Here is a 57,176-nt window from a genome sequence, read left to right on the forward strand (position 1 = left end):
GGAACGGGGTATCAACATATCTGGCGTTGACTTTTGGCACGCTGTTGAGTTCTCAAGGAACGGTCGCTTCCTTTGTACTCACCCTCTCGGGCTTTCCTCCGGGCGCTTCCCTTCGGTCTTGCGTTTCAAACTCTACCAGGGTTTTTCCCTCTCCCTGACCACTCCCCTGCGAGCACGCAGAAGGAGATCCAGAGATAGGATCTGACGAGTTTGGGTTCTGCCAGGTGAGGACGCTGTTGCGCGCCGCTCCGTCCCGAGCAGGGTTACGACTGTACACGGAGCCTTGGAGCAGGGGCAAATCTCCCGGGTTGGTGGTCTAGACCACTAGGTGCTAGCTTCCATACGGAACCACCACTTCACATGACATACCCTGCTGCTCAACGCGCCGTTCGGGAGTACCGGTGACGGCCCGCGAGCAGCTCCACTCCTGGGAGGCTTCCCATGACCACCGTGACGTCCCCTCTCTCTGGACGCGCCATCGGACTGGCCGCAGTGCCGGATCCGGTCTTCTCCGGGGCCATGGTCGGCCCGGGTACCGCGATCGACCCCGTACGTGAGCCCTCCGAGGCCGTCGCGCCCGTGGACGGCGTCATCGTTTCCCTGCACCCGCACGCGTTCGTCGTGGTCGACGAGAGCGGGCGCGGCGTGCTGACCCACCTCGGCATCGACACCGTCCAGCTCAACGGCGAGGGCTTCGAGCTGCTCGTCGAGAAGGGCGACACCGTGCGGCGGGGCCAGAGCATCGTCCGCTGGAACCCCGCCTCGGTCGAGGCCGCCGGCAAGTCGCCGGTGTGCCCGGTCGTCGCGCTCGAAGCCACCGCCGAGTCCCTCTCCGGCCTGCGTGACAGCGGTGACGTGAAGACCGGCGACGGTCTCTTCTCCTGGAACTGACGGCAGTGCCGTCGCAGGACGGCGGACAGCGCAACCACCGCGGCGGGACCTGCCGCACTATCGGAGACGGTGAGATGGAGACAACGCTGCGAGGCGTCGGCGTGAGCCATGGCGTGGCGATCGGCGAGGTTCGGCACATGGGTACGGCGGTGCTGGAGCCGCCGGCCAAGCAGATCCCCCCGCAGGACGCGGAGCGGGAGCAGGGCCGCGCGCGTCAGGCCGTGGACGCGGTCGCCGCAGACCTGACGGCGCGCGGCAACCTGGCGGGGGGTGAGGCGCAGGCCGTGCTGGAGGCGCAGGCCATGATGGCGCAGGATCCCGAGCTGATGGCGGACGTCGACCGGCGGATCGCCGTCGGCAGCACGGCCGAGCGTGCCGTGTACGACGCGTTCGCGGCGTACCGGGAGCTGCTGGCCGGTGCGGGTGAGTACCTCGCCGGCCGCGTGGCCGACCTGGATGACGTGCGCAACCGGATCGTCGCCCGTCTGCTGGGCGTGCCGATGCCGGGTGTCCCGGACAGTGACTCGCCTTATGTGCTGGTGGCGCGGGACCTGGCCCCCGCGGACACGGCGCTGCTGGACCCGTCCCTGGTGCTCGGTTTCGTGACCGAGGAGGGCGGGCCGACCAGTCACAGCGCGATCCTGGCGCGGGCGCTGGGTGTGCCGGCCGTCGTGGCGCTGCCGGGCGCCGGTGAGCTGACCGAGGGCACGGTGGTGGCCGTGGACGGCAGCACCGGCGATGTCTTCGTGAACCCGAGTGACGAGAAGAAGGCCGCGCTGGAGGCTGCGGCCGCCGAGCGCAGGGCCGCGCTGTCCGCGTCGACCGGGCCCGGTGCGACGGCGGACGGGCACAAGGTGCCGCTATTGGCGAACGTGGGCGGGCCCGCGGACGTACCGGCGGCCGTGGAGGCCGGGGCCGAGGGTGTCGGTCTGTTCCGTACCGAGTTCCTGTTCCTGGACGACAGCGAGAACGCTCCCTCCGAGGAGAAGCAGGTGGAGGCCTACCGGCAGGTGCTGGAGGCGTTCCCCGGGGGCCGTGTGGTCGTGCGGGTGCTGGACGCGGGCGCCGACAAGCCGCTGGACTTCCTGACGCCGGCCGATGAGCCGAACCCCGCGCTGGGCGTGCGGGGCCTGCGGACGCTCCTGGACCACCCCGAGGTGCTGCGCACCCAGCTGACCGCGCTGGCGCGGGCCGCGGAGGGGCTGCCCGTCTACCTCGAGGTCATGGCGCCCATGGTGGCGGACCGCAGGGACGCCAAGGCGTTCGCGGACGCCTGCCGGGAGGCGGGGCTGCGGGCCAAGTTCGGCGCGATGGTGGAGATCCCGTCGGCCGCGCTGCGGGCGCGTTCGATCCTCCAGGAGGTCGAGTTCCTGTCGCTGGGCACCAACGACCTGGCGCAGTACACGTTCGCCGCCGACCGGCAGGTGGGTGCGGTGTCGCGGCTGCAGGACCCGTGGCAGCCGGCGCTGCTCGACCTGGTGGCGCTGTCGGCCGAGTCGGCCAGGGCCGAGGGCAAGAGCTGCGGGGTGTGCGGTGAGGCCGCGTCCGATCCGCTGCTGGCGTGTGTGCTGACCGGTCTGGGTGTCACCTCCCTGTCCATGGGTGCGGCGTCGATTCCCTACGTCCGTGCCACGCTGGCGAAGTACACGCTGGCGCAGTGCGAGCGGGCCGCGGCGGCGGCGCGTGCGGCGGACAGCGCCGAGGAGGCGCGCGGCGCGGCTCAGGCGGTGCTGTCCGGCGAGTAGCCGTACCGGTGCGCCTGCGGCGTGCGGGTTCAGGGGCGTCCTTCCCTTCGGGTGGGGCGCCCCTCGGTGTCTGTCCGGCCGACGCCCGGACTCAGTGGCGGTGGTCCGGTGCCGCGCTGTCCGCTCCGAGGTCGGGCGGCTCGCGGTAGTCGACGTTGGACTCCGGGGAGATCAGGTCACCGGTGTCGACGTCCGTGCAGTAGGCGTCGAAGACCTCGGACGCGGTCAGGGGTTGCAGGTCGCCGGCGCGCAGTCGCCAGCCGTAGACCTGGTCGGCCGTGCCGATGGCGGTGGTGCGGATGACGAGGCCGCCCGGGCTGCGGGTCGCGAGGCCGAGGGCGAGGACGCCGGTGAACTCGAGGGCCTCGGCCTCGTCCAGGCGGGTCGCGCCGTGGGGATCCTGGTCGCCGTGCAGTACGGCGACCAAGGTGTCCGGGGCCGCGGAGACGGTGCACACCAGGTGCCGGTCACCGGGCGGTGCGGTGTCGAGGATGCGGACCACCAGGTCGGCGGCGCGGGTGAAGGCCGCCCTGCCGATGTCCTCGCCGCAGGTGGGGCAGGGGCCGAGGCGGGTCAGGAGGGTGGTGGCGTACTCCCAGGTGGCCTGGCGTACGGCTTCGTCGACGAGGGCCGGCAGCAGGTCGGCGAGGGGTCGGCCGTCGTAGGGGACGGTGGGGCCGGTGGCAGCGAGCTCCGCGGTGAACCGGGTGCGGCTGGCCGGGGCCTCCGGGTCCAGGCCGGTGTCCGCGCAGTAGACGGCGTAGTCCTCGGGGTCGAACAGGGCGAGGGTGGTATGGCTGCCCTGGGCGGCGCGGGTGCGCAGGACCGTCTCCATCTGCTGGAGGTAGGCCGTGTGGTCGTCGAAGGTGAAGCTGCGGTAGCGCCGCATGACGCGGAAGTCGTGTTCGTCGGTGAGCACGCCGATGGTGCCGGCGATCTCGCGGCGCAGGACGCGTCGCATGGTCTGGTGGTCGGTGTGCGCCATGTTTCCCCCTGGTGCGCGGTCGATCAATGCTCACTCACCGTAACCGGCGGCACTGACAATGGGGGTGCCGCCGGTGGTCGAGGGTCGGTGGTGGGAGCGTCCGTGCAGGTCAGAGGCGCTGTGTGCGGCGAGGGGCGTGGGTGCGGAGGGTGATGCTCCGGGTGGGTCAGGCGCGTTCGCGGGCGAGGTCCTCGTAGAAGCCGAGCAGGGCGAGGTTGTCGATGGAGCCGGGGTTGACCGCCTTCTCCAGGGGGGTTCCTTGCAGCAGGCGTTTGACCGGGACCTCGATGCGCTTGCCGGTGAGGGTGTGCGGGATGCCGGGCACCTCGATGATCTCGTCGGGGATGTGGCGGGGTGAGAGCTGTTCGCGGATGGATCGCTTGATCCGGTCCCGGAGTGGCTCGTCGAGGGTGGCTCCCGGCGCGAGGTGCACGAACAGCGGCATCCAGTAGCCGCCGTCGGGTTGTTCGATGCCGATGACGAGGGATTCCCTGATCTCCGGCAGGCGCTCGACGACCTCGTAGATGTCGGCCGAGCCCATGCGGACGCCCTGGCGGTTGAGGGTGGAGTCGGAGCGGCCGTGGATGATCACGGTCCCGCGCGAGGTGAGGGTGATCCAGTCGCCGTGGCGCCAGACGCCGGGGTAGGTGTCGAAGTAGCTGTCGTGGTAGCGGCTGCCGTCAGGGTCGTTCCAGAAGTGGATCGGCATGGAGGGCATGGGGTTGGTGACGATCAGCTCGCCGACCTCGTCGACCAGGGGCTTGCCGCTCGGATCCCAGGACTGGAGGTCGGTGCCGAGGCCGGGTGCCTGGAGTTCGCCGGTGTACACGGGGAGCGTGGGTACCGCTCCGGCGAAGCAGGAGCAGACGTCGGTGCCGCCGCTCACGGAGGCGATCCACAGGTCGGCCCCGCTCTCGGCGAACTCGTCGTGCAGCCAGCGGAAGCCGTCGGGGGGCAGCGGGGAACCGGTGGTGGCGACGCACTTCACCGTGGACAGGTCGTGGTCGCGGGCGGGGTGCACGCCGGCCTTGCGGCAGGCCATGACGTAGGCGGCGGAGGTGCCGTAGAGGGTGGCTCGGGTGCGTTCGGCGATCCGCCACTGGGCGCCCGTGTCGGGGTAGCCGGGGCTGCCGTCGTACAGGACGATCGTGGTGCCCGTGAGCAGGCCGGAGACGAGGAAGTTCCACATCATCCAGCCGGTCGAGGTGTACCAGAAGAAACGGTCCTCGGGGCCGAGGTCGCAGTGCAGGCCGAGCTGTTTGAGGTGTTCGACCAGGATGCCGCCCTGCGACTGGACGATGGCCTTGGGCAGGCCGGTCGTGCCGGAGGAGTACAGGACCCACAGCGGGTGGTCGAACGGGACCTGTTCGAAGACCGGCTCGGTGTCCCCGGCCGTCAGCGCCGACCACTCCAGGGCGCCTTCGGGTGCCTCGGTGCCCAGCAGCGGGACGTGGACGACGGCGCGCAGGGTGGGCAGCTCGCGGCGCAGCTCGGCGACGGTCTCCCGGCGGTCGTGCTCCTTGCCGCCGTAGCGGTAGCCGTCGACGGTGAACAGGACGACGGGTTCGACCTGCTGGAACCGGTCGAGGACGCTGCGGGCGCCGAAGTCGGGGGCGCAGGAGGTCCATACGGCGCCGACGGCGGCCGCGGCGAGGAGAGCGACGACGGCCTGCGGGATGTTGGGGAGGTAGCCGCTGACGCGGTCGCCGGGGCGTACGCCGAGGGCTCGCAGCGCAGCGGCGAGGGAGCCGACCTCGCGGCGCAGCTGGGACCAGGTCACCGGGCGTGGTTCGTGGGTCTCGTCGACGTACAGGAGGGCGGGTTCGTCGGCGCGGGCGGCCGCGGCGCGCAGGGCGTGTTCGGCGTAGTTGAGGGTGGCTCCGGGGAACCAGTGGGCGCCGGGCATGGCGCGGTCGCCGAGCACGCGCGCGCAGGGGGTCGAGAACCGCACGTCGAACCACTCGGTGACGGCTTTCCAGAAGGTGTCCAGCTGGTCGACGGACCAGCGGTGCAGGGCCGGGTAGCCGCCGTCGGCGGGGGCGCCGTGGTGTGCGGCGGCCCATGCCTGGAACTGGGTGATGCGGGCCTGGGCGATCCGCTGGGGATCGGGCTGCCAGAGCGGCTGGGGGTTCGCGGTCGACATGGGGTGGCTCCCGGGCTGTGCGCGTCGTGGGCGTCGGTCCGCGCACGGGCTGGGGTGTGCGCGTGACGCGGCTGACAGGGACGATGCCATGTGATCGATTTCTGCACCAGGGTGTCCTCCACATAGTCCGTGTCATGAAGGTGTGGTGCCGCCATGGGTGAACGGCAGTTGAACGCCGCACGCGCGTGGGTCGCTCGGTGGCAGGGTGAGCAGCATGGAGGGTCGTGACCTGGTGCGTTCGGTGAGTGTGGTCGGTTCGGGATGGGTTGCTCGGGGGTTGCGTACCGTACGGGCCGCCTGGCGCGGGAGGCGGGTCGACGCCGCCGGGCCGGTGCCTCGGGGGTCCGAGCGGGCCCGCGTGCCGGGGCAGGTGCGGGGTGTGGAGCTGGGCCCCGGGGGCGGCCTGGTCCGGTTCGGCCGCTCGGAGCTGCGGATCGTCGTGGCGGTGAACGGGGCGGTCTTCTGGGGGTGGGACGGGGCCGGTCCGCAGCCGTCGTACGCGCTCGCGGGCAGCGGTCCCGACCCGGATCCGCGGGCGGTGCTGGAGCCGGACAAGGACGGCGGCTGGCGGGTGGTGGCCGAGCGGATGACGGTCGTCGTCTCGCGGTACGGCGCGGTGGAGGTGTGCACGCCGGGCGGGGTGACCCTGCGGCGGGATCTGCCGCCGCGCTGGTGGGAGCCGGTCGGCGGGGGTGCGGCCCGGTGGGTGCAGCGCTCGCAGGTGGCGGCGGACGCCCGGTTCTTCGGCCTGGGCGGGCGCGCGTGCGGACCCCGGCTGCGGGACGGCGTGTACCGGCTGGGGAACGGTGCTCCCGGCCGCGCGTCCGGGCCGGGTGGCGAGCGGCTGGATCTGACGATGCCGGTGCAACTGGTGGTGGCCGACGCCGGCACGCATCTGGTGTTCCACGACACCACCTGGGAGGGGACCGTGGTGCTTGGGGAGGGAGAGGAGGGGGCCGGGTCCGGGCACGACCGGCCGGGGCACTGCGAGCTGCGGATGGACGGCGGTCCGCTGCGCTGCTGGGTCGTGGTGGGCACTCCCGCGCGCGTGCTGCACGCGTGGGCCGCGCTGACCGGGGCGCCCGCGCTGCCACCCGCGTGGGCGCTGGGGCACCAGTACGCGCGGTGGGGCCCGGGCGGTGAGCAGGAGGTGCGCCGGGTCGTCGCGGACTACCAGGAGCGGGGGTTGCCGCTGGACGCCGTACATCTCGATGCCGGTCGTGACGACGGCCGGCCGGTGTCCGCCGTCGACGAGGAGCGTTCTCCCAAGCTGTCGGTGCTTGCGGAGGAACTGCGCCGGGACGGGATCCGGCTGGTGTCGGTCGTCGGCGCGGCGGTCCGGGCGGAACCGGGCGGGGCCGTTCACGACAGCGGTTCGGCCGTGGACGCGTTGGTACGGGACGCGTTGGTACGGGACGCGGAGGGCCGCGCGGTGCGGGGTGCGGCGGGGGCCGGCGACACGGACGCGCGGTGGGGCGATCCGCACGCGGAGCGGCTGGGACCGGGCTCTGCCGGATTCCGGCAGGTCGGGCGCGAGCCGGTGCCGTGCGGCGCCCCGTACGCCTTGGACGGGCCGGGCGGCGATCAGGAGGAAGCGCACCACGTGTACGGGCTGTGCAGGGCCCGGGAGGGCTGCGAGGCGCTGCGCGAACCGCCGCCCCGGGAGCGGCCGTTCCAGTTCTCGCGCTGGGGCTGGGCTGGGTCGCAGCGGTACGGCGGCACCTGGTCGGGGGACGTGGCGACGGGCTGGCCGGGGCTGCGGGCGGCGCTGTCGCAGGTGCTCGGGCTGGGACTGTGCGGGGTGCCGTACTCGGGTCCGGACGTCGGCGGTCGCGGCGGCGGTCCGTCACCGGAGCTGTATCTGCGGTGGTTGCAGCTCGGAGCGTATCTGCCGCTGTTCCGTACGCACGCGGGTCCGGGGGCGGGGCACGGGGACCCGTGGGAGTTCGGTGGCGACGTGCTGGAACACGCGCGCGTGGCGCTGCTCGAACGGCGGCGGCTGCTGCCGTACTTCCTGACGCTGGCGCACCTGGCACGGCGGACCGGTGCGCCCTATGTGCGGCCGCTGTGGTGGGCGGCGCCGGAGGACCGGGCGCTGCGCGACTGCGAGGACGCGTTCCTGCTGGGCGACGGCCTGCTGGTGGCCCCGGTCCTGGATCCCGGGCCAGGCCGGCGCGCGGTGCGGCTGCCGCGGGGCCGCTGGTACGACACGGTGACGGAGGAGGTCTACGAGGGCCCGGCACGGGTACGCGTGGACGCGCCGCCGTCACGCATACCCGTGTTCGCGCGCGCGGGGGCGGTGCTGCCGGTGCGGGGCGCCGACGGCGGGCTGGAGCTGGAGGTCTGGGCGCCCGCGCCCGGACGCACGGGGGGCGGCCTGGTCGTGCCGGACGCGGGCGAGGGGTGGGACGACCCGGAGATCGAGCGTTACGTCGCCCGTCGGCAGGGCGACCGGGTGGTGGTCACCCGGGACCGGGAGGGCGGCGGGGGTGAGCCGCCCTGGCCGGTGCGTGTACGGGGGCTCGGCTGAGGCGTCCGGCTCAGACGTAGCGCCCCTCGAACCACGCCCGCACCGCGGCGGTGTGCAGCGGGAAGGCGAGTTTCGCGGGCCTGCGCAGCAGGTGCCGGCCGTCCGTCTCGGTCGTGGGCGCGAAGGGCGGGAGTCCGTCGGCCGGGCGTTCGGGCAGGGCCCCGAACAGCAGCAGGTGCCCGTCGGACGAGCTCATGGCGTCCACGAGCCGCACGTCCCGGGCGGCCGCGTCGATGCACGTCTCCTCCCGGAGTTCGCGTACGACGGCCTGCTTCCAGTCCTCGCCGTCGTCGATGTAGCCGCCGGGCAGGGCCGTGCCTCCGCGCGCGGGGGCGACGGTCCGGGTGATGACGACCAGGGCGGTGCCCTTCGTGTCGTACACGGGCTGGAGCGCGACGGCGACGGGCAGCGGGTTGCGGTAGGCGACGGTTCCGCAGCACGGGCAGGTGCGGGGCCAGCCGGAAATGCCCTCTCCGTAGGGCGCTCCGCAGCTCGAACAGTGTGAGTCCGGCGCGGAGTTGACAGTCGGATGCTGAGTTTCGGACACGCGCGGACTGTATCCGATCAGGTGACGGACGTCTTCCGCCGGTGACGTGCCGGGAATGAGCGGAACGGAAAGGGTGGCCGGAATCACCCCCGTCGATCCCGGCCACCCTTCCTGTACCACGACGCCGTACGGGGCCGTTCGGTTCGCGCGAACCGGCCCGCGTCCCGGTCTTCTTCCCGCGAGGGACGTCCGCTGCCGCGGACGGGACGCCCACACTGTGTGATCGGCCCGGAATGCTGCGTGAACGTCTTATGAACTGGGCCTGGGCGCGCGCGGGCGGCGCCATCATGCTGCCGTGCACTCCTGGACGGATACTCTGCGCTTCGCCTTCCAGCCGGTGGTCAACCTGAGGACGGGCGCGGTCGCCGCGCTGGAGACGCTCGCCCGCCCGGAGAGCGGCGATGTCCTCGCCGAGGCCCGCCGTGATCCGGAACTGGACGGCCGGCTGGCCGTGCTGGCGTTCCGCGCCGCGGCGCGCAAGGAGACGCTGCTGCCGCTGCACCTGAACGTGTTCGCGGCGACGCTCGCCGACCTCGGCGGCCTCACACCGTTGCACGACGCCGTGCGCGCGGCGGGGCGACTGCCCTGGGAGGTGACGGTGGACATCGTCCCGCCCTGCACGCACGTGCCGCGGCGGGCCCTGCTGGAGGCGGTGGCCTCGCTGCGCGAGCAGGGGTTCCGGATCAGCGCGGACGGCATCGGTGACGGCGACGTGCCGCTCAGGCTGCTCACCGACCTCTCCCCCGATCTGGTCAAGCTCGACGCGTGCCTGCTCGCGCGGCCGGCCGCGGTGCGGGCGATGCGGACGCTGTGCGAGGAGCTGGGCGCCCTCGTCGCGGTGGAGGGCGTGGAGACCGAACGGCAGTACGCGGTGGCGCTGTCGGCCGGCGCGCAGCTGGCCCAGGGCGAGCTGTTCGCGCCACCGGCCCGGATCCCCGTCGCGGACGTGTACGTTCCGCCGCCGGCTCACGGCGCCCTGTCGGCCCCGCGTCGCGGCCCGTCGGTGCGGGAGTTCGTGCGCCCCGCCGCCGTGCTGCCGGTGACCGCGTCGGCGGGGCGGGTGCGGGCGTTGCTCACCGGGTCCCCGGACGTCTCCGGAGTCCTGCTGGTGGACCGCGCCGGGCGGCCCGTGCGGTCGGTGCACCGCTCGCGCTTCCTGCTGTCGATGTCCGGCCGTTACGGGCATGCCCTGTACGCCGACCGGCCGGCCGTCAAGCTGGGGGACGCGCCCCGCACGGTCGGCGCCGGTGCGACGGCCTGGGAGGTGCTGGACGTGGTCGCGGTCGGCGGCCGGGACCGGACCTCCGACGACGTGGCGGTGGTCGACGAGGGCGGCCGGTGCGTGGGAGTCGTACGGCTGGCGGACCTCGTGCGGGCGCTGGCCGAGAGCCGGGTGGAGGAGGCGGCCGGGCTCAACCCGCTGACCCGGCTGCCCGGTTCGGACGCCATCGTCGGCGAGGTGGACCGGCGGATCTCCGACGGGCGGGCGTTCGCGCTCAGCTGGCTGGACATCGACCATTTCAAACAGGTCAACGACGGCGCGGGGTTCGCCGCGGGGGACGAGCTGATCCGCGCGGTGGGCCGGGCGCTCCAGCAGGCGGTGCCGGGGCACGCGCGCGTGGGGCACATCGGCGGGGACGACTTCCTGGTGCTGGCCGACGAGGAGGCGCTCCGCCCGCTGGTCGCCGCCGTACTCGACGACGCCTCCTGGTCGGCGGGCGGTCTGCCGGTCACGCTCTCCCTGGCGACCGTCGTCTGCGCAGCGGGCAGCGTGCGCGACCACCATCAGGCCGCCGCCCAGCTCGCTCCGCTGAAGAAGGCCGCCAAGTCGCTGAACGGTGCGAGCTGGGTGCTCGGGCGCGCCGGGTTCCCCGGCCACGAGATCCGGCGCGGCAGCCCGGGGGCGGCCGCGGCGCAGGCCGGGTATGTCACCGCCGACCCGGGACGGTGAACCGCCCTGCCGCGCGCGGGGGCCGACACGTGCCCGCACCGCCGGGCCCGGTGGAGTACGCCGGTGTCACCGTTGCCGTCGGCAACCTTGACGCCCCCGGGGCGGCGGTGAACACTTCCCGGTGTCGGCCGACATCGCCGTACATTCTCGGTGTTATCAGGCTCAGCGGCCGGCATCCGCCCTGCTCCGCCACTCGTCCCCGCCGGGCGGTGCGGCCGCGACGGAACGCTCGGCATGGAGGCCGGGTGGGGCGGTGGGGACCGGCCCCGCGACCGGCGGACGTGGCCACGGGCGGCGTCCGGCACGGAAGCGCCGGTTCCGATCGCCTCGTGGCGGCGCCGAGGGAAGCGCGTGGGCGCGTCGCACAGGACTGCGGCCCGTACCCCGGTCGGCGGGGGTACGGGCCGCTCCTGCCGTTCGGCGACGGCGGTGGACGCGGTCAGCCGGTGATGGCCTGGCGGCGGTCGGCCGCGTACTCCATGGCGTGCCGGACGACGCCGATGAGCACCTCCTTGACCGACTCCCGGTCCCGGGCGTCGCACAGCAGGACGGGTACGTCCTCGTCCAGGTCGAGAGCCTGGCGGACGGTCCCGGCCGGGTAGCGTGCGGCGCCCTCGAAGCAGTTGACGCAGACCAGGAAGGGGATGGAGCGCCGCTCGAAGTAGTCGACGGCGGCGAAACAGTCCTCCAGGCGGCGCGTGTCGGCGAGGACCACCGCGCCGAGCGCGCCCTCGGACAGCTCGTCCCACATGAACCAGAACCGCTCCTGCCCGGGCGTGCCGAAGAGGTACAGCACCAGGTCCTCGCGCAGGGTGATGCGGCCGAAGTCCATGGCCACCGTGGTGGTGTGCTTGCCTTCGACACCGCTGGTGTCGTCGACCGGCCGCCCGGCCTCGGTGAGCAGTTCCTCGGTGCGCAGCGGTCTGATCTCGCTGACCGCGCCGACGAGGGTCGTCTTGCCCACGCCGAAGCCGCCGGCCACGAGGATCTTGAGCGTGACGGGCTCGACCGGAGGCTTGCCGCGCTCAGAACGCCCGAAGATCATCGATCTCTTCTCCTGCTCGATGGGGGTCGGGCGCCGACCGGCCGTGGCCGCCGGCACCACTGGAGGGCTGGGCGAACGCGCCGCACCCGACGGGGTGGCCGATCCGTCTGCCGGTCACGTCACTGCCCCGCTTCCGCGCCGGTCACAGCGCCCGGAGGCCATTGATCACATCGCGCAGGATGCTCTCGTCCGGCAGCTCGGCCGGAGGCACGGGGCGCGTCACATGGACGAGTTCGGCGTGCACGAGGTCGCCGATGAGGACGCGGACCACGCCGATGGGCAGGTCGAGTTCCGCGGCCAGCTCGGCGACCGACTGCGGTGTGTCCCGGCAGAGCCCGACGATCTCCACATGCTCCGGCGACAGGGTCGGATCCGCCTCCGGGTCCCCGGTGCCGGGCTCGGTGACGACCACCGCGATCACGTCGAGGCGGTGCTGGGCCGTACTCGTCGTGCGGCCACGCGTCATGGCGTACGGACGGACGACCGGTCCGGCCTCGTCGTCGAACCAGTGGTTTCCTGCCTGACCGTCTGCGCTCATGTCATCCCACTACCCGCCCGCGGACAGGTCGGTGCGCGGGGCGGTGCCCAGATGCACGCCGACCCGCTTGACGAGGAGCGTCATCTCGTAGGCGACCTGTCCGACGTCGGAGTCGGCGTCCGAGAGAACGGCGAGACAGCTGCCGTCCCCGGCGGCGGTGACGAACAGGAAGGCCTCGTCCAGTTCGACCACCGTCTGGCGGACGCTGCCCGCCTCGAAGTGACGGCCCACTCCCTTGGCGAGGCTGTGGAAACCGGAAGCCACGGCGGCCAGATGCTCACCGTCCTCCCGGGTGAGGTCCTTGGACACGCCCGTCGCCAGTCCGTCGCCGGACAGGACGACGGCCTTGCGGATGCTGGCGACCCGGTCGACGAGGTCGTCCAGGAGCCAGTTCAGCTCCTTCTGGTTCGTCGCCGTGTGGCCGGTCGCCTTCGGTGCGGTCATCGACCGTCCCCCTTAGTCGTTCCTTGTGCTGTGCCGTTGCGGGCGTCGTCGCCCGAGGCGTTCTCCTCGCGGCCACGCTGCCAGCCGCGCTGGAGCGAGGCCATCCGGCTGCGGACCTCGTCGGCGTCGCGGTCGGCGGGCTCCGCCGCGCGCTCGGCCGACCGCTCGGTGACCCGCTTGAGCTGGGGGGCCAGGCTGGCCTGGCGTACGCGCCGGGGCAGCGGCCCGGTGTCCGGTTCCGCGGACGGCTCACCCGCGGGAGCGCCGGTGCTGTCGCGCGGCGGTGGGGTGTCGCCGGGGCCGGCCGCGCCGGTCCGGGTCCGCCTGGGCAGCTCCGGCACCTCGGGTCTCTCGCCGGCGTCAGCCGCCCGGGACTCGGGTACCTCGGCGGAGTCGGTGGGGCGCAGCGGGCCCGTACCGCGGCGGCGGCCCGGCAGCGGGGCCGGGCCGCCCGTGTCGGAGCGGCGCGGCGCGGCGGCGGGCTGCTGGTCCGGTTCGCCGCGGCGGGACCGCTGCTCGGTGACGGGTCTGCCGTGCGAGCTGACGAGCTTGGGCGTCTGCCGCCGGGGCAGCGGTACGCCCGCGCGGTCGCCGGTCCCGTCGTGCGGGAGCCCGCCGGCCGGCGGGGTGGCCGCCTCGTCGCCGGCCGAACGGGGACGGCGGTGGCGGAACAGGCCGCCGCGCTCGCTGTCCTCGTCCGCGAGGACGCCGGGGAAGTCGTCGAGGGCGTCGAGATCGACGGGTGCCTCCAGTTCGACCGGACCGTCCAGCAGGGAGGTCGGCAGACCGGGCAGCTGGAGCGGTGCCGGGGACCGTACGGCGGCGCGGCCCGCCGCCTGTTCGGCACCCTTGGCCGGGCGGTCCCTGTCCAGCCGGAAGCCGGCGCCGTTGGTGTCCGGGACGTCCTCGGTCAGCAGCGCGTCGGGGAGGAGGACGACGGCGGTGGTGCCGCCGTACGGTGACGGCTGGAGGGAGACCCGGACGTTCTGGCGCTGGGCGAGGCGGCTGACCACGAAGAGGCCGAGCCGGTCGGTGTCGGAGAGTTCGAACTCGGGGGTCTCGGCGAGCCGCAGGTTGGCGTCCAGCAGCGCTTCGGCCGTCATGCCGAGCCCCCGGTCGTGGATCTCGAGGGTGAAGCCGTTGGCGACGCGCTCGCCGAGGACCTGTACGGCGGTGTGCGGGGGCGAGAACACCGTGGCGTTCTCCAGGAGTTCGGCCACGAGGTGGGTGAGGTCGGCGACGGCGGGACCGGTGACGGCGACCCGCGGCAGCCGCCGGACCTCGATGCGTTCGTAGTCCTCGACCTCGGCGACGGCGGCGCGGACGATGTCCATCAGCTGCACGGGCCTGCGCCACTGCCGGGACGGTGCGGCGCCGGAGAGGATCACCAGACCCTCGGCGTGCCGCCGCATACGGGTGGTGAGGTGGTCCAGGCGGAAGAGGTCGGCGAGTTCGTCGGTGTCCTCGGTCCGGCGTTCCATACTGTCGAGCAGTGTGAGCTGCTTGTGCAGCAGCACCTGGCTGCGGCGGGCGAGGTTCACGAAGACCTCGGAGACACCGGACCGCAGCTCGGCCTGTTTGACGGCGGCTTCCACGGCGGCGCGCTGGAGGGTGTTGAGGGCCTGGCCGACCTCACCGATCTCGTTCTTGTCGTACTCCAGGCGCGGCACTTCGGTCTCGACGTCGACCTTTTCGCCCGCGGACAGGCGGCGCATCACACTGGGCAGCCGGACGCCGGACGCCTCGTGCGCCTCCATGCGCAGCTGGCGCAGGTCGCGGATGAGGCGACGGCCGATCCGCACGGAGAGGACGACCGAGAACAGCAGGGCGGCCAGTCCGAGGAAGCCCGGGACGGCGGCCTGGAGGATGACGCCGACGGCGACGGGGTGCGTACGGTCCTGAAGGCGGTCGCCGACCTGGTCGTCCAGGGTGCCGAGTGCGTCCAGGGCGGAGGCCGCCGCGGCGTCCCAGCTCCTGGCGGTGACACCGCGGGGGGTGCTGGACTCCATGCGGGCGACTGTCTGTTCGGTCATCCGCAGCGGAGCCGTGGTGGCGTTCTTCCAGACCCGTTCGTAGCGCTCGCACTCGTCGGAGGGCAGCAGCGGCAGACTGATCTCGTACAGGAGGGTGCGCTGGGCGACGAGGTCGGAGATGTCGCGGCTCTCCTCGCCGGTGATCCGCCCGACCACGAGGGCGGAGCCGAGCAGGGCGTCCTCGCGGGAGAGCAGCTCCCGGGCGCGCAGGACGTTGACCAGGGCACGGGCCTGCTTGTCGAGCTCCACGTCGTCGATGCCGTCGAGGTTGGCGAGCAGCACGAAGCAGGGGTCGACGAGCCGGTTGTAGGCGTCGAGGGCCTGGGCCCGGGTGATCGTGCCCTCCTGGACGCCGCGGCGCAGCGGGGCGAGGCCGGCGAAAGCGTCCAGGACGGTGGTCAGGACGTCCCTGTCGTCGGCGTCCATGCCGTCGCGCAGGTCGGGGTCCCTGGCGTTCTTCCGGACCTTGGCGATCGCCCGGTCGGTGGCGGTGCGGGTGCGGTGCAGCGCGGTGAGGGCCTCGGCGGCCCGGGGGTCGGCGAGGTAGACGAGGGTCTGACGGCGCTCCTGCTGGAGGACGCGGACGGTGTCCTCGGTGGGGTAGCCGATGTCCTCCACGGTGTCCGACACGCGGAACAGGTGGGCGACCTCGCGTCCCGTGAGTACCGTGGCGAAGCCCCAGACGGCGGTCAGGGACAACAGCGGCACGAGGAGCAGCGCCACGATCTTCCGGCGGATCGACTTCCCGCGAAAGCGCATGGCCTCCCCCAGCTCGACCCCCGCCGGCCGGGGGCGCACATGTCCGTCAACAAACGGCGCGAGCCTACTACCGCGGCACCGTTAACTCGAAGACATGTCCGGAGGGCGAACTTCCGCACCGCAGGCGAGAGATGATGAGTTGTCCGGGCATTGCGGGAGATTGCCACCGCTCCCCGGGCAGCCGTGCCGCACAGGGCCGCGGCCTCACGGACCGGGGGTTGGCTGAAACTTTTCGCCGGGTGGGAATCTTCGGGCGGTCTTGTTCGTCCTTCTCTACGGGAATTGGGGGCGGAATGGGTCACGGGAGTCGTGTCCCGCACCCCGGCGGCGTAAAGCAGAGCAAGCCGGGCAGGCCCTGGATAGAGCGGGGTCTTCGGACGCCGGGGCGAGCGGTCTGCTGGCGGTGGGGAGTGACGCGGTGATGGGCACGGTGGAGGGGCGCGAGGCGCCCGGGGAGAGCGCGGCGGTGCGCTCACGGGCGCGGTGGCGGCAGGAAGGCTCGGATCCTGACATTCCGGTGCAGCGACGCCGCGGTGAGGCCGCCGGTGACGATCAGCAGCAGTATTACCGGCCGTTGTGGATCGAGGAGCCCGCGCGCCGGCACCCGATGCCCGACCCGGTGCGTGAGGCGGCGGTGCGGGCGGTCCTCGTCATATCGGTGACGCTCATCCAGGCGATGGTGGCGTTCCTGTGCACGATGGCCGGCTCCTGGCCGGCCTTCCCCATGGTGATCAGCAGTGTGGCGAGCACGGTGGCGGCCACCTGGACCGTGGTGGACGTGTGGGTGACCCGCCAGGTGTGGAACCAGCGGCACGGCGTGCTCTCCGAGCCGAGCAGCACGGCCCGGACCCTGCGCCGTGAGCGGCGCGCCCACCGCCGTCAGGAGCGGACGGCCCCGCGCGACCGGATAGCCCCGCGGGGCGGCACCGGACGGCTGTCCCACTCCTGACCCGGCCGGAGACATCCGCGGCGGCGCGCCGGCTCCGGGCGGCAGGCGGTACCACCGCCCCGGAGCCGGTGTGGATCAGCTCGTGGCCGGTGCCGGCTTCCTGAACATCCGGGTCGCCGTGATCTCGCTGTGCACCGTCTCTCCGGCCTGGGGCCGCGGTGGCAGTCCCGGCCGCAGGTGCTCCTCCACGCTGATGTACTTCAGGCCCGCCCGGAGGTCCGCGTCGTTGCGCAGCCGGATGACCAGCGGGAACTCGGCGAGGGCGGTCGTGTCGAACAGGCCGGTGGTGTACAGCAGCTGCACGCCCAGCGCGTCGGAGACCGCGCGCTGGAGCTCCAGCAGGTACGTCGCGTTGGCGCGGCCGATCGGGTTGTCGAGGAACAGCGTGCCCGCGTGCCGGTGCTTGTCCCGGCCCCGGTCGTTGGAGCGCAGCGCGGCCATCGTGCAGTACAGGGCGATGGCGGCGGTGAGCAGCTGACCGCCCGAGAAGACGTCACCCATCTGACCGACGGGGACGCGTTCGGCGCGCAGTACGGCGTCCGGCTTGAGGATCTCGACGGCCACGCCTTTGGGCTGGAGTGCCGCCGCCACTCCGCGCAGCAGCAGGGACGTGCCGTCGCGGCGCAGGTCGGAGTTCTTCTTCACGGCCGCGCGGGTGGCCTCGTCGATGACCTCGCCGAGCCGTTCGGTGAGGACGGCCTGGTCGGGCTCCTCGAAGCGGATGCGCAGGAACTCCTGCCCGGACCACTCGCCGAGCCCCTCCGGCAGCCGGGAGAGCCGCTGGGCGGACCTCAGCGTCGCCAGGGCCGACTCCACGAGTCCGCGCAGCCGGTCCACGATCGAGTCGCGGTTGCGTTCCAGCTGGGCCAGCTCGTCGGTCAGGACGCGCAGCCGGGGTGCGAAGGCGTCCGCCCACTTCTGGGCGTGCTCGGGCAGCGCGGCGGCGGGCAGTTCGCGGATCTGCTGCCGGGCGGGGGTGCGGACCTGCTCGTAGCGCGTGGAGTTGGCGTGCCGGACGAGGATGTCGCTCGCCTCGCGTACGGCCGTCTCGGCGGCGGAGAGGTCGCCGGCGCAGCCGCGCAGCGAGCGCCGCGCCTCGGCGGCGGAGTGCCGGGCCTCCTCCAGCGTGCCGGGATACGGCTCCGGTTCCTCCTGCTCCTCGTCGGGGGTGTGTTCGCGCAGCAGGTCGCGGAGCATGGCGGCGATCTCGTCGAAGCCGCCGGCCGCGTCCTCGGCGGCGCGGTGGGCCTCCAGCAGTTCGGCGTGCGCCTCGCGGGCCTCGGCCAGGGCCTCGGTGCGGGCGGAGAGTTCGGCCGTGGCGGTGCGCAGCAGGGCCTGGGCGTGCTCGGCGTCGCGCGGGACGAGTTCCTCGGCCAGTCCGGTGTGCGTGCCGCCGTCCTCGGGTGCGTGCCGCTCCGCCTCGCCGCGCAGCCGGCCGAGCTGCTCGCTCGCGGTCGACACGCGGGTCTCCAGGAGCTGCACCAGTTCTTCCGCGCGCGCGGCGGCGGCCTGCCGGGAGGGCCCGTCGGCGCCGTCGGGTGACTGCAACAGCTGCTCGGCACGGGTGCGGACCTTGTTGCTGAGCCGGTCGAGTTCGGTGCGTGCGGCGCTCTCGTCGCTCTCCGCGCGGGCCTGTTCGGCGCGCAGGTCGGCGCCGACGCCGACCTTCTCGTAGACCTGGGAGGCGGCCCGGTATGCCTCGCGCAGGGCGGGCAGGGACGACTTGGGGGCGTCCGCGTCCTCGGCCGGTACGTCGTCGGGGGCGCCGGCGATCTCCGCGCGCTCGGCGCGCAGGGCACGCGCGGTGCGGCGGGCGTCGTCGGCGGCGCGCTGGGCGGCGCGGCGGTCCTCGTCGGCGGCCCGGGCGCGTTCCAGGCAGGCCTGGGCGCGGGCCTCCGACTCAGCGGCCTCGTCGGCGAGTTCGCGCAGCTTCACCTGCCAGCCGGCGCGCTCGCGGAGCCGGAAGGCGAGGCCGGCGAGGGCGTCGGCGGCGCGGCGGGCCTTCTGGGCGGCCTCCTGCCGCTCGTCGCGGACCTGGCCGGCCTCGGCGGCGGCCTCGTCGGCCTCCGCGCGCACGGTCCGTGCCTCGGCGAGTCCGGCCTCGTTCTCCTCGGCGGTCGCACGGGCTTCCTCGGCGGCCCGGGCCAGTTCGGTGAGGCGCCCGGCGGGGCAGCCGGTGCGCCAGGAGGCGAGGCGGGCGGCCAGTTCGCGGTCCTTGCCGAGCCGGGCGGCGAGGGTCCGGATCTCCTCGTCACGCATGGTGGCCCGGGCGCGCAGGGTCTGCCGTTCCTCGTCGGCGGCGTACTCGTCGTGCATGGCCGGGTTCGGCGGCACGAGGAAGACGTCGTCCGGGGCGGCGGCGGGGGTCGGGGCGAGCAGGGCGGCGGCGGTGCCGACGGCCACGGCCGAACGCGGCAGGAGGGCGGCGGCGTTCAGTGCCTCGCGGGCACGGGCGTGCGTGTCGGGGTCGGTGATGATGACACCGTCGACCAGTTCGGGGCGGGCGGCCAGCACGCGCGCGTGGTCGACGGGGTCGACGGCCTGCGCGAGGTAGCGCCAGCCGGGCAGCGCGGGGATGCCGTGCTCACCGAGGAACTCCACGGTGGCGAGCACGTCGGGGCCGGGCGGCAGCAGTCCGCCGTCGCCGAGGGCACCCAGGATGCGGGCGTCGTCGGCGGCGGCCGTACGGAGGTCGAACAGGTGCCGTTCGGCGGTCGACACGGCGTCGTCGAGGAGTTCGCGCAACTCGCCGGCGAAGCGGTCGAGTTCGACGGCGGTGAGCGGACCGTCACCGACGGCGCGGGAGGTGTCCCCGGGGGCCGCCGGGGCGCCGTCGTCGGAGCCCCTCCTGGGGCCAGGTACGCCCACGCGGGCCGCTCCCGGCGTGCCCGGCAGGCTCAGCAGCTCCGCGAGGCGTTCCTCGGCGGCCAGCGACTCGGCCAGCCGCCGCTCCGCCTCGTACGCCCGTTCGGCGGCGGTCGCCGCGTCGGCCGCGCGGGCCGCGGTCAGCTCCGCGCGGGACTCGGCGGCAGCCGCCTCGCGCGCGTGCTCGGTGGCCTTGCGGGCGGCCTCGCGGGCCGTGTCCCAGGCGGCCACGGCGGTCTTCTCGGCGTCGCTGGCGGCGAGCGCGGCCCGTGCCGGGTCGGCGTCCGGGGCGCTGTCGTCGAGCCAGCCGGCGCGGACCGCCTCGGCGGTCTCCTGCTCGACCTCGGCCAGCCGCTGGCGCAGGTGCCCGGTCTCGCTGCGGGCGCGCTGTGCCTCGGTGGCGGCGGCGGTGGAATCCCGGTAGGCGGTGTCGCTGACCTCCTGGAGGGCGGCGGAGCGCTCCTCCTCCTCGTTGGCGAGGGATTCCGCGCTCGCGGCGGCCCCGTGCAGGGCGCGCACGAGGTCCACGGCGGCCCTGGCGCGGGCGGCGAGGGCGGGGGCCGCGTCTCGTTCGGCCTCCTGGATGGCGGCGGAGACGCGGGCGACGCGGTCGGCGGCGGAGCGGTGGCGCAGCACGGCCTCCGCGGCCTGCCAGGCCGCGTGCAGGGTGCGGGCGTCGGCCAGCTCGCGTTTCTGCGCCGCGGCGGACTTCTCGGCGGCGGCGAGGGCCAGGGAGGCGTGCCGGTAGGCGAGTTCGGCCGCGATCAGGGCGCTGCGCTCCCGCGCGCCCTCGGTGTGCGTGACGGCGTACGCGGCGGCGGTGACCCGTTGGGCGAGGTCGGCGGCACGGACCCGTTCGCGCACGGCCCGCGCGGACAGCCGCCGGGCCAGGGTGCGGGTCCGGCGCTCGGCGGCGGTGTGGATCTCCCGCGCGCGTGAGCGGGCCTCGGCGGCCTCCACGATCCGGCCGAGCAGGTCGGCCGAGCCGGCGGTGAAGTCGCGTTCGGCGATCAGTTCGGCGCGTCGGCCGAGTTTGCTGCCGAAGCCGCTGACGAGGTCGGCGAGGCCGTCGGTGTCGCGGGTGTCGGTGACCGCGCGCAGCAGCAGGTCGGTGAAGTCGGAGTCCTTCTTCACCGCGAAGAGGCCGGCCGCCTCGCCCTCGTCGGCGTTCATCTCACGCTGGTACCGGAAGAGTTCGGGGTCCAGGCCGAGGTCGCCGAGGTGTTCGTTCCAGCGGTCGTGGATCTCCTCCCAGTGCACCTCCAGGTGCGGGTAGGCCTTGCCGGCCTCCATGAGCGCGTCACGGAAACCCTTCATGGTGCGGCGGCGGCCCTGTGCGCCGGAGCTGCCCTCCACGGGCGGCCGTACGGCGGTGGACTCGGCGACGGGCAGGTTGTCCAGGCTCAGTCCGGGGCCGGGCCGGAAGGAGTACCAGGCCTCGGCGAACTTGCGCGGGTCGTTGGAGACCTGCCGGCCGCGCCACTCGCTGACCTTGCCGACGACGACGCACTCGCCGGTGAGCACGTGCTGCCATTCCAGGGCCACGTGACCGCAGTCGTCGGCGAGGAGGAACTTGCGCAGCACACCGGAGCTGGCGCCGCCGAGCGTGTTGCGGTGGCCCGGCAGCATCACCGAGAAGATCAGTTTCAGGAGCACCGACTTGCCGCCGCCGTTCTCCAGGAACAGCACGCCGGCCGGCGCGGGCCGGCGCGGCGGGCCGGACGGCTCCTCCTGGAAGAACTCCGCTTGCATGGGCGCCGGGTCGGGCACGGGCTCGCCGACACCCCGCAGGTCAAGCACGGTGTCGGCGTAGCGCGCACCGGCGGGACCGATGGAGTAGAGGCGGACCCGGGACAGCTCGTACATGGCGGACTCTCGTCAGTCTTCTGGCGGTTCGGTGAGGTGGTCAGGGGTGCGAGGGGGCGTGGAACGGCAGGCCGGCGTCGGCCACCAGGTCCAGGTCGTCGGTGTCCTCCGCGGGCAGCAGGCTGGCCGTGCCGTCGGTCACCGGGACGACGCCCAGTTCGAGCAGTTCGGCCAGGGCGGCGCTGCCGGCCAGGTCGCGGACCTGGAGCTGGTAGCGGGCGGTGGTGCGGTAGGTGCCGCCGTGGTCGTCGCCGGTGCGCTGGAGGAAACCCGAGTCGGTGAGGAAAGCGAGGGCCTTCGCCACGATGCCGGTGGTGGAGGCGGCCGGCCGGCGGGCGTCCTTGGTGGCGCCGGTGGCGCTGCGTCTGGCCCAGATCCGCCAGGCGGCCTCCAGGCCGGGCGCGTCGGTCACCGGGTCGGTGTTCTCGCCCTGCTCCTCGGCGCGTTCCTCCAGGCGGCGGCATGCCTGCCGGACGAAGGCGTCGACGCCGTTGACCGTGACCCGGCCGATGTAGGCGTCATCGGCGAGGTCCTCCGGCCGCGGGAAGGCCAGCGCGGCGGCGGCGAGATGGGCGAGCCCGTGCAGGAAGCGGTCGCCGGAGTCGGCGGTGGTGCGACGCGCGTAGTCACCCATGCGGACGGCGAAGACGGAGTCCTCGGCGGCCGTCACGGCCATCCCCGCGCGCGGGGAAACCTCCAGGACGACGAGGCCGAGACCGGCGGCGACGGCGTCCGCGAGCCGCGCGAACGGCGGGTCGTCGCGGTAGCGGCGGAGCAGCTCGGTGTACTCCTGGTCGCGTGCGGGCTGGAGCCTGGGCTGGAGCCCGAAGGCGACGAGCCGCGCCGCGTCGGCGGCGTCGGCGGGCGTGACGACGGCACCGGCCGGCGCGGCGGCGGGCTCGGGCTCACTCCGGTCGGCGGGCTCGGTCACGGGTTCTGCTCCTTGTCGCGGTGGTGCTCACTCATGCTGCTTCCGTCCGGTCCGCGGCCATTCCGGCCGAGTCGAGCAGGGCGGTCCCGACGATCAGGTCCGCCCCGCCGAACTCGGGATCGTCCAGCTCGGTCCCGTCGTCCACGGCGAACAGCAGTTTCTGCTCGCCCTGCCGGTAGGCGGTGCCGACAGGCGGGCTGGCGGCGTGGACCGCCAGCAGCGCCACGAGGTAGGCGAGGTCCGGGTCACCGGTCCGGCGGGCCTCGGCCAGCAGTCCCGACAGTCTCCTGGGGGCGTCCGCCGGCAGGTCGAGCAGCTCCGTCGCCGTGGCGAGCTGCTCCTCGCTGAACCGGCTGTCGTCCGGGGTGGCGATCAGGTCGGGCTCGGGCATCTCGGCGCCCAGGTGCTCGCGCTCCACGGGCGGTGTCAGCAGGATGTCCACGAGGTCCCCGACCCGGACGGACACCGGCGTCCTGAGCCCCGTGCCGTGCGCGAAGAAGGCGTCCGTGACCCGGATCGCCCGCTCCAGGGGCAGCGGCAGGACGGGGGCGAGGAGATGGCCGTAGAGGTCCGTCCCGGAGGTCGCCGCCGGGGTGGCGAAGGCCTGCCGGTCCTGTTCGGCGCGGAACAGCGGGCCGGCCTCCAGCAGGCGCGCCTGGAGCTGGGTGTGGCGCCGGATGCAGTCCTTGACGATGTCGACCAGTTCGGCGGCACGGCGCTTGTGCTCGGTGTCCTCGGTCTCGTCGCGGGCCTTGCGGATGTTGGTGAGGATGGCGTTCTCGTGGCGGTAGCGCTCGGCCACGTGGTCGAGGGCCTCGGCGATCATGTCGGGGACGGCGTTGAGCCAGTCGACCGCGCGGACGTTGCGCCGGGTGGCGTCCAGGGCCCGGCGGAGCGTCTCGGAGTACTGCACCGTGCGGTAGCGGGCCTGCTCGGCGGCGAGCTGCGCGTCGGCGAGCCGGCCGCGGTTGATCAGCACCTCCAGCTTGACCTCGGCGGCGATCTGGGCGCTGGTGACGTCCGTGTCGAGCGCGCCGACGAGGACGTTGACCGCTTCGTCCGTCGTGCGCAGGTAGACCGTGCCGCCGGGGCCGGGGACCTCCTCGATCAGCTTGAAGTCGTAGTCGCGGCGGACGTACGTGCCGTCGGGCGCGAAGGTGCCGTACACCGCGCGGAAACCGCGGTCCACGCTGCCGACGTTGATCAGGTTCTCCAGGACCCAGCGGGCCACTCGTTCGTGCTCGCCGGCGTCCCGTCGGGGGGCCTGGGCGGCGATGCGCGGGACGAGCCGGGCGACGATCTGCTCGTGGTCGGCGCCGGTGTCGAAGTCCATGTTCAGCGTGACGAGGTCGATGGCGGCCAGCGCGACCTCGGCCATCCCGTACACCGAGTACTCGCCGGCCAGGTTGGCCTTGCGGGCGTCGAGGTCGTGCAGCGGCGCGGTGCAGGCGAGCGCGCGCAGCCGGCGCGCCAGCCCCTCGTCGGCGGCCGGGCCCGGAGCCGGGCGCGGCCCCGCGCTGAGCTGGGGCGGAACACGGTCCGTCGATGCAGGCGAAGTCACGGTGCACAGACTAGGTCCTCGGTCTGACATCGGCCCAAACGACGCAGAAGCCACGGCCGTCACGGAGGCTCGACACGGTCGTCACGGCAACCAGGGAGGAAGGCGATCCGGTCGTCACGGCAACCGGCGGGGAGGGGAGGTTCAGAAGGTCTGCGTGCCGTCCTCGCCCACCCGTCGCCGGTACACCTCGACGACCCGCTCCAGGGAGTCCGCCAGGTAGGTCACCAGCAGCCGTCCCGCGCCGCTCCGGTCCCCGGCCTCCAGGGTGCGCAGGATCCGGCGGTTGCGGGCGAGGTACGGCTCGTGCAGCCGGTGCGGGTCGTCCACGACGTGGAAGGCCAGCCGCAGTTCGGCGAAGACGCTGCGCATCAGTTCGTCGGTGCGCTCGCTGCCGGCGAGGGCGACCAGTTCCCGGTGGAAGTGGATATTGGCCGTACCCACCGCCTTCCAGTCATTCGCGGCGGCCGCCCGCTCGCCCTCGGCGACCGCCTCCGCCAGCCCCTGGAGCGGGTACGGCGGCTCGCCCAGACCGCGGACGACGGCGCACTCGACAAGGGCGCGCGTGCGGTAGATGTCCTCCACGTCCTCGACGGTCAGGACCCGGACGAACACGCCCCGGTTGAGCTCGTGGACCAGCAGACGCTCGTGCGTGAGCAGCCGGAACGCCTCGCGCAGGGTGTTGCGGGAGACCCCGAGCGCCCCGCCGATGCTGTCCTCCGACAGCCGGGTGCCGGGCGGGAAGTACCCGTCGGCTATGCGGCTCCTGAGGATGTCCGCGACCCGCTCCGCCGTACTCGTACGCCCCAGGAGGGCGCGGTCGTCGGCCAGTCCGGTCAGCTGCTCTGCCATGCCGGGATTCAATCGCAGACCCTGGGACGAGACAACGTGGGTATTGAAGGATCGTTGAACGATCCTCTACCGTGCTCTCCTGGTGAGGCATTCGTACGGCGCGACGTACGCGCCTCTTCCCCAGCGCGCCCCCTCCGTACCGCTCACGTCCCGCACCCTCCGTCCCCCTCTGCGAGGTGCCCATGAGCACAACCCCACCGCCCCGGTCCGCGTCCCCCTCCGGCGTGCGCCCGGGAGCCGAAGGTGCCGCCGATGACGGCGCGCTCGGCTGGCTGCGCGCCCTCGGCCCGGACGGCCGACGCGCGTTCGCCGGAGCTTTCGGCGGATACGCGCTGGATTCGTACGACTACTTCACCCTGCCGCTGAGCATGGTGGCGCTCTCCGCCTATTTCGGTCTCAGCAGCGGCCAGACCGGTCTGTTCACCACCGTCACGCTCGTGGTCTCGGCGGTCGGCGGCGCCGCGGCGGGTGTGATCGCGGACCGGCTGGGCCGGGTCCGCGCCCTGATGATCACCGTGCTCACGTACGCGGTCTTCACGGTCGCCTGCGGCTTCGCGCCCACCTACGGGACGCTGCTGGTCTTCCGCGCCCTCCAGGGCCTCGGTTTCGGCGGCGAATGGGCGGTCGGGGCCATCCTGGTCGCCGAGTACGCGGGCGCGCGCCACCGGGGCCGTACGCTCGGCGCGGTCCAGAGCGCCTGGGCGGTCGGCTGGGCGCTGGCGGCGGTCGTCTACACGCTGGTGTTCTCCTTCGCCGGGGACGACCTGGCCTGGCGGGTCATGTTCTGGACCGGTGCGCTGCCCGCCCTGTTCGTGGTGTGGCTGCGCCGCCGGGTGCACGACGCCCCCACGGCGACGGCGGCGCGCGAGCAGGACCCGGGGCGGGGTTCCTTCGCGGCGATCTTCCGGCCGGGCCGGGACGGCGCGCCGGGGCTGCTGCGCACCACGGTCTTCGCGAGCCTGCTGTCCACGGGCGTGCAGGGCGGCTACTACACGCTGGCGACCTGGGTGCCGACGTACCTGAAGTCCGAGCGCGGCCTTTCGGTCGTCGGCACCGGCGGCTATCTGGCCTTCCTCATCTCGGGGGCGTTCCTCGGCTACCTGACCGGCGGCCACCTCACCGACCGGCTCGGCCGGCGCACCAACATCTGGCTGTTCGCGCTGCTGTCGGCGCTGTGCATCCTGGTGTACGCGAACATCCCGCAGGGCGCCGGCACTCTCCTGCTGGTGCTCGGCTTCCCGCTCGGCTTCTGCATGTCGGCCATCTTCAGCGGCTTCGGCTCCTACCTGAGCGAGCTGTACCCGACGGCGGTGCGCGGCACCGGGCAGGGCTTCACGTACAACACGGGCCGCGCGGTCGGCGCGGTGTTCCCCACCCTGGTGGGCTTCCTCGCGGACAGCTGGGGGGTGGGCGGCGCGCTGGTCTTCGGCGCGATCGGTTACGGCCTGGCGGCACTGGCACTGCTGGGGCTGCCGGAGACGCGCGGGAAGGAGCTGGCGTGACGCGGGTGAACGGTGGCGGGGAGCGTTCCGTCACCACGGTCGACGAGCACGCGCGCGCGTACCGGCGGGGCGACCGGGTGCCGTTCCCGGTCGGGTACGGCTTCACCTCCCAGTGGACTCCGGGCCGGGCGGGTGTGCCGGTCCGGCATGTCGAACAGGGCAGCGACGTGCCGATGTCCGTCGGCGCCGAACCGGAAGGCACAAGGACACCATGACCGCGATCGATCTGAACGCCGACCTCGGTGAGGGCTTCGGCCGCTGGCGGCTGACCGACGACGAGCAGCTGCTGTCCGTCGTCACCAGTGCGAACGTGGCCTGCGGGTTCCACGCCGGGGACCCGGCCACCATGCGCCGGGTGTGCGAACTCGCGGCCGCGCGCGGGGTGACGATCGGCGCGCAGGTCTCCTACCGGGACCTCGCCGGGTTCGGGCGGCGCGCGATGGACGTGCCGTCCGCCGAGCTGGCGGCCGAAGTGGCCTACCAGATCGGCGCCCTGGAGGTGTTCGCCCGGGCGGCGGGAGCGCGCGTGGCCTACGTCAAACCGCACGGCGCGCTCTACAACCGGGTCGTGCACGACGCCGAGCAGGCCGAGGCGGTCGTCAAGGGTGTGCTCCTCGCCGACGCGGCCCTGCCGGTGCTGGGTCTGCCCGACTCGCGACTGCTGGAACTGGCCGCGCGCGCGGGGTTGCCGGTCGTCACGGAGGCGTTCGCGGACCGCGCCTACACCGGCGAGGGCACGCTCGTGCCGCGCGGCCGGGACGGTGCCGTGGTGAGCGATCCGGAGGCCGTCGTGGAGCGCGCGGTGAGTCTCGCGTGCTCCGGCGCGGTCACCGCGCACTCCGGCGCGCGCATCCAGGTGCGTGCCCGGTCGCTGTGCCTGCACGGCGACACGCCCGGCGCGGTGGAGCTGGCCCGCCGGGTGCGTGAGCGGCTCGTGGCGGCGGGCGTGCGGCTGGAGGCGTTCGCATGAGGGCGCTCCCCGTGGGCGACGACGCCCTGCTGGTCGAGGTGGCTTCCGGGGAGGAGGCACAGGCTCTGCACGCCGAGCTGCTGCGGCGCCGCGAGGAGGGCGCGCTCACCGTCCGCGAGATCGTCCCGGCGGCGCGGACGGTCCTGCTGGACGGACTGGCCGACCGGGGCCGCTGGGCGGCCGAGCTGGCGGCCCGCGACGTGCCCGCGGCGCCGCCACGCGCGCGTGAGCTGGTCGAACTGCCCGTGCGCTACGACGGCCCGGACCTCTCGGAGGTCGCCGCGCACTGGCAGGTGCCCGAGCCGGAGGTGGCCCGGATCCACGCGGACACCGAGTTCACGGTGGCCTTCTGCGGTTTCGCCCCCGGCTTCGGCTATCTCACCGGGCTCCCGGCCCGCTACCACGTCCCGCGCCGCGCCACCCCCCGCACGGCGGTCCCGGCCGGCGCCGTGGCGCTGGCCGGGCCGTACACGGGCGTGTACCCGCGCTCCTCGCCGGGCGGCTGGCAGCTGATCGGCACGACGGACGCCGTCCTGTGGGACCCCGCCCGGGTACCGGCCGCGCTGCTGGCACCGGGGACACGGGTGCGGTTCGTTGCGGTGGACGGGCCATGACCGGGGCGCCCGGAGGAGGGAACGTGACCGGTGCGCCCGGCGGCGGGGCCATGGCCCGGACGCTCGGTGGACGGGCCGTGGGCGGGCCGCCCGGCGGCGGGGCCGGGGGGACGCGCACGGCCGCCCGAGCCCACGGGCACGCTGCACCCGGCGCCGGGCAGGTGAGGGGACTCCCCACCGGCGGTGCGCGCCACCGCCACAGGTCCGGGGTGGGCGCATGAGTGACCGTGTGCTCTCGGTGGTGCGTGCCGGGTCGCTGACCACCGTCCAGGACCGTGGGCGGCCCGGGTACGCGCATCTCGGTGTGCCGCGTTCCGGTGCGCTCGACCCGCCGGCGGCGGCGTTCGTGAACCGGCTCGTCGGCAACCCGCCGGACGCCGCCGTCCTGGAGACCACGCTCACCGGCTGTGCCGTGCGCTCCCGCGCCACGGTGACCGTCGCGGTCGGCGGCGCGCCCTGTCCGGTATCGGTGGACGGCCGGCCGGCGGCGTGGGGCGCCCCGGTCGCCTTGCCGGCCGGGGCACTGCTGGCGGTGGGTGCGGCCACGGCCGGGGTGCGCAGCTACGTGGCGGTCGACGGGGGCATCGCCGTCGAGCCGGTGCTCGGCAGCCGGGCCACCGACCTGCTGTCCGGCCTGGGCCCGGCCCCGCTCGCGGACGGCATGACGCTGCCGCTCGGTGCTCCGGCCGGTCCTCCCGCGCGCGTGGACGGCGCTCCGCTGCCGCGTCCGCCTGCCGAACTGGTGCTGCGTGTGACGCCGGGCCCGCGCGGCGACTGGTTCACGGCGCGGGCGCTGCGGGACTTCACCACGCGCGCGTACCGCGTCTCCGCCGCGAGCAACCGGATCGGCCTGCGCACCGAGGGACCCGCGCTGGAGCGGGCCCGGGCCGGGGAGCTCCCCAGTGAGGGCCTGGTCCTCGGCGCGGTGCAGGTGCCGCCGGACGGGCGCCCGGTGGTCTTCCTCGCGGACCACCCGACCACGGGGGGCTACCCGGTGATCGCCGTGGTGCGCGCCGCCGACCTCCCGGCCGCCGCCCAGGCACTGCCGGGCATCCCGGTCCGCTTCGTACCGGTACGCCGCCGCTGACCTCCGTCGCGCCGGCGACCGAGCGGCCCCGCCGCGGGGCCCGGTGCTCCACAGCCGAGCCGCGCCCGCCCCCCGGTACGGCCCCACCGGCTCGCTGTGCCGTACGGGCGGCCTGCCATTCGCCGGGCCGGCGTCGCCGGCGCCCGAGGTGAGGCCGCCCCGGCCCTCCACGGCCGAACCGCGCCTTCCCCGGTACAGCCCCACCCGGACCCCGCGCCGTACCGGGCGGCCTGCCGCGGAACCGGCGTCAACCGCGCCCTGGGCCAGGCCGCGCAGCCAGGCAGGGCGGGGCGGAGCCCGGCGCGGTGGCGGACCTCCGCACAGTGGGCCGCCGGGAACGCATGCACGGCCTGCCCCCGGCTGGAGCGCTCGGGCTCATCGCGTTCCACGAGCAGTTCGACGGCGTCCGCGAGCGCCTTCCCTGCGCTTCTCCTGCGTCCATGCGGGTGCGGGCGTATCCGGCCAGGTCCGGTGTCCGCAGGCGGGACGGCCGTCCGCCCGGGCAGGGAGTCAGGGGAGCACTCAGGGGGCGCGCGGCTCGGCGGAGCGCGGACCTCGGGAAGTGTGCGGCTCGGCGGAGTGCGGGCCTCAAGATGTGTGCTGCTCGGCCGGGTGCCGGGACCTCAGCCGAGCGTCGCGTCGGGGCCGAAGCGGCTGCGGACCGCTGTCTGTACCTCCGCCTCCTCGGCCGGGTCGGCGGCCAGGCGGCGCAGTCGCTCGACGACACGGGCGTCACCGGTCTCGGCGTGCCGGGCGGCGAGTTCGCGGGTGGTCTCCTCGCAGTCCCACAGGCATTCGACGGCGAAGCCGGTGGCGAAGGAGGGGTCGGTGGCCGCCAGCGCGCGGGCGGCCCGGCCGCGGAGGTGGGAGGAGGCCGTCTCGCGGTAGATGTGACGCAGCACAGGTGCCGCGCAGGCGATGCCGAGGCGCCCGGCGCCGTCGACGAGGGTCCACAGGGTGGGTGCGTCGGGGCCCTCGCCGCGTACGGCCTCGCGGAGGGCGCCGAGGACGAGGTCGCTGTCCCGGGCGGCGCCGCGGCAGGCGAGCATGCGGCCGGCGGCGGCACCGAGCGCGTCGGGACGCTGGGCCCAGCCGCGCGCGCGGTCGACGGCGGCGACGCTGCGCATCCGTTCGAAGGCGTCGACGGCGGCCTCCACGACGGCCGGCGTGCCGTCGGCGACCGCGGTCTCGATCAGGTCGAGGGCCCCGGGATCGTTGCCGTCGGCGAGGTAGCGCAGTGCGGTGCAGCGGGCTCCGTCGATGCCGTCGCGCGCGGCCCGCAGGATCTCGGGCCGGTCCTCGGGGCCGGCCACGGCGACCAGGCAGCGGGCGGCGGGCACGTACAGGGCGGCGCCGCGCTCCATGCCCTGCTGGGCCCACTCGAAGACCGCGCGGACGCTCCACCCCGGGCGGGGACCGGTGGGGCGCATCTGGCGTTGCCAGCGGTCGAAACAGCCGGTTTCCTGGGCGGCCCGCACGCGCGTGGCGATCGACGGCCGCGGATCGTCGGCCCACAGCCGCCAGGGCCGGGGCTCGAAGGCGTCGCGCACGGCGGTGGCCAGCTCCGCCTCGCCCTCGGGGTCGGTGGTGAAGCGGGCCAGGACGGGAGCGGCGAGGGCGCGCAGGCCCGCGTCGTCGTCCCGCAGGGCCAGCTCGTCCAGCGCCCACGCCCAGTTGGTTCCCTGGGCGGCGTACCTGCGCAGCAGTTCCAGGGCGTCCCGCCGGCCGTAGGAGGCGAGGTGCCCGAGGACGGCGAGGGCGAGGCCGGTACGGGACTCGTCGGTGTCGAGGACGTCGTCCGCGCCGAAGAGGTGCGCCTCCAGGGCGTCCAGCTCGCCGTTCAGGTCGAGATGGAGACGGGCGTAGTACAGGGAGCGGTTCTCCACCTGCCAGTCGTGGCGGGGATCGCGCAGCACGCAGTGGTTCAGGGCCGCGAGCGCCTCGGCCCGCGGGGCGGTGAGCGCGTGCAGCGTGCCGTCGCCGCGGCCGCGCTGGAGCAGCCCGAGCAGCGTACCGCTGGGCGCTATGACCGGATCGAACATGGGAAACAGCCTCACATCAAGCGTCGACGCAACCGGGAACCACGCATTACCTGGCCGCGTGACACAACGTCGGAGTGCCCGCCGTCTTCTGCTTGCTGTAGACCATCTCTCTGCCTCTCGTCGGTGGCCCATGCGGACCTCATCACGGCCCGCGCGGTGCGGCATCACCTGCCCGGCCGTCACGTCCGTGAATCACGTCGTCATGATGACCCGCGGTGTGTCCTGCCGCGACCGTATTTCCGGCGGCCTGCTACCGCCTCCCCCGTTTTGCGTGTCGTATCTGGTCGGGACGTCGCCGTCAGCGGACGCCGAACAACTCCAGCAGTTCCGTCTTGCCGAACATCCGGGCCGTGTCGACGGCCGACGGCGTTCCCGCGGAAGGATCGGCCCCGCCCTCCAGAAGGGCCTTGATCACGTCCGTCTCGCCTTTGAAGACCGCGCCGGCGATCGGGGTCTGGCCCCGGTCGTTGACCTGGTCCGCCGCCGCGCCGCGGGTGAGCAGCGCGCGGACCGCGTCGGCGTGGCCGTGGTAGGCGGCGAGCATCACCAGGGAGTCACCGCGGTCGTTGGTGAGGTTGGCCGGCACGCCCGCGTCGACGTACGCCACGAGCGCCTCGGTCCGACCCTGCCGGGCCAGATCGAAGATCTTGGTCGCCAGCTCCACGACCTCGGGGTCGGGGGCTTCACTCATCGGCCGGACCGCCTCTCCTTGCGTATGCGGGAACTGCTTCGAAACTGCTCGGGACCACTTCAGGGCCCGCTCGTGGCCCGCACCGGACCGAGCGAGCGTACGGCAGCGGGCGCGGCGCGGCCGTACGAGTGAATCGCCAGCGTACTGGCTCCTGGGGCACATGACCCGATGTGCCCGAGGTAAAGATCGCCGACAGCGTGCGCCGGAGGCAACGGACCTGGTCGGCAGGGCAGGAACGGCTCTGCCACGTGGGGGAAAACAGCCGAATTTCACCCAGTTGCACCTTTAATCGTATGGATACATCCTGTGATCCTGGAAGGACTCATGGTGACTGTCCCCCATCCTCGACACCAGGAGGCCCGAAATGATCCTTTCCCTGTCAGGCGTGTTCCTGCTCGGCACCATCGTGTTCCTCTTCTTCCGCAAGGACGGACTGAAGGGCTCGCACGCAGCGGTCACGGCCCTGTTCGGCTTCTACCTGTCGAGCACGGCCATCGCCCCGAGCATCAAGGCCGGCGGCGAGAGTTTGGCAAGCCTCCTCGGCGGCATCAAGTTCTGACCCGGCCCGTCACGTCCGTACGCACGATCAGGAGACAGCAGTGGCCCGGCGCCCTCTCCCCCGCATTCTGAGCAAAGACAGCGCGCAGATCGCCCGGACGCAGATCGCCCGGAGCCGGGAGCTGGCCCGGACGGCGGCCGACAGCGCCACCGACGTCCTCCACCCGCTGATCACCGTCTCGCGCGGACTGCGCCGGCTGGCCTCGGCCGGGCGGCGCAGATGGGCGGACACCCCCCAGGACAAACGCGGGCCGCTGCTCTTCCTGGCGGCCTCTGTGGTCCTGGTCGTGGCCCTGGTGCCGTACGGGCCGCTGCTCACCGTCATCACCGTGATGGCGGCGGCGGCCTGGCAGGGCCGCGATCGCACCTCGGCGCCCGAAGGACCCGACGAGTCCCAGGCCGAACGGCTCCAGGCGCTGTACGAGGCCCTGGTGCCCTACTTCTCCGGCCCCGACGACCCGGCGCCGCTGTACGCGCACGGCGGTAGCTGGGAGAACGCCTTCACGGACCACGAGTTCGACGACGCCGGCCGCGTCGGTCACCTCTTGATCCGGTACCCCGCATACTTCCCCGACGGCGAGCCCGCGGCCCGCGCGCGGATCGAGCAACTGCTCACCGTGAAGGCCGGCCGGGGCCGCGAGTACCACTTCGCGTGGGACGAGGAGGCCAACCGGCTCACCGTCACCGTGCTCGCGCCGCTGCCCGCCGACGTCCCGGCCCAGCGCTTCGTCACCGCGCCGGGAGAGACCGTCCTCGGCTTCACCGACCCGAGCGAGGTGCCGCGCACGCTCCCCCTCTCCTACGGCGAGGAACGGATCGACGTGCCGCCCATCGTCTGGCGCACCGGCATCCGCTCCACCGAGCCGCACCTGCTGGCCATGGGGCATCCCGGCAGCGGCACCTCGACCCTCTTGCGCTCCATCGCCCTCCAGGCCCTGGAGTACGGCGACGTCCTGATCGTCGACGGCGGCGGCACCGGCGAGTACGCGTGCCTGACCGGCCGGGACGGCGTACTCGCCGTGGAGTGCGCGCTCGCCGGGGCGCTGGCCAGCCTGGAGTGGGCCGCGCAGGAGACCGAGCGCCGGCTCATCGCGATCAACCTGGCGCGGCAGGCGGGCGAGCCACCGCCGCAGGACACCCGGCGCCCGCTGTGGATCCTGCTGGACCGGCCGGGCGTCTTCGCCCACCTCGCGGGGACGGAGGGCCGCAAGGACCCGCAGGTGCTGCTCCAGGTGCCGTTGCGGCACGGCCGCGCGGCGAACGTCACCGTGGTCGTCGCCGAGCAGTTCGAGAGCGGGGAGGTGCTGAGCGAGGCGGTACGACAGCACACGCGCGCGCGTGTCGTGCTCGGGGCCGCGGCACCGCAGCAGGTGGAAGCGGTGCTGGGGGTGCCCCCGCACACGACACCGCTCGTGCACATGCCACCCGGGCGGGGGTACGCCCGGCTGGGGTCCGGTCCGGTGCACCGGCTCCAGGTCCCGCGGACACCGGACCCGTACGACGACGCCACGAGCGACGCCGACCGGCAGGCGGTGATGGCACTGCTGCCGGCGCGGAGCACCCCGGCGGACGCGGAGGCTCCGGCACCGCCGGACATGACGAAGCCGGTGGAGCCGGTCGAGCCGACGCAGCACGCGGTCGAGCGGACACCGCTGACCGCGGAGGCCGTGGGCGCCGAGACGGCCTGAGTCGTGCCGCCGAACTCCCGCCTCCGGGCCGGTCACGTCCCGCGCGGGGCCCACCGAGCCACGAGCGCACGGCCCCGCGCCCTGGCATCCCTACGCCACCAGCGTCCGCGGTGACTCCCCCGCTCCCGTCGCGCCCGATTCCACCAGCCGGGCGGCGGCGGCGAGCCGGGCCGCCGCCTCGTCCGCCACCGCTCCCCCGACGGTGAACGGGAGCCGGACGTAGCCCTCGAACGCGCCGTCGACGCCGAAGCGGGGGCCGGAGGGGACGCGGACGCCGGTGCGTTCGCCCGCTTCGGCGAGGCGGGAGCCGGAGAGGCCGCCGGCACGGACCCAGAGGGTCAGGCCGCCGTGCGGCACTTCGAACTCCCAGCTGGGCAGTTCCCGGCGGAGCGCCGCGACCAGGGCGTCCCGGTTCTCGCGGGCCTGGGCGCGGCGCAGGTCGACCGCCTGCTGCCAGCCCCCGGTGCTGAAGAGCCAGTTCACGGCCAGTTGTTCCAGCACGGGGGTGCCCAGGTCGGCGTACGCGCGGGCGGCTACCAGGCTGCGGATGACGTCCGGTGCCGCCCGCACCCAGCCGATGCGCATGCCCGCCCAGAACGCCTTGCTGGCCGAGCCGACCGTGATCACCGTGGAGCCGGCCGGGTCGAAGCCGCACACGGGCCGGGGCATGCCGCCGCCCCGGAACTCGTCGTCGAGCCACAGCTCGGTCATCGTCTCGTCGGCGACGAGGACCGTGCCGGCCGAGCGGGCCGCGTCCACCAGCCGGCGCCGCTGGTCCTCGTCGGCGAGCGCCCCGGTGGGGTTGTGGAAGTCGGCGACGACATAGGCGATGCGGGGCGCGGCCTCGCGCAGTACCTGGCGCCAGCGGTCCATGTCCCAGCCCGAGAGCCCCTCGGCCATCGCGACGGGGATGAGCCGGGCGCCCGTCTCCCGCATGAGCTGGAGGATGTTGGCGTAGGACGGGGACTCCACGGCGATGCGCTCGCCGCGGCCCGCGAAGAGATGGCAGATGGCGTCGATGGCCCCCATCGCGCCGGTCGTCACCATGATCTGCTCGGGCATGGTCGGGATACCGCCGGCGGTGTACCGCTCGGCGATCATCGAGCGCAGGGCGGGCAGCCCGGCCGGGTAGTCGCCGTGGGTGTGGGCGTACGGCGGCAGTTCCTCCAGGGCGCCCCGCACGGCCCGGGTCAGCCACGGCTCGGGCGCCGGGAGCGAGGCGCAGCCCAGGTCGATCACCGAGCCGAGGGCCTCCGGGGGCAGCGGTTCCAGGCCCCGGGCCGGGACCGGGTTGCCCGCCGGTACGGCGGTCCAGCTGCCGGCTCCGCGCCGGGACTCCAGGAAGCCCTCGCCGCGCAGCGCCTCGTAGGCCGCCGCGACGGTCGTGCGGCTCACGGAGAGGGACACGGCGAGTTCGCGTTCCGCGGGGAGGCGGGCGGCCACCGGGACGCGGCCCTCGAGCACCAGCAACCGGATGCCGTCGGCGAGGGCACGGTAGGCGGGGGGACGGCGGGTGCCGGGGCCGGCCGGGCGGTCCTGCTGGGAGTTGAGGAGCCGGGCGAGCTGTGCGGCTCCCACCGCCGAGGTCCACTGCGCCATGAAGATCAGTCCACCTTCCCCGGATTGGCCATGGATGGCATTCCATCCCAAGCCACAGAGTGACATGCGCCAGTCCAGTTCCACTACCCAGGGGGGTACGTCGTGTCCGCTCCCGGCCGCCATGTCGGACGTCGGTTGATCCAGCTCTACGCCGGGCTCGTGCTGTACGGCGCGAGTTCCGCGCTGCTCGTGGCGGCGGACCTGGGGCTGGAGCCCTGGAACGTGCTGCACCAGGGGCTCGCGGAGCTGACCGGGCTGAGCATCGGGGTCGTGTCGATCATCGTGGGCGCGGCGGTGCTGCTGCTGTGGATCCCGCTGCGCCAGCGGCCCGGGCTCGGCACGGTCTCCAACGTCTTCGTGGTCGGCCTCGCCATGGACGGCACGCTCGCGCTCGTCCCGGACGTCCGTTCCCTCGCCGTACGCGTCCCGCTGCTGCTGGCGGGGGTCGTGCTGAACGGCGTCGCGACCGGCCTGTACATCGCGGCGAGCTTCGGGCCGGGCCCGCGCGACGGGCTGATGACGGGTCTGCACCGGCGCACCGGCCGGTCGGTGCGGCTGATGCGGACGGCCGTGGAGGTGACGGTGGTGGCCACCGGGTTCGCCCTGGGCGGCACCATCGGCCTGGGCACCCTGCTGTACGCCGCGGCCATCGGCCCGCTGGTCCAGCTGTTCCTGCGGATGTTCGCCGTGCGGCCGGCACCGGCCGGCAGGGCGGTCGTCGCCACGGCGACACCGGAGGGGGCCATACTGCGTCCGTGAGCCTCACGACACCGGCCCCGCGCCACCCGTACCTGGACCATCCCGGCCCGATCGCCTTCGCCCACCGGGGCGGTGCCGCCGGCGGCCTGGAGAACACCGTGGCGCAGTTCCACCGCGCGGTGGAACTGGGTTACCGGTACATCGAGACCGATGTGCACGCCTCGGCGGACGGCCGGCTGGTCGCCTTCCACGACGCGACCCTGGACCGGGTCACCGACGGGGCGGGCCGGATCGCCGACCTGCCATGGGCGGAGATACGGCACGCGCGCGTGGGCGGCCGGGAACCGGTGCCGCTGTTCGAGGACCTGCTGGACACCTTCCCCGAGGTGCGCTGGAACGTCGACGTCAAGGCGGAGCCGGCGCTGCGGCCCCTGCTGGGGCTGATCGAGCGCGCGGACGCCTGGGACCGGGTGTGTGTGGGGTCCTTCTCCGAGGCGCGTGTGCTGCGGGCCCAGCGGCTGGGCGGGCCGCGCCTGGCCACCTCGTTCGGGACGCGCGGGGTGCTGAACCTGCGGCTGCGCTCCTGGGGGCTGCCGGGCGCGGTACGCCGGTCGGCCGTGGCCGCGCAGGTGCCCGAGGCGCAGTCGGGCGTGCCCGTGGTGGACCAGCGCTTCGTGCGCGCCGCCCACGCGCGCGGGCTGCACGTGCACGTGTGGACGGTCAACGAGCCCCGGCGCGTGCACCGGCTCCTGGATCTCGGGGTCGATGGCATCATGACCGATCACATCGACATGTTGCGCAAGGTCATGGAGGACCGCGGCGTCTGGGTCTGACCGGCCGGACCGGCCGGCCCGCGCCTTCGCACGGCACCGCGGCGGGGAGACGAGGGCACGGGTGGGCACGGAGACCGTACGGGCACCGGTGGCGGACGAGGCCGCCGGACTCAGGCGCGAGCGGCACGGCTGGTACGTGTACGACTGGGCGTGCTCGGTGTACTCGACCAGCGTCCTCACGGTCTTCCTCGGCCCGTACCTCACCGCGGTCGCCGTGAGCGCGGCGGACGCACGCGGCTATGTGCACCCGCTCGGCGTCCCGGTCCGGGCGGGTTCCTTCTTCGCCTATTCGGTGTCCCTGTCCGTGATCGTGGCGGTCGTCGTGATGCCCCTGGTGGGCAGCGCGGCCGACCGCACGGGCCGCCGGAAGCCGCTGCTCGCCGCGGCGGCGTACACCGGGGCGGCGGCCACCACGGGCATGTTCCTCCTGGACGGCGACCGGTATCTGCTCGGCGGGGTACTGCTCGTCGTGGCCAACGCGGCGCAGTCCGTCGGAATGATGCTCTACAACTCCTACCTGCCGCAGATCGCGCCGCCCGAGCAGCGCGACGCCGTCTCCTCGCGCGGCTGGGCCTTCGGCTACGCGGCCGGCTCCCTGGTCCTCGTCGCCGACCTGGTCCTGTACTCGGCGCACGACTCCTTCGGGCTGACCGAGCCGGCAGCGGTGCGGGTGTGCCTGGCGACGGCGGGCCTGTGGTGGGGCGCGTTCACGCTCGTACCGCTGCGCAGGCTGCGCGACCGCCACCCGCGCGTGGCGCGGGCCGCGCCGGGGGTGCGGCAGCTCACGGCGACGGTCCGGGACCTGCGCCGGCACCCGCTGACGCTGGCGTTCCTGCTGGCGTACCTCGTGTACAACGACGGCATCCAGACGGTGATCTCGCAGGCCTCGGTCTACGGCTCCGAGGAGCTGGGACTCGGGCAGTCGACGCTGATCATGGCCGTGCTGCTGGTGCAGGTGCTGGCCGTGGCGGGGGCGCTGGCGATGGGGCGGCTGGCGCGGGCGTACGGCGCGCGGCGGACGATCCTCGGCTCGCTGGTGGCGTGGACGCTCACGCTCGCCGCCGGCTACTTCCTGCCGGCGGGGGCCCCGATGTGGTTCTTCGTGCTGGCCGCCGGGATCGGCCTGGTCCTCGGCGGCAGCCAGGCGCTGTCCCGGTCGCTGTTCTCGCACCTGGTGCCGCCGGGCAAGGAGGCCGAGTACTTCTCCGCGTACGAGCTGAGCGACCGCGGGATGAGCTGGCTCGGCCCGCTGCTGTTCGGCGTGACGTACCAGCTGACCGGAAGCTACCGGTCAGCGATCGTGTCGCTGGTGGCCTTCTTCGTGATCGGTTTCGTCCTGCTCGCACGGGTACCGGTGCGGCGTGCGATCGGCGAGGCGGGGAACCCGGTACCGGAAAGGATCTAGCGCCGATTTAGCACTCGGCGGGAAAGGCGGTAGTGTACGCGTTTGGCCTGCCAGGCGTACCGTTACTGCGCGTCAAAGAAGCCGAAGCGCTGGGTGACATCTGCTAGCAGATGTGACAAAGCGGGCACCTGTGGGTAGAACAAGGGGCGGCTACGACGGCGACGCACGACCCGGAACGGGACTCGGAACGGGAATCTTTACCGCCGACCGGACGTTGACCGGATGACGACGACAGCGACACCTGTCCTGTGGGCGACAAAGCCCGGGAGGCACGATTCATGAGTGAGCGAGCTCTTCGCGGTACGCGCCTCGTGGTGACCAGCTACGAGACGGACCGCGGCATCGACCTGGCCCCGCGCCAGGCCGTGGAGTACGCATGTGAGAGGGGCCATCGTTTCGAGATGCCCTTCTCGGTCGAGGCGGAGATCCCGCCGGAGTGGGAGTGCAAGGTCTGCGGGGCCCCGGCACTCCTGGTGGACGGCGACGGCCCGGAAGAGAAGAAGGCCAAGCCCGCGCGTACCCATTGGGACATGTTGATGGAGCGACGCACCCGCGAGGAACTCGAAGAGGTCCTCGAGGAGCGTCTGGCGGTTCTCCGATCGGGGGCGATGAACATCGCCGTTCACCCCAGGGACAGCCGCAAGAGCGCATAACGCGAGACAAGCACCAGTAACCGCGGGCGCCGTACGTGAAGACGTACGGCGCCCGCGGTTTCGCGCTGTCCGGACGGCGGTGCCGCCTTCCGGACGTGCCCGGGGTCAGCGCGTCAGCGGAGGGCGCTGCTCCCCCGGCCCGGGCCGGTCCTCCCTGATGACCTCGCCCTGCACCACCCTGCCGTCGGGCCGGTGGGTGCGGGCCTGCTGGAAGGCGTCGCCCAGACTGCCCGGGGCGGCCTTGCGGAGCCCGCGCTCCAGGGCGTTCTCGGCGCGGCGGCTCACGGCTCTCTGGACCGGCGGGAGCAGCAGGAGCAGGCCCACGGCGTCCGAGACCAGGCCGGGGATCATCAGCAGCAGGCCGCCGAGCATCGTCAGGCCGTTGCCGCCGCCGCGCGCCGGCGAGCCACCCCGCTGGAGTGCCTCGTTGAGGTTCTTGAAGGCGCGGCGGCCCGCCCGCTTGATGATCACCGAGCCGGCCACGACGCCCGCGATGAGCAGCAGGAGCACGCTGAGGCCCCCTGCCGCACCCGCGACCAGGGTCAGCAGCCAGATCTCCAGCACCAGCCACCCGGCGAGGCCCAGCGGCAGATACCTGCGCAGCCGGGAGCGCCGGGGCCGGGCGGCGTACGGGGAGGGCGGAGCGCCAGTCGTCATGCTTCCAGTGTGCCTGGGCGTGGCTCAGTGCGGCATAAGGGAGTGATCAGCCGGGGTTGTGAACGGGCTGGTCAGGCCTGCTTGCCCTTGCCGGTGAGCTTGCCGATGCGGTCGCCGACCCCCCAGGCGGTGACCCGCCACAACGCCTCGACCACGATGTCGCGGCTCATCTTGGAGTCGCCCAGTTCGCGCTCGACGAAGGTGATGGGGACCTCGACGACGTGGTAGCCGGCCTTCACCGCGCGGCGGGCGAGGTCGACCTGGAAGCAGTAGCCCTGCGAGGAGACCTCGGCGAGGCCCAGGCCCTCCAGGGTCTCGCGGCGGAAGGCCCGGAAGCCGCCGGTCACGTCACGGATCGGCACGTCGAGCAGGAACCGCGAGTAGGTCGAGCCGCCGCGGGAGAGGAACTCCCGGGACTTGGGCCAGTTCACCACCCGGCCGCCGGGCACCCAGCGGGAACCGAGGACGAGGTCGGCGCCCTTGAGGGCGGTGAGCAGCCGGGGCAGTTCCTCGGGCTGGTGGGAGCCGTCGGCGTCCATCTCGATCAGCACGCCGTAGTCCCGCTCCAGGCCCCAGCGGAACCCCGCGAGGTAGGCGGCGCCGAGGCCCTCCTTGCCCTTGCGGTGCAGCACCTGGACGTGGTCGTCGCCGGCGGCCAGCTCGTCGGCGAGCTTGCCGGTGCCGTCGGGGCTGTTGTCGTCCGCGATCAGCACGTGCGCCTCGGGGACGGCCGCGCGTACCCGGCCGACGATCGTCCTGATGTTCTCCGCCTCGTTGTAGGTCGGGATGATCACCAAGGCCGTGCCGAGCGGGCCGAACCGCCGCTCCTGGGCCTTGGCCGCGAGGGTTCCGTCGCCGTCGTTCACTGCTGCCCCTTCATGTCGTACGCAGGGGACCACCATAGTGGCCCCGGCCTGGGAAGACGTGACGGCTCGTGCGTAGGGTGGTGTCGATTGCACAAGAACGGGGTAAGAGCCCGGTTTTCGGCCCTCTCACCTTACGTCCGCGCCGCCTCCGTGGCACGGCGGATGGGGGCCCGGCGCCCTTCGGGCCGACCTGGGACCCGCTGGCTGCGGATCGACCGAAAGCCGTTGTCTACTGAGCGCCCGGGCCCCACCCGGGTCACACCTGGCCGACCAGCCGGCCGTTCCCCCGTCGGCGCGGGCGCTGAGCCTGGCTCCCAGCGACGGTGCCCGGTACGGCACACCGTCCCTGACCCAGCGGCGCTGCGACAGGTGTCTGAACGCTCCTCGGTCGGGCGTCCGGTGGTGGACTAGGCCGAACCTACCGGCCCCCCGCCGCTGACTGTCAACAGCCGCCTGACCTGCGAAGACCGCTGACACGGTCCGGTCGGCGAGGAGGATGCGCAGGTGGGGCGGCGGGCCCGCGGCGGCCGGGAGCCGCCGCGCCACCCCCGGAGATCACTCGCCCGGCCGTACGAACACCGTCCGGCCGCCCACGACGGTGCGCAGGCAGACCGGCAGGTCGCGGCCGGGGCTGAGGTCGGGCAGGCCGGGGGTGCCGGAGCGCGGGTCGGTGGACCAGCGGGCGACCCGGTCGTCGGGGGCCTGGACGATCAGCTCGTCGGTGCGCCAGACGGCGTAGTCCGCGGGCGCGCCCGGGACGAGCACCCCGGCGTCGTCGCGGCCGACGGCCCGCCAGCCGCCCCGTGTGTGCGCGGTGAACGCGGCGCGGACGGAGATCCGGTGCTCGGGGGTGTGGTGGAAGGCGGCGGCGCGGACCGTGCCCCACGGGTCGAGCGGGGTGACCGGGCTGTCGGAGCCGAACGCGAGCGGCACGCCGGAGCGAAGCAGCCCGGCGTACGGATTGAGGGTGCGGGCCCGCTCGGCGCCCAGCCGCCTGGCGTACATGCCGTCCTCGCCGCCCCACAGCGCGTCGAAGGCGGGCTGGACCGAGGCGATCAGGCCCAGCTCGGCGAAGCCGGCGATGGTCTCGGGGGTGAGCATCTCGGCGTGCTCGACGCGGTGCCGGGCGGCGCGGATCCGGGCGAGGCCCGCCTTCTCGGCGGCGGCGCGCACGCCGTCGACCACGGCGGACACGGCGGCGTCGCCGATGGCGTGGAACCCGGCCTGGAGTCCGGCCTCCGTGCAGCCCAGGACGTGGGCGGCGACGGCGTCGGCGTCCAGGTAGACGGTGCCGGTGTGGCCGGCGTCGGCGTAGGGCTCGTGCAGGCACGCGGTGTGCGAGCCGAGGGCGCCGTCGGCGAAGAGGTCGCCCGCGGCACCGGCCGCGCCGAGCTCGCGGGCCTTCGCCGGGTCCTGCTCCGCCCAGTAGCCGACCACGCGGGGGCCCGCCATTCCGGCGGCGAGCTCCAGCAGGGCGGTGAAGTCGTCCTCGGAGGAGATCCGCGGGCCGCCGCACTCGTGGACGGTGCCGATGCCCAGGGAGGCCGCGTGGGCCAGGGCGGTGCGCTGGGCCTCGGCACGCTGGGCCGGGGTGACGGCGGCGAGGGCCGCCTCGCGTACGGCGTGGTGGGCGTCCCCGGTGAGCGGGGCGTCCTCGCGGGGGACGCCGCCGGGGACCAGGTCCAGCAGGGCGGTGGTGACGACCGCCGAGTGCACGTCGATGCGGGACAGGTACAACGGGCGTCCGCCGGTCGCGTCGTCCAGCTCCGCACGGGCCGGCGGGCGTCCGCCGGGCCAGCGGGCGGCGTCCCAGCCGTGCCCCAGCAGGACCCGGTCACCAGGGCGGGCGGCGGCGAACTCGCGGATCCGGGCGAGGGCAGCCTCCAGGGAGGGGGCGCCGGACAGGTCCAGGCCGGTCAGGGCGAGACCCGTGGCGGTGGTGTGCACATGGGCGTCGGTGAAGGCCGGGGTGACGAGGGCGCCGTCGAGGTCGACCACCTCGTCCACACCGTCGGCGAAGGCGTCGGCGGCGCCCTCGGAACCGACCCAGGCAACCTGGCCGCGCTCCACGACCATCGCGGTGGCGAAGGGGTCTGCGGGGCTGTGCACCTCCCCCCGGCGCAGGAGGACGGTCTGGGGCTCGGCGGACTGCTCACTCATGACGCACAGTCTCTCGCGTCCGCGGCCTTCACCGGGCACCGGGGCGGGCCGGTCAGATCTTGGGGGCGCGCGCCTCGTAGGGGGTCGAAAGCACCACGGTGGTGCGGGTGGAGACGCCGGCGAGGCTGCGCACCCGGGCCAGCAGTTCCTCCAGTTCGTGCGGGGTGGCGACGCGCACCTTGAGGATGTAGTTCTCGTCGCCGGCGACGCTGTGGCAGGCCTCGATCTCGGGGACGCCGGCGAGGCGCTCCGCGATGTCGTCGGGGGCGCTGGGGTCGAACGGTTTCACCGAGATGAACGCGGTGAGCGGCAGCCCGACGGCCTCGGGGTCGACCACCGCGGCGTAGCCGCGGATGACGCCACGCTGTTCCAGCCGGCGCACCCGCTGGTGCACGGCCGACGTGGACAGGCCCGTGGCCTTGCCCAGGTCTGTGTAGCTCATCCGCCCGTCGACGACGAGCAGCTGCACGATCTGACGGTCCAGCTCCTCCATGCCGCCAAAACCTACAGTGCGTCTGATCTCCTCGGATACCTCGGAGGTCCAGGTCATTCCCTGTGGGGCGGAAAAGGTACCGGGACGGGCATCTGCGCCCGGCATGTGACCAAGGCCACACGTCTGGTGCGGGCTCCGTGATGTTCCCGTGATTACCGCCGGGACGGGACGGGAAGTGCTTGCTGTGGCCGAGACCGCAGTGCCGTCACGGCCCAGTCTTAGGGGGAGAAACCCATGCAGAGTGTCAGCCGCCCTGATCGTTCCGCGTCCGCACGGCAGCAGCCGGTCCTGGAGCCCGAGCCGGAGGGCGTCGAACCCGACGACCTCTTCGACGAGGAACTGGACGCCTACGACACCTTCGAGATGTACCGGGTGATCTGCCCGGACTGCGCGCAGCCGATCGCCCTGCTGGCGGACGAGGAGGTCCTGCCGGAGCACGCGCTGTGCGCCTCGCCGTGGAACCCGTTCGGGCTGACGGTGTGCGCGGGCACGGGCCGCGCGGCGGCCGACGCCCGCCCCGCGGACGAGTCCTGCGAGCCCCAGGAGCAGGACACGGCCCTCCTGCTGACGCTCCCCCAGGGGCTGGACTGGCGGACGCAGCCCTTCTCGCACGTCGGGGGCCCGGGCTCGCGCCCGATGCGCGTACCGGCGATGCGCCGCGAGGCCGCCTGACACACCCGGGCACCGGCCCCCGGTCCGGCCCGTCCCCCCGCACCCGCACCCGCACCGCGCACGGCGCTTGGGCCGCCGTGGTGCGGGGAGCGGGGCGCCCGGGACCGCCGGGACGGCGGCTTCGCGGTCTTCGCGGTCTTCGCGGTCTTCGCCGCGTACGCCCGGCGGCGGACGGCGCGTGGCATGACGGCTCCGCGCCACGGGGCGGCGCGGCGGGCGCGGCACTCCCCGTGCCGGGGCTGTGCCCAGGCCGCCCGGGCCGGTGTTCCACGGGGCGCCGGCCGCCGCCACGGCATCCCGGCACACCGACACCCCGGCCCGCGCGGCGGTACGGGGAACCGGACGGGCGGGAACTGAAGCCCGAATCCGCCGGGCGGTGACCTGTCCGGCCGCCGCCGCGTTGGCCGGGTATGAGCCTCATGGACTCGGCGACCGGGTATCAGCGCCGCGTGTTCGTCCCGCGCCCCGCGGAACCGGTTCCGTCACCGGCGTCGCAGGACCCGCCCATCTACCGCGATCTGCTGCGGACCTGGGCCGACCGGGGCCGGACCCTGCCGGGCCGCCATGACCCGGAGTGGACCAGGCTGGCGGCCCCGACGGTTCTGCGCGGGCAGTTCAGCGACCCTCGGGTCCCGCCACGTGACGGGCGATGACCATGCGCTGGATCTGGTTGGTGCCCTCGACGATCTGAAGGACCTTGGCCTCGCGCATATAGCGTTCGGCCGGGAAGTCGGCGGTGTAGCCGTAGCCGCCGAGGATCTGCACGGCGTCGGTGGTGACCTTCATGGCCGTGTCCGTGCAGTGCAGCTTGGCCATGGCGGCCTGCTTGGCGAACGGCCGGCCCGCGTCGCGCAGGCGGGCCGCGGCGAGGTAGAGCGCGCGGCCGGCCTCGATCTGGGTGGCCATGTCGGCGACCATGAAGCGCAGGCCCTGGAAGTCGGCGATGGGCCGGCCGAACTGCCGGCGCTGCGTGGCATAGCCGACCGCCTCGTCCAGCGCGGCCTGGGCGAGGCCGATCGCACACGCCGCGATGCCGAGCCGGCCGGAGTCGAGGGCGGCCAGGGCGATGGCGAAGCCCTGGCCCTCCTCGCCGATCCGCCGCTCGTCGGGGACCCGGACGCCGTCGAAGTGGACCTGGGCGGTGGGCGAGCCCTTCATGCCCATCTTCTTCTCGGGCGCGGCACCGCTCAGACCGGGAGCGTCACCGGGCACGAGGAAGGCGGTGATGCCGCGGGGGCCGTCCTCGCCGGTGCGGGCCATCACGGTGTAGAAGTCGGCGATGCCGCCGTGCGTGATCCAGGCCTTGGTGCCGTCGAGCACCCAGCTGTCGCCGTCCCGGACGGCCCTGGTGCGCAGGGAGGCCGCGTCGGACCCGGAGGACGGCTCGGAGAGGCAGTACGCCCCGAGCAGGCCGCCACCGAGCATCGCGGGCAGGTGCTCGACCTGCTGCTGCTTGGCGCCGTACGCGGCGAGGGCATAGGAGGCGAGGGTGTGGACGCTGACGCCGAGGCCGACGGTGAGCCGGGCCGCGGCCAGCTCCTCCAGGACCTGGAGGTAGACCTCGTAGGGCTGGTCGCCGCCGCCGTACTCGGCGGCGTACGGCAGGCCCAGCAGGCCGGACTCGGAGAGCAGGGTGAAGATCTCCCGCGGGAAGCGGCCCTCGTCCTCCTCCCGCGCGGCCTGCGGGGCGATCTCACGCCGGGCGATGTCCCGGACGAGGGCGAGCAGATCCCTCGCCTCGTCCGTGGGCAGTTGACGCTCCACCGGCTGCGGGTCGCGGTCGGACATGGCGTCGGGCTCCTCCCTGTTCGGGCACCGGCGGTCCGGCCCGGGGGTGGGGGCGGCTCCGCCTGTTCGTCACGCTGGCCGGTGGCGCCCGCTCCCGGGTCTCGGAAGCTGCTGACCAGCGGCATGCGCTGTGAGTATGCCCGATCGGCGACCTCCCGTCACCAGTTAACGACCGCTTACTTCGGGCCGCCTCCCGGGAGGTCGTCCGGGGCGGAAATTGGTCCGAACCATTGACCCGACTGGTCTAGTCCTCCTACTGTGCATGACCAACGCTTTACCGCGTTCATGCCAATCGGCGCGCGATCCCCTCTTCCCCCACGAGGAGACACCCGATGCACACTCCCCACCGCCGCGTCCTGCGAGCACTCGTCTCGGCCGCGTGTACCGCCGCCGTCGGCGCGGGCCTGCTGGCCGGCTCGGGCACCGCGACCGCGGCGGCCCCGGGCGCCCCGCGGGCCACGGCCGGCTCCAAGGTCGTCGGCTACTTCACCGAATGGGGCACCTACGACCGCAAGTACTACGTCAAGAACGTCGAGACCTCCGGTTCCGCGGCGAAGCTCACCCACATCAACTACGCCTTCGGCAACGTCACCGGTGGCAAGTGCGCGATGGGCGACGCCTACGCGGCCACCGACCGCGCCTATACCGCCGCCGAGTCCGTCGACGGCGTCGCCGACACCTGGGACCAGCCGCTGCGGGGCAACTTCAACCAGCTGCTGAAGCTGAAGAAGAAGCACCCGGGCCTGAAGGTCCTGTGGTCCTTCGGCGGCTGGACCTGGTCCAGCGGGTTCGGCGAGGCCGCGAAGAACCCGGCCGCCTTCGCCCAGTCCTGCTACGACCTGGTGAAGAACTCCAAGTGGGCGGGCGTCTTCGACGGGATCGACATCGACTGGGAGTACCCGAACGCCTGCGGCAACACCTGCGACACCAGCGGCCGGGACGCGTTCAGGAACGTCATGGCCGCCCTGCGGTCGAAGTTCGGCTCCAGCGGCCTGGTCACCGCCGCGATCACCGCTGACGCCACCAGCGGCGGCAAGATCGACGCCGCGGACTACGGGGGCGCGGCCCAGTACGTCGACTGGTACAACCCGATGACGTACGACTACTTCGGCGCCTGGGACGCGAAGGGTCCGACCGCCCCGCACTCCCTGCTGAACTCCTACTCCGGCATCCCGAAGGCCGGTTACTACACCTCGGCGACCATCGCCAAGCTCCGGGGCCTCGGTATCCCGGCCTCGAAGCTGCTGCTCGGCATCGGCTTCTACGGGCGCGGCTGGACCGGGGTCACCCAGGCGGCGCCCGGCGGTACGGCCACGGGCCCGGCGGCGGGAACGTACGAGCAGGGCATCGACGACTACAAGGTACTCAAGTCCAAGTGCCCCGCGACGGGCACGGTGGCCGGCACGGCGTACGCCAAGTGCGGGAGTGACTGGTGGAGTTACGACACCCCGTCGACCATCGCCACGAAGATGACCTACAAGAACCAGCAGGGGCTCGGCGGCACCTTCTTCTGGGAGCTGAGCGGCGACACCGCGAACGGTGAGCTGATCAACGCCATCAACTAGACCCGCACCGGGGGGAAACGGGGCGGGAGCGGCGGACCACGAGCCTCCGCTCCCGTCCCGTTTCCCGGCGTTTCCCCGGGTCAGCCGTCCCGGCGGGCGGGGGGCGGGGCCGGACAGGCGGGGTCCAGCTCCTCGATGGCGCGCAGGGTCCCGCCGAGCGTCCGCACCAGCAGCTCGCGCATCGTGTCCCGGGGCAGCCCGGGGCGGCCGATCCACTCCAGGGTGGCGCCCTCCACGCTGCACACCCAGCCCAGCAGGCCCATCCGGGCCACCGGGGGGATGTCGCCGCGGCCGTAGGCGCCTTCGGCGATGGTGGTGACGATGACCTCGCGCACGCCGTCCCGGATCGCGTGCACCTCGGTGTCGAAGCCGACCCCGCCGCTGACGATGGTGCGGTAGGCGGCCTGGTGGCTCTCGGCGTAGCGCAGATAGCCGTCGACGGTGCGGTGCACACGGTCCACGGCGGGCAGCCCGACGCCGCCGGCCGCGGAGGTGACCAGGGCGGCGACGGAGTCCTGGACGATCGCCAGGTAATAGCCGCGCTTGGAGCGGAAGTAGTAGTAGATGAGCCCCTTGGCGACCCGCGCCTGCCGGGCGATGTCGTCCATGGACAGGGCGTCGTAGGACGTGTCGGAGAACAACTTCCGCCCGATGGCGATGAGTTCGGCGCGACGCGTCTCGGAGCGCTCGGTGCCGCGCACCGGGGTGGTGGCACGCTGCTGCGGCAAGTTCAAGGTCGACCCTGGTCTAGGCGGCCGGCGGGACTCCCGCAGTATGTCAGAACATGCCGTACCCGCGACCGGTCGGTCAGAGCAGTCCGAGCTGGGTCACGAGCATCGCGAACACCACGACGAGGACCCAGCCCATGACGTGCTCGACGATGTCCGGGCCGTCTTCCTTGGGGCCGCCGGTGGCGGCACGGGGGGCGGTGGCCGGGAATGCGGTCATGGTGATTACTCACAGAGGTCGGATGAAAGGGCGAGACTTCCCCGTCCTTCGTCAACCATGCCACCCGTGCCGGTATGTGCGGCCATGAGCTTGGTCACACGCCTCAGTGCACCCCCACCGCGGCGAGGGCCCTGCGCTGGTGGGAGGTCGGGTGGGCCGGGAAGTAGAGGTAGCAGACCCCGCCGGTGCCGGAGACGACCTTGCCGGCGGCGTTGTACCGCTTGGTGCGCAGCCAGATGTTCTCGAACTCCCGGCGCAGATAGACCCGCCGAACCGCCTCGTCGTCCGGCGAGGCCGGGTCGTTGGCGATCACGTCGCCGTCGGCGGTGAAGCCGATCACCGTCATCAGGTGCCCCGAGGTGCCGTAGCCGGCGCCGGTCAGCTCGGTCTTCAGGAAGGACTGGGACGTTATGGCCGGGATGCCGGCCGCGATCAGCGTTTCCAGGTCGGTGAGGGAGGCGAGCCGCGTGACCACTGCCTGGATGCCCTCGAAGGTGGCGGCGTAGGCGGCGTTGAAGGGCCAGTTGCCGCAGCCCTGGTACTGGTGGTCGTAGGTGGCCCGGGCCGCGTTGTCCACCTGCGGGTCGGCGTAGGACGGGTCGACCCAGGACAACTGCTCGGGGGTGAGCCGGCCGCCCCAGTACTCGATGATCATCTGCGAGGAGGTGGGGCTGCACCAGGCCTCGCCGCCGTTGTCGTACTCCGGGTACTGGCCCTTGTGGATCTCCTGCGAGTAGCGCGGGACGGCCAGTTCCTGGGCCAGTCCGGGGGTGGAGGCCGGGACGGTGAAGCGGTCGGGGACGTCGGAGCCCATCGCGCCGAGCCGCCAGACGGTCGGGGTGAGACGCGTGCCTGGCCGGCGGTAGAGGGTGAGCCGCAGCCGGTACGACGCCAGGCGCAGCCCGGTGCTCGCGTCGTCGACGGCGAACGTGTCGGTCCAGACGCTGCTCCTGCCGTCGGTCTGCCCGTCCACCGACGTCCGTTTGATGTCCTGGTCGCCGGCCGCCCAGCGCCCCATCACGTACCAGGGCGTGCCGGTGCCGTCGGAGTAGGTGCCCTGGAGCTCGGCCTGGAGCCAGGTGCCGTCGGGGGTGTGCGCGTTCCAGGAGGCGACGGCCTCGGTCGCGGGCGTGGTGAGGCGGTGGACCGGGGAGGTCCAGGTGGCGTACTCCCAGGTGGCGGTGATGCCGGTGTGCGGATCGGTGTAGTCGGTGCGGCCGGCGGGGGCGCCGATCACCACACCGGGGCGCCGGCCGGAGACGGCCCGGGTGCCCTCGGCGGTGCCGGAACGCCAGTCGGTGTACGTGGTCCAGGCGCGGTAGTCGATCGGGCGGGGTTGCGCCCGGCCGGGCGCGTCGGCGGCGGCTGCCGGTGCGGCGACGGCCGCGGGGGCCGCCGTACCGGTCACCGCCGCGGCGACGGCGACGGCCAGGACGGTTCTGCGGGACGGCTGTTGGGCTTGGCTCATGGGCGCGACGACCCCCAGGTGTCCGAGTCGGGCAGGTCCGGTGCACGGTTGTGCGCCCACTATGGGGCAGGCCGGACCGCCCTGCCAGCACTTGCGCGCATGCCGCGGCAGGAACATTGGTCTGGTCCGCCGGAAGGGTTCGCCGCGGGCCCGGGACGGCCCCGGCGGGACGGCCCCGGCGGGACGGCCCCGGCGCGGGGGTGCACCGGGGCCGTACCGCCGGCCGGGTCAGACCAGGTCCATCGCGGCGACCTCGTCGGGGCGACCGTAGCTGACCGGGCCCTGGAAGCGGCGGCGGGCGGTGGCGAACCACCACACCGTGGCCACCAGCAGGACGACGGCGAGCGCGACCGGCGCGTAGTTGAAGGAGTCGACGGTGATCGGCGAGGCCTGCGGCAGCATGAACAGGACGCTGCTGAGCAGGATCCAGACCACCGCGAGCCAGCCGATCGGCCTGCCCCAGCGGCCCAGGTGCCAGGGCCCGGGCTGGAAGGCGTCCCCGAGCCGCAGCCGCAGGAAGATCGGCACGGCGTAGGCGAGGAAGAGCCCGACCACGTTGACGCTGACGATCGCGGTGAACGCCGTGTGCGACCACCAGCCCGGCACCACCAGGGCCAGCGAGGAGCCCACCGCGAACCACACGGCCTTCACGGGTGTGCGGGTGCGCGGCGAGACCGAGTGCCACCAGCGGGAGCCGGGCATGGCGCCGTCCCGCGAGAAGGCGAAGATCTGCCGGGTGTTGCTGGTGAGGTTGGCCAGACCGCAGAAGAGCATGGCGCCGATGACGATGAGGAGCATCACCTTGGCGGCGCCGAGACCGAGGCCGTCGATGAGGATCTGGACGGGCGGCGCGGCGGAACCGGCCACCGTGTCGTAGTCACCGATGCTGTAGACCAGTGCCAGCATCAGAACCAGGCCGGTGATCGCGGAAAAGGCGATGGCGCGGGTGATCCCCTTGGGGGCGCTCACCGTCGCGCGGACGGTTTCCTCGGACATGTGGAAGCTGCCGTCGAACCCGGTGAAGGTCCAACTGGTGACCAGCAGGCCCAGCATGCCGCCATAAAGGCCGTTCGTGAACCCGGTGTTGTTCTCGAAATGCGTCACGAAGGACGCGGACTGGTGCTGGTCGGGCATCACGATGAGTGCGCTCACGATCACGACGAGTCCGATGAGGAGCCACCACACGGAAATACGGTTGAGCAACGCGACGAGCTGGACGGTGTAGGTGTTCGCCAGTCCCTGGAGAACGATCACCAGGGCCGTGATCAGCACCGTCTGATGCGCGGTCGGCCGGTACGAGGGCCACTGAAGCTGTACGAAGACCTGGATGAAGGTGGCGGCCGCGTAGCCGGTGGCGGCGGTGCCGCCGATCTGCCCCACGAAGTTCAGCCAGCCCGTGAACCAGGACCAGGCACCCTTGTGCCGCTTGGCGAGTTTACCGGCCGAGAAGTACAGGGCCCCGCTCGTCGGAAAGGCGGAGGCGACTTCCGCCATGGCCGCGCCGATGAGCAGCACCATGACGGAGACGCCGATCCAGCCGAACACGAGAATACGGGGACCGCCCGCGTTCATACCGAATCCGAAGGACGAGAAAATGCCCGAGAGGATATTGATGATGGTGAAAGAGATCGCGAAATTGTCGAACGCCTGGAAGCGCCGGGTGAGTTTCCGCGGATAACCCATCGCGTGCAGGGTCGCGTCGTCGTCGAGCACGACGGATTCCGCCGCGCGCGTCCGCGCCCGGGGCGTCGACATCTGTTCCGACACAGATCGGCCTTTCTCTCGATGGGGCAGGAGGACGAGGGGCAAGGGGGCGAGCCCGGGTCAGGCGGGCGCCGGAACGGGCAGGCCGCAGGCGCGCCGGGCCCGGGAGAGCTGCTCGGCGGGGTCACCGAAGGCGCTCCAGGGCATGCGTGAGGCGTACGGGCCCATGGCCGTGAACACCGCCCGCGCCTCGAACTCGCACTGGGCCATCACCAGCGCGTGCGCGAGGTAGGCCAGGTCGAGCACCGGGGTGAAGCGGTAGCCGGCCAGCGCGGGCAGCCAGTTCTGGTAGACCGCGAGCGCGGTGGAGCGCCACTGGGGCTCCTCCCAGATCCGGTCGGCGAGGAGCCGGGTCGGGTTGTAGCTCTCCACGAGGGCGACCAGGGGCAGCAGTCTCAGCGCGGAGTCGGCTGGTGCCCGCTGACTGAGGAAGGCGGCCACGTCCCAGGCCGCGTTGACCGAGCCACCGTGGCGTGTGAAGAAGAAGGACAGGAAGCGGTGGTGCGCCTCACGGTGCCAGGGGTCGAGGGAGAGGATGTGCGCGAACAGCCGCCAGGGGCCGGGCGGCGCGGTGAGCAGGCCCTGCGGGGCCGGGTCGCGCAGCCGGTGCAGCCGGGCCATCGACAGTCTGGCGACCCAGGGGGTGGGATCCCGGGGGGCGTCGGCGGCGGCCCGGTCGCAGGCGGTCAGCGCTATGCGCTCCAGTCTCTCGGCACGCTCGTCCCGCTCGTCGGCGGCCCGCAGCGCGCGCTGCACCGCCACCCGGGCCCACATCAGCGCCGCCTCCGGTGTCGGCTCCTCGGCGAGCCAGCGCTCGACCAGGTCGGTGCCGGCCGCCTCGGAGGCGAGCACAAGCGAGCGGTGGGCCCGCAGGGCGAAGTCGGAACGCGTCTCGGCGAGGGCCTCGTGCGCGTATCGATAACGTCCGGCGCGCACATCGACGCATACGCTCGCCAGGACCCGGTCGTCGGCCGCCGGATGCCATACGTAGTGCCCTTCGAATAACTCCGCGGCCATGTCCCCCCTGCCGGTCCCCGTACGTCGCATCACGTTGCGCAGGAGGCACCTTACTCAGCGTCGGGCACACCCGGAACGCCGAATTCGACATATCGGTCAGGGGATTCGGGACGTTTATCGGCGCCATTGACCGGCCGGCGGCCGATGGTTCAAGACGCGACTACACTGTTTCGCGGAAAACGTCCGCACCGCTCCACACCCCGGGAAACGCCATTCAGGACCTCGCCGCCCGGCTGCGCGGGCTCCCCCCGTCCCTCGGACCGGTCCGGCTGATCGGCGTCGACGGACACGCCGGCTCCGGCAAGTCCACCTTCGCCGCGCGGCTGGCCCTGGCGCTGGGCGGGGCTCCAGTGCTCCACCTGGACGACATCGCCAGCCACGAGCGGCTCTTCGCCTGGACGGACCGGCTCACGGCCCAGGTGATCGAGCCCCTCGGCCGCGGTGAGAGCGCGTACTACACGCCGTACGACTGGCGGGCACGTGCCTTCGGCGTCCCGCGCCCGCTGCCGCCCGCGCCCGTGGTCCTCGTCGAGGGCGTCGGCGCCGGCCGCCGGGCGCTGCGCCCGCACCTGGCGCGGTTGCTGTGGATGGAGCTGCCCGCGACGGAGTCCTGGCGGCGCGGCCGGCTGCGGGACGGACCGGAGCAGCGGGAGTTCTGGGACGGCTGGGTCGCGGCGGAGCGTGCGCACTTCGCCGCCGACCCCTCACGCCCCCATGCCGATCTGCTGGTGCTGGGGAGTCAGCAGGGGTACGAGGTGCTGCCGGGACCCGGCGCGGCCCCCTGCGGCGGACCGGAAGGTGACAGAGCGTGAGGAGCTCCCCGCGATGTGGTGAAGTCGTGAAGAGTCAGGCCGGACAACTTCCGCGAGTGCCCCGACGATGCTTGACCCATGGGCCGTACAGGTCTTACGTTCTCCATGTGCGGCCCTTCGGAGCCGCCCACCGACGCGAAGCCCCCGGTTGTTCCCCCGTGACCGGGGGCTTCGTTGTGTCCGCGGCCCGCTCCCCGGCCGCCGCGCGCACCGATCCGCTCACAGACGGTCACCGAAACGTGTGCGCCCCGTCTGCTCCCACCTCGCGCAATGCCTGGTGCGGCACCCTTCGGCGCGCGGTCACCACGCGGGTACGATGCCTTCGGTGCGACCTTCGCGTCTGTCTGGCGCATCGGCAACTCCGGTCCGCGGCCCAGCGGTTGGACCGCGGCGGCCGTCGGGCGACTGCCCGGTGGTGAACCACGGGGGCACGGTCTGTGGGGGGACGTGATGGACTTCGGCACGCGGGGCCCCGAGGCCCCGGCCGACCTTGCCTGGCTGCGGGGCGTGGACGCCTACACGATGGGCGCCTATCCGCAGGCGGAGGAGGAGTTCCGCACCGCGGTGCGGATGGACCCGGGCATGGCCGACGCCTGGCTGGGGCTGCACGCCCTCCGGGTCGACACGACGACCGCGCTGCTGCGCATGTTCCGGCACCGCGAACGCTTCGGGGAACAGCGCGCCCGGCACCGCCGGTCCCTCAACTCCTGGTACTGGCTGGGCTGGTGGGTGCAGCCGGTGCTGGAGAGCCCGCGCGACCTGCTGCTGGCGCACGCCTCCCACTGGCTGGACGGACGGCACGTACCCGAGCTGGACCGGGCCCTGGCCGGGCTGCCCCCGGTCGACACCGACGCGCAGGTCCGCTTCCTGCACGCCTGCCGCGCCTACCTGGTCAAGGACTGGGAGCAGCTGATACGGCACACCGACCCGCTGCTGAGCGACGCCCTGCTCGGCATCGAGGCCGGCCTGTTCGGCGGCATGGCCCGGGTCCGGCTGGAGATGTACGGCCACGCCGAACCGCTGCTGGCGGCGGCGCTGATGCGCTGCCGCAGCGAGCAGCCGCAGCGCAAGGAGCTGCGGTACTGGCTGGCGCGCGCCCACGAGGGCACCGGCCGCAGCGCCGCCGCGCTGCCGCTGTACCGGGCGGTGCACCGGGCCGATCCCGCCTTCATGGACACGTCCGCCCGGCTCGCCGCGATCGCCGAGGGGGACGGGTACGACGACGCGTCCGACCTCGCCGCGATCACGCTGACCGGCGCGGGACTGGACACGGTGGACGGACCGGACGGCTTCGATCCGTTGTTCGGCGCGGAGGGCCGGGACCTGCGGCTGCCGGAGCCCGACCTGCCTACCGGGCCGCTGCCGTCGGTGGCCGACCCCTCCGTGCGGGTGAGGAGCGGGGTGTCCGGCCCGCCGGTCCCGGCCGGTCCGGCCGACGCCGCGTTACTGGAGGAGGCACTCGCCGAACTGGAGCGCATGGTCGGACTCGAACCGGTGAAGCGCCAGGTCAAAGCGTTGTCGGCACAGCTGAACATGGCCCGGCTGCGGGCCGGGCAGGGGCTGCCGGTACAACCGCCGAAGCGGCACTTCGTCTTCTCCGGCCCGTCCGGTACGGGCAAGACCACCGTCGCCCGCATCCTGGGCCGGGTCTTCTACGCGCTGGGTCTGCTCGGCGGCGACCATCTGGTGGAGGCCCAGCGGGCCGACCTGGTCGGCGAGTACCTCGGGCAGACGGCCGTGAAGGCCAATGAGCTGATCGACTCCGCGATCGGCGGGGTGCTGTTCGTGGACGAGGCGTACTCGCTGTCCAACTCTGGCTACGGCAAGGGGGACGCGTACGGCGACGAGGCGCTCCAGGTGCTGCTGAAGCGGGCCGAGGACAACCGGGACCACCTGGTGGTGATCCTGGCCGGCTATCCGGAGGGCATGGACCGTCTGCTCGCCGCCAACCCCGGGCTCTCCTCCCGCTTCACCACCCGGGTGGACTTCCCCTCCTACCGGCCTCAGGAGCTCACCGAGATCGGCAAGGTGCTGGCGGCGGAGAACGGGGACCTGTGGGACGAGGAGGCGCTGGAGGAGCTGCGGTCGATCGCCGGCCACGTGGTCGGCCAGGGGTGGATCGACGAGCTGGGCAACGGCCGCTTCCTGCGGACGCTGTACGAGAAGAGCTGCGCGTACCGGGACCTGAGGCTGTCCGTCTGCCCGGGTGCCCTGTCCCGTCAGGACCTGGCGACGCTGCGGCTGCCCGATCTGATGCAGGCGTACGGAGAGGTGCTGTCGGGGCGGGGGCCGCAGGACCCGTCGGCTCCCTAGCGCGCCTGTCCCGGGGGGCGCGGTGGTCGTGCGACCGACCCCCGCGCCCCGCGCGTGACGGCGGTCTACGTCGTCAGCACGCCCTCCGGCTCTCCGCTCACCCGGGGCTCGGTCAGCCGCACGCCAGCCGGCTCGCGGTGCGCCGGGTCCCTGACCTCGCCCACCAGCAGCTCCAGTACGTCCTCCAGGGCGACCAGGCCGAGCACCTTGCCGGAAGCGTCCGCCACCTGGGCCAGATGCGTGGCCGCCCGGCGCATCACCGTGAGGGCGTCGTCGAGCGGCAGCTCGGCGCGGAGGGTGGCCATCGGGCGCCACACGTGCTGCGGCACCGCCCGGGCCGAGTCCTCCAGATCGAGCACGTCTTTGACGTGTACATAACCCATGAAGGGGCCCTTCTCGGCCGCCGCGACCGGGAAGCGGGAGTAGCCCGTGCGGGCGGTCAGCTCCACGATCCGGCCCGGCGTGACCGCAGGGGTCACCGTGACCAGGGACTCACGGCGCAGCAGGACGTCCGTCACCGGGCGGGAGCCCAACTCCAGGGCGTCCTCCAGTCGTTCCTGCTCCTCGGGGTCGAGGAGACCCGCCTGACCGGAGTCCTCCAGCAGGCGGTTGAGCTGCTCGGTGGTGACGACCGCCTCCACCTCGTCCCTGGGCTCGACCCGGAACAGCCGCAGGATGCCCCGGGCGCAGGCGCCGAGAGCGGCGGTGATCGGCTTGCAGAGACGGGCGAAGTAGACGAGGCCCGGGCTGAGCCAGAGGGCCGCCTTCTCCGGCGCCGCCATCGCGAGGTTCTTCGGCACCATCTCGCCGATGACGAGGTGGAAGAAGACCACGGCGGCCAGGGCGATGACGTAACCGAGGGGGTGGATCACGCCGTCGGGGAGGTGGATCCCCTCGAACAGCGGTTCCAGCAGGTGCGCCACCGTGGGTTCGGCGACCGCACCGAGGGTCAGGGAGCAGACGGTGATGCCGAACTGGGCGGCGGCCATCATCTGGGGCAGGCGCTCCAGGCCGTACAGCACCTGGCGGGCGCGGGCCGTGCCGAGAGGCTCGATCTGGCTGCGGCGGACGGAGACGAGCGCGAACTCGGCGCCGACGAAGAAGCCGTTGGCGAGCACGAGCAGCGCGGCGAAGAGCAGTTGGAGGACGCTCATCGGGCGGCCTCCATCACGTTGACCGCCGGGGCCGTTCTGACCACGCGGACCCGTTCGGCGCGGTAGTGGCCGACCTGACGGACGGCGAGCCGCCAGCCGGGCAGTTCGGCCCGGTCACCGGGGGCCGGGATCCGGCCGAGCAGGTCGGCGACCAGCCCGGCGACGGTCTCGTACGGCCCCTCGGGCACCTCCAGGCCTATGCGCTGGAGCACGTCGACCCGGCAGCTGCCGTCGACGTCCCAGGCCGCCCTGCCGTCCTCGGGCGGGGCGGGGGCCAGCTCGGGCACGTCCTGGCCGTCGTGCTCGTCGCGGACCTCGCCGACCAGTTCCTCGACGATGTCCTCCAGGGTGACCACGCCGGCCGTGCCGCCGTACTCGTCGACCACGACGGCGATGGGCTGCTCGCTGCGCAGCCGGGTGAGGAGGGGCTGGACGGGCAGGGTCTCGGGGACGAGGAGCGCCTTGCGGGCGATGCGGGCGACCGGGGTGCGCAGGCGATCGGCCGCCGGAACCGCGAGGGCGTCCT

Annotated in this window: 46 protein-coding genes (1 of these 46 running past the window's edge); 20 read left to right on the plus strand and 26 right to left on the minus strand. The window is 73.4% G+C overall.

What is annotated here, in order from left to right; translation table 11 throughout:
• Positions 1-441: 441 nt before the first annotated feature.
• Together ACGFT1_RS34605 and ptsP are read left to right on the plus strand one after the other, a co-directional pair.
• On the plus strand, positions 442-891 hold the full coding sequence (locus ACGFT1_RS34605; RefSeq protein ID WP_373912949.1) for a PTS glucose transporter subunit IIA: 450 nt from the start codon (positions 442-444) through the stop codon (positions 889-891).
• 74 nt (positions 892-965) lie between these two features.
• Entirely contained in the window at positions 966-2,636 is a 1,671-nt protein-coding gene (ptsP, locus tag ACGFT1_RS34610) for a phosphoenolpyruvate--protein phosphotransferase (protein ID WP_373912950.1), read from the plus strand.
• A gap of 91 nt (positions 2,637-2,727) precedes the next feature.
• Here ptsP and ACGFT1_RS34615 read toward each other — a convergent pair whose 3' ends face one another.
• A complete protein-coding gene (locus tag ACGFT1_RS34615; RefSeq protein ID WP_373912951.1) occupies positions 2,728-3,621 on the minus strand; it encodes a hypothetical protein in 894 nt (297 codons plus the stop codon).
• 166 nt (positions 3,622-3,787) lie between these two features.
• Positions 3,788-5,764 carry an acetoacetate--CoA ligase gene (locus ACGFT1_RS34620; RefSeq protein WP_373912952.1) on the minus strand — a complete coding sequence of 659 codons (1,977 nt, stop codon included), beginning with the start codon at positions 5,762-5,764 and terminating at the stop codon, positions 3,788-3,790.
• 214 nt (positions 5,765-5,978) lie between these two features.
• Between ACGFT1_RS34620 and ACGFT1_RS34625 the strand changes: the two genes are divergently transcribed.
• On the plus strand, positions 5,979-8,294 hold the full coding sequence (locus ACGFT1_RS34625) for a glycoside hydrolase family 31 protein (protein ID WP_373912953.1): 2,316 nt from the start codon (positions 5,979-5,981) through the stop codon (positions 8,292-8,294).
• A 10-nt stretch (positions 8,295-8,304) separates the two neighbouring features.
• On the opposite strand, the gene ACGFT1_RS34630 is transcribed toward ACGFT1_RS34625, so the two are convergent.
• A complete protein-coding gene (locus ACGFT1_RS34630) occupies positions 8,305-8,841 on the minus strand; it encodes an NUDIX domain-containing protein (protein WP_373912954.1) in 537 nt (178 codons plus the stop codon).
• A gap of 295 nt (positions 8,842-9,136) precedes the next feature.
• Here ACGFT1_RS34630 and ACGFT1_RS34635 point away from each other — a divergent pair, with 295 nt between their 5' ends.
• Positions 9,137-10,792: a GGDEF domain-containing protein gene (locus ACGFT1_RS34635; RefSeq protein WP_373912955.1), complete on the plus strand. Its 1,656-nt coding sequence runs from the start codon at positions 9,137-9,139 to the stop codon at positions 10,790-10,792.
• A gap of 439 nt (positions 10,793-11,231) precedes the next feature.
• Here ACGFT1_RS34635 and ACGFT1_RS34640 read toward each other — a convergent pair whose 3' ends face one another.
• The 4 genes from ACGFT1_RS34640 to ACGFT1_RS34655 form a co-directional block, all read right to left on the minus strand.
• On the minus strand, positions 11,232-11,837 hold the full coding sequence (locus ACGFT1_RS34640) for an ATP/GTP-binding protein (protein ID WP_373912956.1): 606 nt from the start codon (positions 11,835-11,837) through the stop codon (positions 11,232-11,234).
• Positions 11,838-11,979: 142 nt separating this feature from the next.
• Positions 11,980-12,375, minus strand: a complete 396-nt coding sequence (locus tag ACGFT1_RS34645; protein WP_361987552.1) for a DUF742 domain-containing protein — start codon at positions 12,373-12,375, stop codon at positions 11,980-11,982.
• Between the two features lie 9 nt (positions 12,376-12,384).
• Positions 12,385-12,819 (minus strand): roadblock/LC7 domain-containing protein, encoded by a 435-nt coding sequence (locus ACGFT1_RS34650; protein ID WP_373912957.1) that lies wholly within the window; start codon positions 12,817-12,819, stop codon positions 12,385-12,387.
• Positions 12,816-15,611: a nitrate- and nitrite sensing domain-containing protein gene (locus tag ACGFT1_RS34655; protein WP_373912959.1), complete on the minus strand. Its 2,796-nt coding sequence runs from the start codon at positions 15,609-15,611 to the stop codon at positions 12,816-12,818. The genes ACGFT1_RS34650 and ACGFT1_RS34655 overlap by 4 nt, the downstream gene beginning before the upstream one ends.
• 421 nt (positions 15,612-16,032) lie before the next feature.
• Here ACGFT1_RS34655 and ACGFT1_RS34660 point away from each other — a divergent pair, with 421 nt between their 5' ends.
• The gene (locus ACGFT1_RS34660) at positions 16,033-16,560 is read left to right on the plus strand and encodes a hypothetical protein (protein WP_373912960.1); all 528 of its coding nucleotides are present in this window, start codon (positions 16,033-16,035) and stop codon (positions 16,558-16,560) included.
• 75 nt (positions 16,561-16,635) lie between these two features.
• Here the strand turns inward: ACGFT1_RS34660 and ACGFT1_RS34665 are convergent, their stop codons facing one another.
• The 4 genes from ACGFT1_RS34665 to ACGFT1_RS34680 form a co-directional block, all read right to left on the minus strand.
• Entirely contained in the window at positions 16,636-21,291 is a 4,656-nt protein-coding gene (locus ACGFT1_RS34665) for a hypothetical protein (protein ID WP_373912961.1), read from the minus strand.
• Positions 21,292-21,331: 40 nt separating this feature from the next.
• Positions 21,332-22,222, minus strand: a complete 891-nt coding sequence (locus ACGFT1_RS34670; RefSeq protein ID WP_373912962.1) for a hypothetical protein — start codon at positions 22,220-22,222, stop codon at positions 21,332-21,334.
• 31 nt (positions 22,223-22,253) lie between these two features.
• Positions 22,254-23,783, minus strand: coding sequence for a hypothetical protein (locus ACGFT1_RS34675; RefSeq protein WP_361987562.1), 1,530 nt, complete (start codon positions 23,781-23,783; stop codon positions 22,254-22,256).
• A 141-nt stretch (positions 23,784-23,924) separates the two neighbouring features.
• Complete coding sequence (locus tag ACGFT1_RS34680; protein ID WP_373912963.1) at positions 23,925-24,632, minus strand: GntR family transcriptional regulator; 708 nt, start codon at positions 24,630-24,632, stop codon at positions 23,925-23,927.
• A 182-nt stretch (positions 24,633-24,814) separates the two neighbouring features.
• Here ACGFT1_RS34680 and ACGFT1_RS34685 point away from each other — a divergent pair, with 182 nt between their 5' ends.
• The 5 genes from ACGFT1_RS34685 (at position 24,815) to ACGFT1_RS34705 (ending at position 28,805) form a co-directional block, all read left to right on the plus strand.
• Positions 24,815-26,134, plus strand: coding sequence for an MFS transporter (locus ACGFT1_RS34685; RefSeq protein WP_373912964.1), 1,320 nt, complete (start codon positions 24,815-24,817; stop codon positions 26,132-26,134).
• The gene (locus tag ACGFT1_RS34690; protein ID WP_373912965.1) at positions 26,131-26,349 is read left to right on the plus strand and encodes a hypothetical protein; all 219 of its coding nucleotides are present in this window, start codon (positions 26,131-26,133) and stop codon (positions 26,347-26,349) included. Before ACGFT1_RS34685 ends, ACGFT1_RS34690 begins: the two co-directional genes overlap by 4 nt.
• The gene (locus tag ACGFT1_RS34695) at positions 26,346-27,104 is read left to right on the plus strand and encodes a LamB/YcsF family protein (protein WP_373912966.1); all 759 of its coding nucleotides are present in this window, start codon (positions 26,346-26,348) and stop codon (positions 27,102-27,104) included. Before ACGFT1_RS34690 ends, ACGFT1_RS34695 begins: the two co-directional genes overlap by 4 nt.
• On the plus strand, positions 27,101-27,718 hold the full coding sequence (pxpB, locus tag ACGFT1_RS34700) for a 5-oxoprolinase subunit PxpB (protein ID WP_373912967.1): 618 nt from the start codon (positions 27,101-27,103) through the stop codon (positions 27,716-27,718). Before ACGFT1_RS34695 ends, pxpB begins: the two co-directional genes overlap by 4 nt.
• A gap of 217 nt (positions 27,719-27,935) precedes the next feature.
• Entirely contained in the window at positions 27,936-28,805 is an 870-nt protein-coding gene (locus ACGFT1_RS34705) for a biotin-dependent carboxyltransferase family protein (RefSeq protein ID WP_373912968.1), read from the plus strand.
• 623 nt (positions 28,806-29,428) lie between these two features.
• On the opposite strand, the gene ACGFT1_RS34710 is transcribed toward ACGFT1_RS34705, so the two are convergent.
• A complete protein-coding gene (locus tag ACGFT1_RS34710; protein WP_373912969.1) occupies positions 29,429-30,847 on the minus strand; it encodes a HEAT repeat domain-containing protein in 1,419 nt (472 codons plus the stop codon).
• A 298-nt stretch (positions 30,848-31,145) separates the two neighbouring features.
• Positions 31,146-31,538 carry an ankyrin repeat domain-containing protein gene (locus ACGFT1_RS34715; protein ID WP_373912970.1) on the minus strand — a complete coding sequence of 131 codons (393 nt, stop codon included), beginning with the start codon at positions 31,536-31,538 and terminating at the stop codon, positions 31,146-31,148.
• A gap of 364 nt (positions 31,539-31,902) precedes the next feature.
• On the opposite strand from ACGFT1_RS34715, the gene ACGFT1_RS34720 reads away from it, so the two are divergent.
• A complete protein-coding gene (locus ACGFT1_RS34720; RefSeq protein ID WP_121789823.1) occupies positions 31,903-32,097 on the plus strand; it encodes a hypothetical protein in 195 nt (64 codons plus the stop codon).
• 40 nt (positions 32,098-32,137) lie between these two features.
• On the plus strand, positions 32,138-33,784 hold the full coding sequence (locus ACGFT1_RS34725) for a hypothetical protein (RefSeq protein WP_373912971.1): 1,647 nt from the start codon (positions 32,138-32,140) through the stop codon (positions 33,782-33,784).
• Positions 33,785-33,874: 90 nt separating this feature from the next.
• On the opposite strand, the gene ACGFT1_RS34730 is transcribed toward ACGFT1_RS34725, so the two are convergent.
• Positions 33,875-35,383, minus strand: a complete 1,509-nt coding sequence (locus tag ACGFT1_RS34730; protein ID WP_373912972.1) for a PLP-dependent aminotransferase family protein — start codon at positions 35,381-35,383, stop codon at positions 33,875-33,877.
• Between the two features lie 135 nt (positions 35,384-35,518).
• On the opposite strand from ACGFT1_RS34730, the gene ACGFT1_RS34735 reads away from it, so the two are divergent.
• The 4 genes from ACGFT1_RS34735 to ACGFT1_RS34750 all read left to right on the plus strand — a co-directional run bounded on the left by ACGFT1_RS34735 (position 35,519) and on the right by ACGFT1_RS34750 (position 38,973).
• Positions 35,519-36,142 carry a YitT family protein gene (locus tag ACGFT1_RS34735; protein WP_393734566.1) on the plus strand — a complete coding sequence of 208 codons (624 nt, stop codon included), beginning with the start codon at positions 35,519-35,521 and terminating at the stop codon, positions 36,140-36,142.
• The gene (locus ACGFT1_RS34740) at positions 36,139-36,915 is read left to right on the plus strand and encodes a glycerophosphodiester phosphodiesterase (RefSeq protein ID WP_373912974.1); all 777 of its coding nucleotides are present in this window, start codon (positions 36,139-36,141) and stop codon (positions 36,913-36,915) included. Before ACGFT1_RS34735 ends, ACGFT1_RS34740 begins: the two co-directional genes overlap by 4 nt.
• 61 nt (positions 36,916-36,976) lie before the next feature.
• Complete coding sequence (locus ACGFT1_RS34745; protein ID WP_373912975.1) at positions 36,977-38,320, plus strand: MFS transporter; 1,344 nt, start codon at positions 36,977-36,979, stop codon at positions 38,318-38,320.
• A gap of 278 nt (positions 38,321-38,598) precedes the next feature.
• The gene (locus ACGFT1_RS34750; protein ID WP_361987590.1) at positions 38,599-38,973 is read left to right on the plus strand and encodes an RNA polymerase-binding protein RbpA; all 375 of its coding nucleotides are present in this window, start codon (positions 38,599-38,601) and stop codon (positions 38,971-38,973) included.
• 105 nt (positions 38,974-39,078) lie between these two features.
• On the opposite strand, the gene fxsA is transcribed toward ACGFT1_RS34750, so the two are convergent.
• From fxsA to ACGFT1_RS34770, 4 genes are all read right to left on the minus strand, one after another.
• Positions 39,079-39,630, minus strand: a complete 552-nt coding sequence (gene fxsA / locus ACGFT1_RS34755; RefSeq protein ID WP_373912976.1) for an FxsA family membrane protein — start codon at positions 39,628-39,630, stop codon at positions 39,079-39,081.
• 71 nt (positions 39,631-39,701) lie between these two features.
• Positions 39,702-40,496: a polyprenol monophosphomannose synthase gene (locus ACGFT1_RS34760; RefSeq protein ID WP_373912977.1), complete on the minus strand. Its 795-nt coding sequence runs from the start codon at positions 40,494-40,496 to the stop codon at positions 39,702-39,704.
• A 555-nt stretch (positions 40,497-41,051) separates the two neighbouring features.
• On the minus strand, positions 41,052-42,656 hold the full coding sequence (locus ACGFT1_RS34765) for an amidohydrolase (RefSeq protein WP_373912978.1): 1,605 nt from the start codon (positions 42,654-42,656) through the stop codon (positions 41,052-41,054).
• 52 nt (positions 42,657-42,708) lie between these two features.
• On the minus strand, positions 42,709-43,149 hold the full coding sequence (locus ACGFT1_RS34770; RefSeq protein WP_356824546.1) for an Lrp/AsnC family transcriptional regulator: 441 nt from the start codon (positions 43,147-43,149) through the stop codon (positions 42,709-42,711).
• 234 nt (positions 43,150-43,383) lie between these two features.
• Here ACGFT1_RS34770 and ACGFT1_RS34775 point away from each other — a divergent pair, with 234 nt between their 5' ends.
• A complete protein-coding gene (locus ACGFT1_RS34775; protein WP_373912979.1) occupies positions 43,384-43,821 on the plus strand; it encodes a hypothetical protein in 438 nt (145 codons plus the stop codon).
• 615 nt (positions 43,822-44,436) lie between these two features.
• Here ACGFT1_RS34775 and ACGFT1_RS34780 read toward each other — a convergent pair.
• Entirely contained in the window at positions 44,437-45,609 is a 1,173-nt protein-coding gene (locus ACGFT1_RS34780) for an acyl-CoA dehydrogenase family protein (protein WP_373912980.1), read from the minus strand.
• Between the two features lie 332 nt (positions 45,610-45,941).
• Between ACGFT1_RS34780 and ACGFT1_RS34785 the strand changes: the two genes are divergently transcribed.
• A complete protein-coding gene (locus ACGFT1_RS34785; protein ID WP_373912981.1) occupies positions 45,942-47,174 on the plus strand; it encodes a glycoside hydrolase family 18 protein in 1,233 nt (410 codons plus the stop codon).
• 80 nt (positions 47,175-47,254) lie between these two features.
• Here the strand turns inward: ACGFT1_RS34785 and ACGFT1_RS34790 are convergent, their stop codons facing one another.
• The 5 genes from ACGFT1_RS34790 to ACGFT1_RS34810 all read right to left on the minus strand — a co-directional run bounded on the left by ACGFT1_RS34790 (position 47,255) and on the right by ACGFT1_RS34810 (position 52,371).
• On the minus strand, positions 47,255-47,908 hold the full coding sequence (locus ACGFT1_RS34790) for a TetR/AcrR family transcriptional regulator (protein ID WP_373912982.1): 654 nt from the start codon (positions 47,906-47,908) through the stop codon (positions 47,255-47,257).
• A 73-nt stretch (positions 47,909-47,981) separates the two neighbouring features.
• Positions 47,982-48,122 (minus strand): SCO1431 family membrane protein, encoded by a 141-nt coding sequence (locus ACGFT1_RS34795; protein WP_361987606.1) that lies wholly within the window; start codon positions 48,120-48,122, stop codon positions 47,982-47,984.
• A 103-nt stretch (positions 48,123-48,225) separates the two neighbouring features.
• Positions 48,226-49,590 (minus strand): peptidase C39 family protein, encoded by a 1,365-nt coding sequence (locus ACGFT1_RS34800; protein ID WP_373912983.1) that lies wholly within the window; start codon positions 49,588-49,590, stop codon positions 48,226-48,228.
• 228 nt (positions 49,591-49,818) lie between these two features.
• Positions 49,819-51,345, minus strand: coding sequence for an amino acid permease (locus ACGFT1_RS34805; protein WP_373913022.1), 1,527 nt, complete (start codon positions 51,343-51,345; stop codon positions 49,819-49,821).
• Positions 51,346-51,414: 69 nt separating this feature from the next.
• A complete protein-coding gene (locus tag ACGFT1_RS34810) occupies positions 51,415-52,371 on the minus strand; it encodes a hypothetical protein (protein ID WP_373912984.1) in 957 nt (318 codons plus the stop codon).
• Between the two features lie 212 nt (positions 52,372-52,583).
• Here ACGFT1_RS34810 and ACGFT1_RS34815 point away from each other — a divergent pair, with 212 nt between their 5' ends.
• Positions 52,584-53,183, plus strand: coding sequence for a uridine kinase (locus tag ACGFT1_RS34815; protein WP_373913023.1), 600 nt, complete (start codon positions 52,584-52,586; stop codon positions 53,181-53,183).
• 450 nt (positions 53,184-53,633) lie between these two features.
• Complete coding sequence (locus tag ACGFT1_RS34820) at positions 53,634-55,496, plus strand: AAA family ATPase (RefSeq protein WP_373912985.1); 1,863 nt, start codon at positions 53,634-53,636, stop codon at positions 55,494-55,496.
• Positions 55,497-55,561: 65 nt separating this feature from the next.
• On the opposite strand, the gene ACGFT1_RS34825 is transcribed toward ACGFT1_RS34820, so the two are convergent.
• On the minus strand, positions 55,562-56,650 hold the full coding sequence (locus ACGFT1_RS34825) for a hemolysin family protein (protein ID WP_373912986.1): 1,089 nt from the start codon (positions 56,648-56,650) through the stop codon (positions 55,562-55,564).
• Positions 56,647-57,176, minus strand: the 3' portion of a protein-coding gene (locus tag ACGFT1_RS34830; RefSeq protein WP_373912987.1) for a hemolysin family protein. 805 nt of this gene lie beyond the right edge of the window; the window shows 530 of its 1,335 coding nt (coding positions 806-1,335); its start codon lies beyond the right edge, outside the window — the gene reads right to left on this strand; its stop codon occupies positions 56,647-56,649. The genes ACGFT1_RS34825 and ACGFT1_RS34830 overlap by 4 nt, the downstream gene beginning before the upstream one ends.

It is taken from the genome of Streptomyces sp. Y20 (assembly GCF_043195475.1).
In the GTDB taxonomy this organism is placed as follows: domain Bacteria; phylum Actinomycetota; class Actinomycetes; order Streptomycetales; family Streptomycetaceae; genus Streptomyces.

Excerpts from the sequence above, each read along its gene's own strand:
- ACGFT1_RS34605 (WP_373912949.1), top strand. The coding sequence starts at position 442 with ATGACCACCGTGACGTCCCCTCTCTCTGGACGCGCCATCGGACTGGCC.
- ptsP (WP_373912950.1), top strand. The coding sequence starts at position 966 with ATGGAGACAACGCTGCGAGGCGTCGGCGTGAGCCATGGCGTGGCGATC.
- ACGFT1_RS34615 (WP_373912951.1), bottom strand. The coding sequence starts at position 3,621 with ATGGCGCACACCGACCACCAGACCATGCGACGCGTCCTGCGCCGCGAG.
- ACGFT1_RS34620 (WP_373912952.1), bottom strand. The coding sequence starts at position 5,764 with ATGTCGACCGCGAACCCCCAGCCGCTCTGGCAGCCCGATCCCCAGCGG.
- ACGFT1_RS34625 (WP_373912953.1), top strand. The coding sequence starts at position 5,979 with ATGGAGGGTCGTGACCTGGTGCGTTCGGTGAGTGTGGTCGGTTCGGGA.
- ACGFT1_RS34640 (WP_373912956.1), bottom strand. The coding sequence starts at position 11,837 with ATGATCTTCGGGCGTTCTGAGCGCGGCAAGCCTCCGGTCGAGCCCGTC.
- ACGFT1_RS34645 (WP_361987552.1), bottom strand. The coding sequence starts at position 12,375 with ATGAGCGCAGACGGTCAGGCAGGAAACCACTGGTTCGACGACGAGGCC.
- ACGFT1_RS34650 (WP_373912957.1), bottom strand. The coding sequence starts at position 12,819 with ATGACCGCACCGAAGGCGACCGGCCACACGGCGACGAACCAGAAGGAG.
- ACGFT1_RS34655 (WP_373912959.1), bottom strand. The coding sequence starts at position 15,611 with ATGCGCTTTCGCGGGAAGTCGATCCGCCGGAAGATCGTGGCGCTGCTC.
- ACGFT1_RS34660 (WP_373912960.1), top strand. The coding sequence starts at position 16,033 with ATGGGCACGGTGGAGGGGCGCGAGGCGCCCGGGGAGAGCGCGGCGGTG.
- ACGFT1_RS34665 (WP_373912961.1), bottom strand. The coding sequence starts at position 21,291 with ATGTACGAGCTGTCCCGGGTCCGCCTCTACTCCATCGGTCCCGCCGGT.
- ACGFT1_RS34680 (WP_373912963.1), bottom strand. The coding sequence starts at position 24,632 with ATGGCAGAGCAGCTGACCGGACTGGCCGACGACCGCGCCCTCCTGGGG.
- ACGFT1_RS34685 (WP_373912964.1), top strand. The coding sequence starts at position 24,815 with ATGAGCACAACCCCACCGCCCCGGTCCGCGTCCCCCTCCGGCGTGCGC.
- ACGFT1_RS34695 (WP_373912966.1), top strand. The coding sequence starts at position 26,346 with ATGACCGCGATCGATCTGAACGCCGACCTCGGTGAGGGCTTCGGCCGC.
- pxpB (WP_373912967.1), top strand. The coding sequence starts at position 27,101 with ATGAGGGCGCTCCCCGTGGGCGACGACGCCCTGCTGGTCGAGGTGGCT.
- ACGFT1_RS34705 (WP_373912968.1), top strand. The coding sequence starts at position 27,936 with ATGAGTGACCGTGTGCTCTCGGTGGTGCGTGCCGGGTCGCTGACCACC.
- ACGFT1_RS34710 (WP_373912969.1), bottom strand. The coding sequence starts at position 30,847 with ATGTTCGATCCGGTCATAGCGCCCAGCGGTACGCTGCTCGGGCTGCTC.
- ACGFT1_RS34715 (WP_373912970.1), bottom strand. The coding sequence starts at position 31,538 with ATGAGTGAAGCCCCCGACCCCGAGGTCGTGGAGCTGGCGACCAAGATC.
- ACGFT1_RS34720 (WP_121789823.1), top strand. The coding sequence starts at position 31,903 with ATGATCCTTTCCCTGTCAGGCGTGTTCCTGCTCGGCACCATCGTGTTC.
- ACGFT1_RS34730 (WP_373912972.1), bottom strand. The coding sequence starts at position 35,383 with ATGGCGCAGTGGACCTCGGCGGTGGGAGCCGCACAGCTCGCCCGGCTC.
- ACGFT1_RS34750 (WP_361987590.1), top strand. The coding sequence starts at position 38,599 with ATGAGTGAGCGAGCTCTTCGCGGTACGCGCCTCGTGGTGACCAGCTAC.
- fxsA (WP_373912976.1), bottom strand. The coding sequence starts at position 39,630 with ATGACGACTGGCGCTCCGCCCTCCCCGTACGCCGCCCGGCCCCGGCGC.
- ACGFT1_RS34765 (WP_373912978.1), bottom strand. The coding sequence starts at position 42,656 with ATGAGTGAGCAGTCCGCCGAGCCCCAGACCGTCCTCCTGCGCCGGGGG.
- ACGFT1_RS34770 (WP_356824546.1), bottom strand. The coding sequence starts at position 43,149 with ATGGAGGAGCTGGACCGTCAGATCGTGCAGCTGCTCGTCGTCGACGGG.
- ACGFT1_RS34775 (WP_373912979.1), top strand. The coding sequence starts at position 43,384 with ATGCAGAGTGTCAGCCGCCCTGATCGTTCCGCGTCCGCACGGCAGCAG.
- ACGFT1_RS34780 (WP_373912980.1), bottom strand. The coding sequence starts at position 45,609 with ATGTCCGACCGCGACCCGCAGCCGGTGGAGCGTCAACTGCCCACGGAC.
- ACGFT1_RS34785 (WP_373912981.1), top strand. The coding sequence starts at position 45,942 with ATGCACACTCCCCACCGCCGCGTCCTGCGAGCACTCGTCTCGGCCGCG.
- ACGFT1_RS34795 (WP_361987606.1), bottom strand. The coding sequence starts at position 48,122 with ATGACCGCATTCCCGGCCACCGCCCCCCGTGCCGCCACCGGCGGCCCC.
- ACGFT1_RS34800 (WP_373912983.1), bottom strand. The coding sequence starts at position 49,590 with ATGAGCCAAGCCCAACAGCCGTCCCGCAGAACCGTCCTGGCCGTCGCC.
- ACGFT1_RS34805 (WP_373913022.1), bottom strand. The coding sequence starts at position 51,345 with ATGTCGACGCCCCGGGCGCGGACGCGCGCGGCGGAATCCGTCGTGCTC.
- ACGFT1_RS34810 (WP_373912984.1), bottom strand. The coding sequence starts at position 52,371 with ATGGCCGCGGAGTTATTCGAAGGGCACTACGTATGGCATCCGGCGGCC.
- ACGFT1_RS34820 (WP_373912985.1), top strand. The coding sequence starts at position 53,634 with ATGGACTTCGGCACGCGGGGCCCCGAGGCCCCGGCCGACCTTGCCTGG.
- ACGFT1_RS34825 (WP_373912986.1), bottom strand. The coding sequence starts at position 56,650 with ATGAGCGTCCTCCAACTGCTCTTCGCCGCGCTGCTCGTGCTCGCCAAC.